This window comes from Spiroplasma cantharicola, from assembly GCF_001281045.1.
Classification (GTDB): domain Bacteria; phylum Bacillota_I; class Bacilli_A; order Mycoplasmatales; family Mycoplasmataceae; genus Spiroplasma_A; species Spiroplasma_A cantharicola.
Genome location: NZ_CP012622.1, coordinates 1,095,758 through 1,153,428, shown reverse-complemented (window position 1 = coordinate 1,153,428; position 57,671 = coordinate 1,095,758). Strand labels below are relative to the sequence as shown.

The window sequence follows — 57,671 nt, the reverse complement described above, 5'->3', positions numbered from 1 at the left end:
TCAAAACCTTGAACTTTAGAAAAAGAAAATAAACTTGAGGAACTATTAGAAGTACTTTCTGTTTTACAAAAAAATATTGTTATTATTTCTTACTTATTAAAACCAATTCTTGTTAATTCATATCCGAATATGATAAATCAAATGGGATTAGATCCAAAAGATATTAATTTTAAAAATTTAGAGAAAGATTTCAAGTTTAAGAAAATAATTAATAAATTAGTTTTATTTGAAAGAATAAAATAAAAGAAAAGGAGGCGTGCACATGCAAGCTGAAATAGTTGTAGTTGGAGCAGGGCACGCTGGAGTAGAAGCGGCATTAGCTTCTGCAAGATTAGGAAAGAAAACAATTTTAGTTAATTTATATAGAGATAAAATTGCAACTATGCCTTGTAATCCATCAATTGGAGGACCAGCAAAAGGTATAGTTGTAAGAGAAATTGATTCACTTGGAGGAGAAATGGGTAAAGCTGCAGATGCAACTGCATTGCAAATGAAATTACTTAATTCTTCAAGAGGACCTGGAATTTGAGCTTTACGTGCTCAATCAGATAAGATTGAATACTCAAAGTATATGCAAAGAGTTGTTGAAAATCAAAAAAATTTGGAATTAGTTATTGGTGTAGTTAAAGATATAACTTTAGATTCTAATAATAATGTTAAATCAGTTATATTAGAAGATAAAACTGAAATTCATTGTAAAGCAGTTGTTTTAACTACTGGAACTTATCTTTCTTCATTAATATATCGTGGTGAAGAAAAATATGAAGGCGGACCAAATGATGAAATTACAACAAAGTCATTAAGTCAAACTTTAGTTAAACTTGGCCTTAGAACTTTTAGATTTAAAACAGGTACACCTCCAAGAGTTAAAATTAATTCTATAGATTTATCAAAAGCATTAATTGAACCTGGAACAAATGAAGACTTGGCATTTTCTTTTTCTACAAGTAATTTTTTACCATATGAAAAACAAGAAGTTTGTTATTTAATTCATTCAACTTCAAAAACCAAAAAAATTATTGAAGAAAACTTGCATAGGTCAGCAATGTATTCTGGTGAAATTGAATCAGTAGGACCAAGATATTGTCCAAGTTTTGAAGATAAAATTGTAAGATTTAGTACAAAAGAGACTCATCAAATTTTTTTAGAGCCTGAATCAAAATCTTTAGATACTTTTTATGTTCAAGGATTTTCAACTTCAATGCCCATTGAAATACAAGATAAGATGCTTAGAAGTTTACCAGGATTTGAAAATGTTATTGTAGATAAATGAGCTTACGCAATTGAATATGATTGTATTGACCCTCAACAGTTAAAATTATCTTTAGAATTAAAATTAGTTGGTAATTTATTTTTAGCAGGTCAAATTAATGGAACAAGTGGCTATGAAGAAGCTGCTGGTCAGGGGTTAATTGCTGGAATAAATGCAGTACGAAAAATTGATAATTTAAACCCTTTAATTTTAAAAAGAAATGAATCATACATTGGAGTTATGATTGATGATTTAATTAATAAGGGAGTAATTGAGCCATATAGATTACTGACAAGTAGAGCAGAAAATAGATTAACTTTAAGAAATGATAATTCTGAAATGAGATTAAAAAAATATGGTTATGAAATTGGTTTAGTTTCAAAAGAAGAATGAAAGTTACATGAAAAATTTGAAAAAGAAATTTTTGAAAATATAGAACTACTAAAGGAAATAAGATTTAGCCCGAAAACAGAATTAGCAATTGAATTAAAAAAAGCTGGTCAAGCAATTTTAACTCAAGGGTTTAGTGCATATGAAATACTAAAACAACCTAAAGTTGATATTAATATTTTTAAAAAATATATTAAAGAATTAAATAAATTATCAAAACAACAGTTACAAACTTTATTAATCTTAATAAGATTTGAAGGTTACATTAAAAAAGAAAATGAGACAATTGAAAAATTTGTAAAACTGGAGAGTAAAAAAATACCAATAGATGTTGATTATTCAAAAGTTGAAAATATAGCTGTTGAAGCAAGACAGAAGTTAGAAAAAGTAAAACCAACTTCAATTGGACAAGCTTCAAGAATAACAGGTGTAAACCCTGCAGATATTCAAATGTTATTGTTTCACTTAAAAAAGAAATATAATGAGGTATAATTCATGATTAAGGTTAATAAGAAAAATAAAACTAAAAATAAAATTTTTGAATTTTTATCTGTTTTCTCAATGACTTTTGGTATAGTAGTTGGAAGTGGAATTTATTTAAAAAATGCTGGAGATAATGGTGTACTTGTAAAAGCTGGAAATAATCCATACTTAGCAATAGCTGTTTGAACACTCATGGCATTTTTTTGTTGCGCAATGATGTTGTCTTTCATAGAATTATCAAGTTCAACTAAGAAAGGGGAACATAATACTTTAACAGCTTGAGCTGGAAGATTTCTTGGGAGAAGATATGGATCATTAGTAACAATATTATATGCCATTATTTATCTTCCAGTTTTAATTATTATAGGTGCATTATTTACAACAAGTAGTTTTTTTCAATCTATTAATATTATTTATGAATTTTCCACAGGCAAAGAAAGTTTATTAACAGGAACTACAAAAATAACTGTTGAAATTTTTGTAGCAGCTTTTATATTAATTCTATTTCAAATTGTAAATACTTATACAACCAAACCAGGTAAGATTTTGCAAACTGTACTTTCTTTTCTGAAGTTTCTTCCTTTATTAACAGTATTAATAGCAGGAATTACTTTTTTCTCACTTGGCAAGGAAAGTTCTTTTGACCCTGAAAAAGTAGGGGAATTTAAAATAAATAATATATTTTTAACAATGGTACCAATTATGTTTGCATTTGATGGTTTTTTAGATTCAGCTGCAATTCAAAAAGATTGTGAACACAAAGAGGTAGTTGCTCCGGCAATGATGACAGGGATTGTTGCTGTTTCAATCTTTTACATAATAATTAGTGTAGCTATTTTTATGGGAGCCACTGATGGGAATATATTAAATATTTTCAAAAGAGATAATATTGATCCAAGAATACATTTTACTTTCAATTTAATTATTACTTTAACTTTGCTTACAATGGTTAATGCTTATAGTGTAATTTATCCAATAGTTATAAGAGCTTCAATTGAAGAAAAATTTGTCTATTCCAAAAACAATGAGGGACAACTTTCTAAAATAAAATCAAGTTGAATATCAATTTTAATTGTTTTTATATTTTTTGTAGGTTTTGTAGGTTCAAGCTTATTACTTCCTAAAAGTGTAACTGGAGATGATTCTTATCTCTATACAGCATATTTATCTTCAGACTCTACAATTATTATTGTTTATTTATTGCATGTTCCACTAATTATACAAATGCTTATAAATAGAAAAACAAAAAAAATTGAAGTTAGAAAAGTTAAAGGAGCATATTGTGCTGCAATATTTTCATCTTCAATGTTAATTTTGACTTTAGCTTACATTTATTATTTAAATATTATAAAATCATTAATAGATGGACAGCTTATATCTCCAATAATGTGATTTGTATTTATTATAATATTATTAGTTTCTTGAATTATTAATGAAGCAATTATTTCAAAAAATAATATAGAAATAAATGACTTTTATTTCAGAATAAATCCTAAAAATTGATTTAACTATGATAAACAAAAATGTTTAGAAATTTTTAATGCTAGAAAGGTTTTAAAAAATGATAAAGGTAAACAAAGCAAACAAAGCAAAGAATAAGTCTTTTGAATTTTTAACTATATTTTCAATGGTTTTTGGAATTGTAGTAGGTAGTGGAATTTATTTAAAAAATAAAGTTGAAGCTGGTGGAGTTTTACATGAAGCTGGAAGAAACCCCTGATTAGCACTTACTGTATGATTATTTATAGGGGTTTTATGTTCACTAGTAATGTTAACATTTATAGAAGCAGCCTCTGCTACAAAAAATGATGGGCACTCAACAGCTCAAAGTTGAGCAAATAAATTTATAAATAGAAGAACAGCTTCTTTATTTTCTATTTTATATATTTGTATGTATCTTCCTATTTTAGCAGGACTAGGAGCTTTATTCACTGTAAAAACTGTCTTTAGCGGAATTAATACATTTTATTTTGCAATGAATGAAGAAAGTTTGATTCTAAAGATAGGTAAAGTTCAATGAATGTCATTAGAGTTATTTTTTTCAACAATAGTTTTAATTGGTTTTTCATTAATGAACATATTTACTCATAAACCAAGTAAATTTATACAAAGTATTTTTACAATTGTTAAATTTCTACCTTTAATAACTATAGTTATCGGTGGTTTTTCACTTTTCATTATTAATCCAAAAGGTAATAATTCATTTAATCCATCTACAGGTTATGAACCTTGACAAGTTAATACTTTTTTTGGAACAATGATCCCAATACTATTTGCATTTGATGGTTTTATTTATGCAGCAACCCTACAAAAAGATTGTGAACATAAAGAAGTAGTTGCTCCGGCCATGCTTTCAGCAATTATTGCAGTAACATTTTTTTATATAATAATTACAATTTCAATATTTTTTGGAGCAAGTGATGGTGATGTATTTAAATTATTTGATAATTTATTTAAAAAATCACCTTGGGTTGCTTTACTTTTTAAATTAATTATAGCTGGTACAATTTTAACTACTGTCAATGGTTATACAACTTTAATTCCAAAAACAGTTCAATCAGGAGTTCAAGAAAAATTTATTTATTCAAAAGAAGGCAAAGATAATATTAGCTATGTAAAATCTGGATTCATTGGTATGGCAATCACAATTTCAATTTATGTATTATTTCTTACTATTTCAATTGCAATAGATTGAAATAGCCCAGAAATTAATTACTTTTTGGTTGCAGATTATTCCTCAAATAGTACAGTTATGTTTGGTTTTATTGTTTATTTAATATTAATGATCTATGTATTACACAATAGAAGAACAAAAAAAGTTGAAACTTTAAAAGTAAAAGGTGGTTTTGTTATTGGAATAATAACTTGTACAATACTTTCAATAATAATGGGCTATGCATATTATAATTTTATGATTGGAAAATTCCTATCAAATGACTTTAAAACAATGATTGATCCAATTTTATTAATATTTTTTGCCTTAGTGCTTGCAATTGTTTGAATAGTCAATGAATGTTTAATTTCAAAAAATAATATTGATAATAACGATTTTATTTTAAGAATTAAGCCAAATAATTGATTTAAATATAATAAAGAGTTAGAAATCAAAAAATTTAAAAGTAAAACTAATGTAAAATAAAAAAGATAATGTCTTTTTTATTTTTTTTGGAGGAAAGTTATATGAATTGAGATAGGTTTAAAGAATTAAATATTGATTTAAATGATTTTAAAAAAAATCAATTGCTTAAGTATAAAAATCTTCTTCAAGAAGAAAATAAAATTCATAATCTTACTGCCATAATAAAAGATCAAGAAATATTAGATAAACATTTTTTTGATAGTTTATTATTTACAAAAGTTTTTAATCCAGAGAATTTGGAAATTCTTGATATTGGTACTGGAGCTGGCTTTCCAGGAATTGTGATTAAGATACTTTATCCAAATACAAAAATCTATCTTTTAGAATCAAATGGTAAAAAAATAGATTTCTTAAAAAAAGTAATTTTAGAATTAGATTTAAAAAATATTTGAACTTTGAATGCTAGAGCAGAAGAATATAGTATTGAAAATAAAGAAAAATTTGATGTGATTATTTCTAGAGCAATGGCTCCTCTTAATATTTTATTGGAAGTTGGAGTTCAAAGTTTAAAACTTAATGGGACCTTCATATGCTTGAAATCAAAAAATGTGAATACAGAATTGCAAGATTTAAATAGCCAAGAAAAAAAATTAGGATTAAAGTTATTTTTAAAGCAAGAACTTTACGATGAGGTTTTGGGTGAAAGAAATAATTTATTTTATTCAAAAGAAAATCAGACACCCTTAGAGTTTCCAAGACACTATAGTCAAATTAGAAAAAGACCTTTGGGAAAATAATAAATATTTAAGATATAATAATTATTATGAGAGGTATTATATGGCAAAAGTAATTTCAGTTTCAAATCAAAAGGGTGGCGTTGGAAAAACAACAACGTCTGTAAACTTAGCATGTGGTCTTGCTCTGGCAAATAAAAGGGTACTACTTATAGATATGGACCCACAATTTAATGCAACAACAGGGGTTGGCTTTGAAATAGATAGTAATACCTTAAGTATGTATCACGTGTTTATTGGAGAAAAAAGTCTAGCAGAAGTAGTTGTGAAAAATATTAAAAAAAATATTGATTTAGCACCAAGTTCAATCGACGTTGCAGCAGTTGACTTGATTCTTTTAGAACAAAAAAATAATAATCAAAATGTGTTAAGAGAGGAAATTAATAAAATCGGCGATAATTATGATTTCGTTATTATTGACTGTCCTCCAAGTCTTGGACTAATTAATAGAAATGGTCTTGCAATTTCTGATACTGTGTTAATTCCAATACAAGCAGAACATTATGCTATGCACGGGGTTGCTCAATTATTGAGAACAATTAAAAAAGTAAAAGAAACTTTAAACCCAAACCTTACAATTGAAGGTGTTTTAGTAACAATGTTTGATTCAAGAACAAAGTTGGCCCATGATGTTTTAGAAGAAATAATGAAAACATTTGGACCAAAGGTTTATAAATCAGTTATACCAAGGAATGTTAGAATATCTGAATCTTCAATGGAAGGTAAATCAATTTATGAATATGATAAAAACGGAGCTGGCTCAATTGCATATATTGAGTTTGTAAAAGAGGTGCTAAAAGAAAATGGCCAAATCTAAAGGAAAATATAACTTTAAGGGACTAGATGATATATTTGGAGAATCAGTTTCAGATATCATTGGTGTTATTGAAAGTGATAAAAAGAAAGTTGAAGACAATAAAACATTAGTTGATATAAAATCATTAACTGCAAATCCATATCAACCAAGAAAAAATTTTGAAAAAGAAGAATTAGAAGAACTTGCAAGTTCAATAAAAACTCATGGAATAATTCAACCAATTATAATAAATAGTAAAAAGCAAATTATTGCTGGTGAAAGAAGAACAAGAGCTGCTAAGTTAGCTGGTCTTAAAAAAATTCCAGCTATTGTTTTAGAATTAAGTGAAAGTCAAATGGAAGAGTTTGCTATAATTGAAAATATTCAAAGAGTTGATTTATTGGATATTGAAGAAGCTGTAGCCTATAAAAAACTTTCAGATAATCTTAAACTTAAGCAAGAAGATATTGCAACAAGAGTTGGTAAATCAAGATCACATATAGCAAATATTATGAGACTTTTAAATTTACCTGAAAAAGTTCAAGATGCAATGTTACAAAAAAAAGTTTCAATGGGTCAAGCAAAGCCATTATTGGCAATTGTTAATAATGAAAAATTATTAGACTCAATATTTAAGCAAATTTTAGAAAAAGATTTGACAGCAAGAGAAGTTGAACAATTAATAAAAAATAATAATTCACCAAAAAATGAAATAAAACAAAATGTAAAAAGTGCTTCATTAGTTCATATGGAAAATAAAATGATGAGAAGACTTGGTACAAAAGTTATTATTGAAAATGGAAAATTAATTATTAGATATTCAGATGAATCGGATTTGAATCGAGTTTTAGATATTTTAGGATTGACTGATGAAGATTAATCTTGGAGATAAAATATATTTAAAAAAAGCACATCCAAGTAAAACAATTTTTTGAATAATTATTAGGGTGGGAACTATTTATAAATTGCAATCTAATATTGATGAAAAATTGATATTAGAGTTTTCAAAAGATGATCTTTTAAAAAAAATAAAAAAAGTAGAAAGTAGAGAATAATATGGGATTACAAGTCGGAATAGTTGGACTACCAAATGTTGGTAAATCTACTTTATTTAATGCAATAACAAATTCAAAAGTTGAAGCAGCTAATTATCCATTTGCAACAATAGAACCAAATGTTGGAGTTGTGGAAGTACCAGATGATAGATTAGATAAATTGGCAAATATATTTAAATCAAAGAAAACAATTTATACAACAATTGAATTTGTTGATATTGCTGGTTTAATTGCAGGAGCAAGTAAAGGTGAAGGATTGGGTAATGCTTTTTTAGCCAATATTAGAGAAACAGACGCTATCTGTGAAGTTATAAGATGTTTTGATTCAAAAGAAATTACTCATGTTGAGGGAAGTGTTGACCCGATTAGAGATATTGAAATAATAGAGTTAGAACTAATTTTATCTGATGAAGCAACTGTTAAAAAGAGACTTGCAAAAGTTGAACCAAAATTTAAATCAACTAAAGATAAAGAAATAATTTTTGAATATAATTTACTTAAAAAATTAGAAGCACAACTTTCTGATGGTAAACTCTTAAATAAACTTGAGTTTAATGAAGAAGAAAAATTTGCTCTAAAATCATTTCAACTTTTAACAACAAAAAAATTTATTTATGTAGCAAATGTTGGTGAAGATGAAATTAGACAAGATAATAATTATGTAAAGCTTGTTAGAGATTATGCAAAGTCATGTAATTCTCAAGTTGTAAAAATATCTGCAAAAATTGAAGAGGATTTAAGTGAACTTGATAAACAAGATAAAGAGGTTTTTCTACAAGATGCTGGAATTGAAACTTCAGGCCTTGAACAGTTAATTAAAGCAGCTTATTCTACACTTGGTTTAAAAACATATTTCACTTGTGGACCACAAGAAGCAAGAGGTTGACAGTTTAAAGATGGTTTTACAGCTCCACAATGTGCAGGTATTATTCATACAGATTTTGAAAAAGGTTTTATTAAAGCTGATGTTTATAAATGTGAAGATATTTTTGAACTTGGTGATGAACAAAGTTTAAAAAATAGTGGAAAAATAAAACTAGAAGGAAAAAATTATATTGTACAAGATGGAGATGTTTGTTTTTTCAAATTTAATAAATAGTATTAAGGATTTATAACTTTAATTAGTTATAAATCATTTTTTATTTTATAATCATTTTGTTAAGAGGGTTTAATATGATATTTAAAGTGGGATTTTCCAAAGATAGACATAACTTAATAACTGGCAATTTCATTTTATTGGGGGGAATTAAGATACCCTCAAATTCAAAAGTTGAAGCATATAGTAACGGTGATGTTCTTTTCCATAGCTTAGCTGAAGCAATTTTTGGTTCACTTGGTGAAGAAGATCTCGGTCAAAATTATAATTCAAAAAATATGAGTAAAAATTTTGAATCAATAATTATGGTTCAAGATGCTATGAAAATATTAGAAGAGAGGGAATATCAAATATCAAATGTAGATATATTGATAGAACTTGATTCGCCAAACTTAACTACATTTAAGAGTAGTATTAAAAAAAATCTTTCACAAATTTTAAAAATTAACTTAGATCAAATTTCAATAAAGGCTACAACAACAGAAGGAAACTTTAAAAATATAATTACAAGTTATTGTAATATATTAATTTATAAAAGTGAGGAAAAAAATAATGAAAAAAATTAGATTAAGATATGCACCATCACCAACGGGTTATTTGCATATAGGAAATACAAGAACTGCTTTAATGAACTATCTTTTTGCAAAACATTATAACGGAGATTTTATTTTAAGAATTGAAGATACAGATATTGAAAGAAATGTTGAGGGAGCTATAGAATCTCAATTTGATAATATGGATTGACTTGGCATTTTACCAGATGAGTCATTTAGAAATCCCAAAAAAGGTTTTGGAAAATATATGCAATCTGAAAAATTTGAAGTGTATAAAGATTATGCAAATAAATTATTAAAAGAAAATAAGGCTTATAAATGTTTTTGTACTTCAGAAGAACTTGAAAAAGATAGAGAGCAGCAATTAGCAAAAGGAATTATTGCCCCTCAATATAATAGAAAATGTTTATCTAATAAAATTAATGATGATAACAAACCATTTAATATTAGATTTAAAGTTCCAGAAAATAAGTTATATAAAATTAATGATGTTGTTCGTGGTAATGTTGAGTTTAACTCAAAAGAAATTGGAGATTTTGTAATTTTAAAATCAAATGGAATTGCAACTTATAATTTTGCTGTTGTTATTGATGATTATGATATGAAAATTACTCATGTAGTAAGAGGAGAAGAACATATATCAAATACTCCAAGACAATGCATGATATATGAAGCTTTTGGTTGAGAAGAACCGAAATTTTGTCATTTAACGTTAATAGTTGATGAAACAAAGAAAAAACTCTCTAAGAGAAGTGGAAATGCAATGTTCTTTATCTCACAATATAAAGAACAAGGATATCTTCCTGAAGCAATTTTTAATTACATTTCATTATTGGGATGAAGCCCAAATAGTGAACAAGAAATTTTCACTAAAGAAGAGTTAGTAAAAGCATTTGATGAAAACAGATTTTCTAAATCGCCAAGTACTTTTGATATGATTAAAATGAAATGAATTAATAGTCAATGAATTAAAAAAATGAATGAACAAGATTATATAAAATTTGTAACTAATTTCATTGATAAAAATAGATTTGATATTAAAGGTAAAGATAAGGCTTGAATTAATTCAGTTTTATTGTTATTTAAAAAAGAATTAGAATATGGAATTCAAATAAATGATCATTTGGATATTTTCTTCAATAAGATAATTGATGAAAAAACAAAAACTGTTTTAAAGGAATTTAAAATTGAAAAAAATTTAGTAAATTTTCTAGTTGAAGAGTTAAAAAATATGGAGAATTTTAGTGAAGAAAATATTAAAACTTTAATAAATACTATAGGTAAAAAATTTGAAAAAAAAGGTAGAGAGCTATTTATGCCTGTCAGAATATTTACAACTTTAAGTGAACATGGACCAGAATTGGCAAAAACCATTTCGCTTATAGGAAAAGAAAAAGTTATACTTAATATAACAAGTATTAAGTAAGAGGTTTATTATGGAAAAGTTTATAAGAGATAATGTTCATGGAGAAATTTATTTAGATGACAAAGTTTTTTCTGAATTAATTGATACTGATGAATTTCAAAGATTAAGAAGAATTATTCAATTGGGTGGTGGCCAATTTGTTTTTCCAAGTGCCAATCATACAAGATTCTCTCATTGTATTGGTGTCTATCATGTGATCTGTAAGTTTTTAGAAAATGAAATTATTAATAAAGGAATTTCATCTAAAGATAAGAAAGTAGTAAAAATTGCAGGCTTACTTCATGATATAGGTCACGGTCCTTTTTCACACACTTTTGAATTAATTTCAACAGTACATCATGAACAATATACTGTCGAAATTATAAGAGGCAATACTCAAATTAATAAAGTCTTAATTAATAATGGAATTGATCCTCAGGAAGTGGTTTCAGTTATTGAAGGTAAACATAAAAATAAAATAGTTAACTCCTTAGTATCTAGTCAATTAGATGCAGATAGGTTAGATTATCTATTAAGAGATTCAAAGGGAGCTGGAGTTAGTTATTCAAAGCCAGATATCGATTGAATTATAAGAAATGCTAGAATACATCAAAAGCAACTTGTTTTTACAAATAAAGCTATAAATGCAATTGAAAACTTTTTATTAGGAAGATATCATATGTTTAAACAAGTATATGAACATAAGATTTCTATTGCCTTTGATAATACATTTAAAATGTGATTTAAGAGATTAAAGGATTTGTATATTAGCAAATATAAATTTAAGGCATTAAAAGTAATTGAAATTTTTAAGGAAGTATTTGAGAATAAAATTATGCCACTTGAAAAGTATACAAATTTAGATGATTATACAATGTTTGAAATATTTAAAATAATAAGAGATGAAGATGATCCAATTGTTAAAGATTTATCAAATAGACTAATAAATAGAAAATTCTTAAAAGTATCTTCAGATATTTCATTAGAAACAATTGAAAAAATGAAACTTGATTTTAAAGGTAATCACACATATTATTTTGATGTTGCCACAATCAGAAATAATTCAATTTATAATCAAAATTCTGAAAAAAAGGAAGAAAATATATATATATTAAATAATGATGAATTAAGCAATTTAAAGGATTTATCAGAGATAATAAACGTTGATTGGAACAATAATATAAAAAAAATATATATTTTTCCAATGTATAATGTAGAATAGAATTTATGGGGGAAAATCTTATGAGTAAAGTATCACCAATTAATTTGGCCTATGATTACCTAAGTAAATGTAAAGATGACGCTTCTTTTGAAGACATTTGAAATACTATTTCAAAAGAAATTCACGGAGATAACGATATCAAAAATGAGATCATAGCTGAGCTTTACAGTGATTTAGTTCTTGATAATAGATTTGCATTAACATCAGATGGTAAATGAGGTTTAAGAGAATATCTTAAATTTGATGATGTTAAAAAACAATATGAATATGTTGATAAATTTGAAACTACAGAAGAATTTGAAGATTTTGATACAGATTCAATTCTTGGAATTGATACATTTGATGACGATACAGGTGAAAATGTTGGCAAAATTAAAAAATTATTAAATCATAAAGGTAATGATGATTCTATAGATATAAGTTTGGATGATGATTTCGACGATGACGATGATTTCGACGATGACGATGAAGACGATGACTATTAATAGAATTTAATCACAAGTAGTTTAATTGACTACTTTTTATTTTTGGGGGAATTATATTATGGTAAAACACATATTTATTACTGGGGGAGTTGTTTCCGGTTTAGGAAAAGGAATAACTGGTAGCTCACTTGGTGTACTTTTAAAAAATAGTGGACTAAAAATATTTATGCAAAAATTTGATCCTTATTTAAATATTGATCCAGGAACTATTAATCCTATTGAACATGGAGAAGTTTATGTTACAGATGATGGTGGAGAAACTGATTTAGATTTAGGTCATTATGAGAGATTCATTGATGTAAATCTTTCTAAAATATCTTCAACTTCAGCTGGAAGAATATATTATGAGGCTTTAGAAAAAGAAAGAAACGGTAAATATGAGGGGAAAACTGTTCAAGTTATTCCCCATATTACTAATGAAATTAAACAAAGAATTTATGCTGCCGAAATTGAAAGTAAAGCTGATGTTGTTATTACTGAAATTGGTGGAACAGTTGGAGATATTGAATCTCAACCCTTTTTAGAAGCTTTAAGACAAATTAGAATGGAAAACGGTAAAGAAAACGTAATGTTTATACACGTTGCGTTATTGCCTTATTTAAAAGTATCTGGAGAATTTAAAACAAAACCAATTCAACATTCAGTTAAAGAATTATTAAATTTAGGAATTCAACCAGATGTAATTGTTGCAAGAAGTGAATTAGAGTTTGATAAAAAACTTAAAGATAAAATTTCTTTATTGTGTAGTATTCCAGTAGAAAATGTAATTGCTTGTCCTGATAGTGATTCAATTTATAAAGTACCTTTAGTAGTTGAAGAGGGAAATTTACATAAAATAACTGCAAAACAATTAGGTTTAAAATTAAAGACAACTAATTTAAAAGATTGAAAGAAATTTGTAAATAATATTGAAAATTCAAAGGAAGTTTTAACAATTCATATAGTTGGTAAGTATGTTGAATTAAGTGATGCCTATTTATCAGTTATGGAATCATTAAAATTTTCGGGATATGAAATTAGTAAAAAAATAAAATTTAATTGAATAAATGCCAGAACACTAACAGCAGAAAATACGCAAGATGAACTTAAAGATGCAAAAGGAATTCTAGTTCCTGGTGGTTTTGGTGAAGAGGGTATTGAGGGCAAAATATTGGCTGCAAAATTTGCAAGAGAAAATAATATTCCTTATTTAGGGATATGTCTTGGTATGCAAGTTGCTTGTATTGATTTTGCAAGAAATGTTTTAAAATTAAAAGAAGCCAATACTACTGAAATTAATCCAAATACAAAATATCCAATAATAGATATTTTAAAAGGTAAAAATAGAGAAAATATTGGAGGTACTTTAAGATTAGGAAGATATCTAACTTCTCTTAAAGAAAATACATTAGCACAAAAACTTTATAAATCAAATGAAGCTGTTGAAAGACATAGACATAGATATGAATTTAATAATGTCTTTAGAAGTGATTTTGAAAAAAATGGTATGGTTTTTTCTGGTTTATATTTAGAAAAAGATTTAGTTGAAATAATAGAGTATCCTAAAAATGACTTCTTTATTGCAGCTCAATATCATCCAGAGTTTACATCAAGACCAAATAAACCAAATCCTTTATTTATGGGGTTTGTTAATGCCGTAAACAAAAAATATTAGTATATTTTTTGTTTTTTTTATCTAAAATTAAATTAAGGTGAGGTTATGAAAAAAATAAATTCAAAAGAAATTGCAATTTGTGGACTATTAACCTCGGTAATGTTCATTATAGGAATATTAACTAATTTAATTTCAATTGGAACAGGTAAAAGTATTTTTCAAGTATCAGATTTTTTATATATTGCTCTTTTAGCATTTATAAATCCATTTACTTCAATTTTATCTGCAATTATGGCAGGAATTTTAACTGATTTATTTGGTGGAGGAATAATTTTTATTCCAATAACAATTATTGTTAAATTATTAATTGGAGTTACTTTTATTTTGCTAACAAAAGTAACTCCAAACTATTTAAATATCTTTATTAGTTATCTTTGAATTTTTATGTATGTAATATATAGCTATTTATTATTTGATTTTTCATTAGCAATTGTAGAATTATTAACAGATGCAATGCAATATTTTACAAATACAATATTAGCTTTAATTTTATATCTTTATTTCAGAAAAATTAACTTAGACCAAATAGTTACTAAATCTTTTTATTATAGATATCAGGTTAAAAAACAAGATTCAATATACTTAAAAAAATCTCGTCAATCTAAAATAAGGAGTATAATCATTAAGTATAATAAAAATTCAGGAGGAAAAAATATGTCAAGAATTTATCATTCAAAACTAGTTAATTCTACAGAAATGATTAAAGAAGCACATGCAAAAAAATATGCAATTGGGCATTTTAACATTAATAATTTAGAGTGAACTAAAGCTATTTTAGAAGCAGCACAAGAATCTAAAACACCAGTAATTATTGCTACTTCAGAAGGAGCATTAAAATATATGGGTGGAGCAAATGTGGTAGTAGGAATGGTTAATGGTTTACTAGACTCATTAAATATAACTGTTCCTGTTGCTTTACATTTAGATCATGGTCAATCAATTGAAATGGCTAAAAAATGTATAGAAGCTGGTTATTCATCAGTAATGTTTGATGGTTCTCATTTACCATACGAAGAAAATATTGCAAAAGTTAGAGAATTAATGGACTTTGCAAATAAACATGAAATTTCAGTTGAAGCAGAAATTGGTTCAATTGGTGGAGAAGAAGATGGTGTAGTTGGTGAAGGTGAATTAGGTGATCCTAAACAAGCAGCTGAAATGGCAACTACAGGGATTTCAATGCTAGCAGCAGGTATTGGAAATATACATGGGAAATATCCAGAATGATGAAAATCATTATCATTTGATACATTACAAGAATTACAAAAAGCATGTAAATTACCTATGGTATTACATGGAGGTTCAGGAATTCCTCAAGATCAAGTAGAAAAAGCAATCAAACTTGGAATTTCAAAAATTAATGTTAATACAGAATTACAATTAGCTTTTAGAGACGCAACAAGAGAATATGTTGAAGCTAAAAAAGATTTAGATGATGAAGCTAAAGGATTTGATCCACGTAAATTATTAGCTCCAGGATTTAAAGCAATAAAACAAACATTCTTAGACTTAACAAAAGTATTTGGATGTCAAGGAAAAGCTAAATAATATTAATAATGAAATAATGGAGGATTACATTATGCATTTGACAGTTGAAGAGAAGATTAAGATTATTAGAGATTTTAAAAATAGTGGTGTTACAGCTACTCAGTTTGCGCCAACAAGAAATGTTAGTGTAGTTTCTTTAAGAAATTGAGTTAAAAAATATGAAAAAGGCGGAGAAGAAGCACTAAAAACAAAATATGAAAAGTAGGTTTTTTAGCCTACTTTTTTATTAAAAAAGGAAATATTAAAGATGAAAAAATTATGAAATGATCAATTAAAAAATTTTTCTAATAATTGAAAAGTTATTAGCGTTAAAATTGTTTTACTTATATTGGGTATTCTATTAACATCTTTTGGATTGGCTTTATATCAGCAACCATCAGTTGGTGGCAGTCAAATAGATTGATTAATTTATAATGTTCTTTCGATTTCAATACCTTTTATAGAGGAAGGGAAAGTTGGTCAAGGTGTTTATGATAATTATGCAATAAGTTTAACAACTCTTTATGTAGTTCTAATTCTTTTTGCTATATGTTTTTCAATCAAACCAACTATTGATGAATATAAGAAAACAAAAAGTAAAAAAGCTTGATTTAAATTTTCTTGATTTATTTTAGCAGATATAATTATAACTTTTATTGTTCCTCAAATTGTAGGATTATTTATTGCACCATTAAGTCAAATGGGTATTAGTGAATTGATCCCTGGAGCTAGAAATTTAATTTTTATTGGTGGCTTTCTATGTTTTGTAATGGGAATTGCTCTTTGAGTTAAATCAGGTTGATTATTAGGACCCTTTAATAATATATGTGAGCAGTTTCTAAGATTAACAAAAATGAATTACTCAAATGGAAGATTGATTATTGATATTGCAATATTAGTAATAGCTTTTGTATTTTTTCCATTTGTTAGAGGAGAGGGTGCTACTAAGTTAGACTTCTTATTAACTAATTTTGGTCTTGGTACTATTTGTTTTACATTTCTTGTAGGTCCCTTAGTTAATCAAGTATTAAATATCTTAAATAAATTATTTGACTATAAAAAAATGACTAGTTTAAAAGAAGAAAAGGTAGTTACTTAATAATTTATAATATTTTAATAATATTTTCTAGCTTTAAAAATTAATTTTTTATCTAATAAATACTTAAAAAAAATAAGTTTTATTAAAAATATGGTATTATTTATTTTGTATTAGAAAGACTTTATATAAAGGACGGTGAAAACATGCCAAAAGCAAACATACATCCACAATATTTTGAAGCTAAAATTGTTTGTACAACTTGTAGCAATGAATTCATGTCAGGATCAACAAAAGGAGAAGAAGTAAGAATAGATACTTGTTCAAATTGTCATCCTTATTACACTGGAAAACAAAACTTTGCAAATGCAGAGGGACGTGTTGAGAAATTCAAAGAAAAATTTGTTAAAAAAGATGCTAAATTAGCTGAAGCGGAAAAAGCTTCATTAGCTCAAAAAGCAGAAAATGAAAAAAAAGCAAAAGAAGCTAAAAAATAATTTAATACAAAAAACTAGACTATCAATTAGTCTAGTTTTATTATTTTTATTCAAAATGTTATACAATTATAAAGTTATGGGGGTCTTTATATGAGTTTCACACTTTCAAATGTTAAGTTTTTTAACAAAAAATTGTTACCAAAAACAGTTAATTTTAAATGTAAAGATTCTGAATTAGTAACTGTAATTTCTCAAGAGAGATATTTAAGAAAAAACTTTAAAAATGTATTAGAGGGTAAATATCTTGTTAAATCAGGAATTTTTAAAATTAATCAATATGATATGGTTAATAAGCAATGGACTAAAAAGAAAGTAGCAACTATTGGAGTAAATAAATTTTTTAGAAAATGACCTGAAAAATTTTGATTGTATACATCATTATTGCTAAATAGAAAATTTCTTAGTAAGGCTAAAATAAATTATATTGATAAAAAATATTCATACTTATCTTTTTCTACATCTAAAAATAATAAAACTGATTTAGAAATGCGAGACAAAGTCGAAAGTATGATTTCTAAGTTTATTAATAATTCAGTAGATGTTGAAGAACAGTGATTATCTGAATTTTTAGAACAAATTGTTACTTTTAATAATAAAAATTTAGAAAAAAGTTTTGGAAATTTAGAAGATCATATAAAGATTATTATTAGAGATTATTATCTATTAATTGAAAAAAATCAAAATCTCGAATTAATTCAAACTTTCTTACAAACTTTATGAGATAAAGTCTACTCATTTATGGAATTATCTTCACTTTGTACTTGTGAGTATAATACAAAAAAAGTTAAAGATAGAAAAAAAAGAAAATTGGCAAAGGAACTAAATTTTAGACAGACAAATTTTGTTACAAGAAAACAGTTAAAAATTCTCGATTTAAAAGTAAATGATATTAAGAGAAAAATATCAAAGACCAATTTTATTATTAAAAATCTTAAGAAGCAAATTCTTTTTGAATTGGATAAATCAGAGTTTCAAACTAAAAAAGTAAAAAACTTAGAAGAGTTATTTAATTGAAGAAAAGCATCCGAAGATCAAAGATTTGAATTTAAAATTAAGCAAGAAAAAATGTTTTTTGAAGGTTTATCAGATGAAGCAAATACTCTTAGAGGTAAAATAGTTGAAGTGATGCATAGGTATCATAAAAAAGTTTTAAATGATGAATGTGAAAAAGGTAATTTGGAAGAATTCAAAGAAAAAAAAGCTGTACTGAAAAAACAAAAAGTTAGCATATATAAACAATCTCTATTATTTATTGATGAAACTGCCAAAGAACTAGGGTTTGAATTTAGTATTTTATCTTTAAAATTTAATAGAATGGAAGAAATTTGATTTCAACTATTAACTGCAATATATTTAAAAAAATATAATATTATTTTTTATAATGTTTTTTCAAAGCTAAATCAAAATGAAAGAAATGAATTATTGAAAGTAATTAATAACTTAGTAATTATTGATTCTAAATTTTCAATTATATTTGTTGAAGAAAGTATCTATGAAATACCAGACTTAAGTAAAAATATCTATTTAATTACTGAAAATGATATTGTAGAAACAAGTTTTGAAAAAGTTTTAGAAAAAAATTGAACAACTTATGGAGGAGAATTTTTTGCTAAAAATAATAGATTTAATTACAAATATGATGGCAAAAAATTGTATACAATGAATGAAAGTTTAAAAATTCAAAGCAATAACTTCAAAGAATCTGGACAAATTATAATAAATCCAATGAAGGTAGCAACAAATAAAAAAGAAAATGGAAATTTAATTTTAGAATTAAATGCAATAATTAATTCTAATAGGGAATTTTTAGATGCAAACATGTATGAAGTTATAACAAAAGAAAATGATTTAAAGTTATACTTTTACTCTATAAAAAAATATAATATTAATGAAAAAGTAAAATTATATATTAGCGATGAATCGATACTAAAAGTAGTTTAAGGAGAAAAATGAAAAATATTTTAATTAAAAAAATAAAAGCATATAAAAATATAATAATTGCTAAACATGTTTCTCCTGATTGAGATACTCAGGGAAGTGCATATGGGCTTAGAGAAATTATCTTAGATAATTTTAAAAATAAAAATGTTTATGTAGTAGGTGAAAAACTAAATTTAAGTTTAAGAGAAGATGACGAAGATATATTAAGTGAAGAGATAATTAACCAATCTATTTTAATAACAGTTGATGTTGCAAATTTTGAAAGAGTAGATTTTATATTTAAAGATATTGTCAAAGAAATATTTAAAATTGATCACCATTTAGAAACTGATGATTTTGGTCATAATAAACTTGTTGATTCAAGTGCAATTGCTTGCACCCAGGTTTTAACTTTATGAGCTCATAAAAGTAAATTAAGTATTTCTCAAAGAGCTGCAACTTTTTTATATTATGGATTAATAACTGACTCTGGAAGATTTCTTTTTGATAAAACAAATGGAGATACTTTTCAAAGTGCAAAGATTCTTTCAGAAACCGGAATTAAAATTACAGATATCTATTCCGACTTATTTTTAAAAAAATTTGAATTAGCAAAATGACATCATGAAGCTTTTGCAAATGCTAGTTTTTTAAATAATAATTCAATTGCTTTAATAAAAGTTGAAGAAAAATTTTTCAAAAAACTTAAACTTGGAGAAGAAGAAATAAAAAGTGCTTTAAGTGTTTTAGCGGGAATTGAAGAAATAAAAATCTGATTAATGGCATATCAAACACCAGATAATAAAAAAGTAAAAGTTTCAATTAGAAGTAGAGACTTTGATATAAATTCAGTTGCTAAAAATTACAATGGTGGAGGTCATAAATTAGCTTCAGGTGCTAAACTTGATAGCTGAAAACAATTAGATAAATTAATTGAAGATTTATCTAATTTAATTAAGTCGAAGGGAAATTAAATGTTATGAATTATAGAATGAATTTAAATAGTAAAAGAGGTTGAGTTGAATTAATAACAGGGTGCATGTTTTCTGGTAAAACAGAAGAGTTTATTAGAAGATTAAAAAGATATAAACATGCTCAACAAAATGTTTTAGTTTTCAAACCATTAATTGATACAAGATATTCAAAAGATGATATTTTTTCACACTCAGGAATGAGAATTGAATCTATTCCTGTTAAAGATAGTGAAGAACTTTATAAAATTTTTATAGAGCAAAATGCTAAGCAAAAAATTGATATAATAGGTATTGATGAAGTTCAATTTTTAGATACAAAAATTGTAGATGTAATATCTAAAATTGCAGATCAAGGCATAATTACTATTGTTAATGGTTTAGACAAAGATTTCAAAAATAATCCGTTTAAAAATGTTGATAGATTATTAGTTGAAGCTGAATATGTTGATAAACTAAGTGCAATATGTCACTCTTGTGGGGGTAATGCAAATAGAACTCAAAGAATCATTGATGGTAAGCCTGCAAAAGCAAATGAACCAATAATTGTTATTTCTGCAAATGAAAAGTATGAGGCAAGATGTAGACATTGTTACATTAGGCCAGAATAGGAGAACATGATGAATAAAAAAACTTTAGAAGCTTTAGATGTAATGGAAAATAGAGTTAATTCAATTGATGAAACAATTCAAAAGGAAGAAACTTTAAAAGATATTAAACTTCTAACAGAATTAAATAAAGAAAGAGCAACCTTAGATGAAATTGTTCAAAAATATCAAGAATATAAAAAAGTTAATAAAGATATTGAAGAAGCAAAATTAATTTTGGAGACAGAAAAAGAAGAGGAAATGAGAACTCTTGCAAAACTTCAGTTAGAAGAAGAGCAAGCTGCAATTGAAATTATTGAAAAGGATTTAGAATTATTGTTATTACCTAAAGACCCTAATGATGACAAAAATGTTATTTTTGAAATTAGAGGAGCTGCTGGTGGAGATGAAGCAAATATTTTTGCAGGGGACTTATTTAGACTATATACAAAGTATGCTGAAAAAAATAATTGGAAAATAGATGTTATTGATGCAAACGAATCAGCTGTAGGTGGATTTAGTCAAATTTCATTTATGTTAAAGGGAGATAAAGTATATTCAAAAATGAAATTTGAATCTGGAAGTCATAGAGTTCAAAGGGTTCCCAAAACAGAATCAAAAGGTAGAATACAAACTTCAACAGCAACAGTTGCTGTTCTCCCTGAAGTTAGTGATGTTGAAGTTGAAATTAAGGCAGTAGATTTAAGAATTGATACTTACAGAGCATCTGGAGCAGGTGGGCAACATATTAATACAACAGATTCTGCTGTTAGAATTACGCATATTCCAACTGGAATAGTTGCAGCTTCACAAGATGGAAGAAGTCAACATGATAATAAAGATAAAGCAATGACTTTATTAAGAGCAAGAATTTATGAAGCAGAACTTGAAAAACAACAAAGTGAAGCTGCTAGTATGAGAAAAAATGCTGTAGGGACTGGAGCTAGAAGTGAAAAAATAAGAACTTATAATTATGCTCAAAACAGAGTTACTGATCATAGAGTAAATTTAACTTTAAATAAGTTAGATCAAGTTATGGAAGGTAATTTAGATGAAATCATTGTTGAATTAATTAATGATGAACAAAAAAATATGATTACTCAACATATACAAGGTTAGTTATGAACTTAACTAAATTAAAACAAAAGTATGTTCCTTTAGTTTTTACATCAAATGAATTTAATGAAATAATAATTTATATAACACATAATTCTGATTTCAACTTTTTAAATGATATTTATTTATCAGAAAAAGAATTGGATTTGTTTTTTCAAATAGTTGATATTTTTTTAAAAACAAATATGCCACTTGCATATATATTAAACAACAAGTATTTTTATAAATATGATTTTTATGTTAATGAAGATGTTTTAATCCCCCGACAAGAAACAGAATGTATTGTTGAAGAAATTATGAAATATGATCTTAATAATAAAAATCTATTTGATATTTGTTGTGGTAGTGGTTGTATAGGTATTACATTAAAAAATTTGCAACCAAAGCTTAATTTATATATGAGTGATATTTCACCAAAAGCAATTGAAGTTGCAAATTTAAATTTAAAAAAATATAAAATAAAAGCTAAAACTTTTGTATCTGATTTTCTAAATATTTTCGATCAAATTAATATTGTTCCAGATTATATTACAATTAATCCTCCATATATCAATTCTTTAGATTTAAATATTGAAAATAATGTAAAAAAGTTTGAACCACATCTGGCTCTTTTTGCAAAGGAAGAAGGATTATATTTTTATAAAATTTTAGCAAAAAGACTTGATTTTCTATTTCAGTTAAATAAAAATCTATTAATTATTTGTGAATTTGGTTTTGAACAAAAAGAACAATTGAGAAATATTTTTTCAGGAATGATAGTAAAATATAATATAGATTTCAAAAAGGATTATTCAAATAATTGAAGATATTTTGTAATTACTTCTAAGGAGATTTATGAAAAGTAATACTGATAAATTTAAAATAGACAATTTTAAAGTTAGTAATAAATTAATGTTTAAATTTTTATTGCTATTTTTAATTTTATCTATTCAAGCTGTAACATTTCTTGTTATTATAAATATTAATTATTCTCTTAAATATTACTTAAATAATTTAGATGTAGTTAAAGAAAATTTTGGCAAAAACTTATTTGTTAATAAATTTGAAATTGAAGTTTTAATGTGAATTTCAATGTCCTTTTTACTTGTTGGTTTTCTTTCTATTGGATTTTTAAATTTATTTTTAAAGAGCAAATTTTCAAATTATTATAAAGTTCTATATATCATGGTTATAGCAATATTTGCAGTTCTGTCTATAGTTTTTGAAGCAATATCGGAGTATTCATATTCAAAATTTTATAATCTATTTGATTTTTTATCTCAAAAAGATAATACAATTTTTGAATCAGAATCTGTAAAAAAAATGCAAGAAGTATTTTATAATATGTCAATTAAAAATAGTGGCAATAAGTATAAATGAGCATCTGATAGTATTACATGATGATTAGCAGTTATTAAAATAATTGCTGTAATTTTTTCTTTCACTATCTGATTTAAAGGCCCTCAATCTAATAAATTAAAAATAACTGGTTATAACTTTAAGGAAAGTCAGGGGTCTAAATTTAATGCGCTAGTAAAAAAATTCTCATTAAATAATAGTAAAAATATTTCATTTTGATTAATAATTGCTACAGCTTTAGTTTTTTTACCACCATTAGCATATATTGTTAATATGAGTATTTTTAGTACAAAAATGAATTCAATGCTTAATTGAACTTTTATTGTTAAAGATCTATATAAATCAGTTTCTTATAATGGTATTTCTATAGAAGAAATTAATTTAGAAAATTCTTATTTTGCTATTAAGTTTTTACCAATTATTATTTCGGGATTTTTAATGGCAAGCATTTTTATTTTTATTACAGCTTATGTTAAAAATTGAAATACTTCAAAATCAACATTCACTTTTCAATTTATTATTTTATTAGTTGAAATATTATCTGTTTTAGTTGCAATTACATATTCTAGTCATGAAGCACAAAGAATAACTAATTTATGAAATAATGGTACTTTTGAAATTAGTCCAATTGCTTTAAAATATAGCTATTTAAAAGAGACATATGGATTTCCATTTGATAAAAATAATCAAATTTCAGAACCTTGAATGAGTGGTTTAAAATATATATCTCAAACAATAATAAGTCTTAGTTTCTTATCAACTATTTATACAATTCTTTTTATAAAATATAAAAAGTTGCAGAAAAAAATATAATCAAAGGATCCTTATAAAGGATTTTTTAATTATTAACATAGTTTTATGAATAGATCATAGGGGACTGAGGCTTAAATTATGCTATAATATATTTATAAAATTAAATAAAGAAAAAGATGGAGTTTCTAGATTAAATTTATTAGCTTAATGAAAACTTCTTCTTTTTATTTTTTTAAAAATAATAATAAAAAAATGTATATATCATATCAAACTATTTATTACATTGCAATAAAATGACATAAAAATTTTAAAAATTATGGTATAATAAAATTATCATTAGGAGGTATCTAATATGTACTTAAATCCGTTTGAAAGGATGAAAAAGCAACGCGAGGAAGATGAAAGAAAACGTCTAGAAGACAAAAAAGAGCAGGAAAGATTAGCAAGACTCGAAACACAAATGGGTTTTATAAATCAATATCAAAACTCTGAATCGCATATTAAAAATCCTTCAAAAATTAATACCTACCAAACATATAATAATGATAATGAATATTATGAATTTGATCAAGAAGACGAGACTTCCTTATATAATAGAAATAAAATAAAAAATGGTTTTGAAAATAATTTTGAAGAATTTGAAGATTTTGAAGAAAAGCATTTTGTAAATTATTCATCTCCTAAAATTGAGTTTAAAAGACAAGACATTCTATTTGAACCACAAGTTTACAATAAAAGTAAAGAAAATATTATTCAACAAGAAAGTGTTGATAATAGTCAAAAAATACATAAGTTAAATGAGATATTTGAAAGTGAAAATGACTCGATAATAAATTCAAATATAGAAAATCAAGAAATTAAAGTTGAAAAAATAAAAATAGCTAACAATAAGATAATCTCAAAAGATCAATATGTTACTTTGAAAAATAAAAAGGAATTATTTTCAAAAAATACATTAATGGTAAATCATCCTGAATTATTAAATGACATGAATAATGATAATTTGATTTACATTAACTTAAAACAAGTTGTAATTTATTCGTCACCTTGTTTATTCTTTTTAAAAAAATTTATCAATAATTTACCTGAAAAAATTAGTTTAGAAGATAAAAAAACCTTATGAGAAAGAACATCTGTTCTATTAGCTGCCACAGATTGGGGCAAAACTACCTCTGAAATTGATGACATTTTAGAAGACTTAAATATAACAAATGACCCAGAAAAAATGTTCATTAATGAATTTATCAATTTATTAGATTCTTATAATTTTAATGAAAAAATGAATATAGTAATAACTAATGCAGATGAAGTTGATTTAAATAAGATTTTATTAATTAATGAATTTATATCTAAATCTTTAGTAAAAATACCAGGCTTATCTTGTAGAATGAATGTTGATTCAAAAGTTATTGATATTAGTAGAATTGATGAAATAGCTGAAAACTTTGATTATATTATTTTAGATGATTTAACTCTTTATGAAGAATTATATGTAAATAAAAATAATATAGCAGAAAATTTAGAAAAAAATAAATTATATGACAATCAACAAAATTTTACAAAAATTAAAAAAGAGGAAAATCAAAATACAGGAAACATAGATCATTTCTTTAAAGAAGAACTTTCAAATAAAATTTATAAAAAATTAAGTAGTGAAATAGAAGATATAAATTCTGAGGAGGACTATGATCCTGGAATTGATTCAAGTTTAAGAATTAATATTGATAAATTTATTGAAAAGCAAAGAAGTGAAATATTAGAAAGAAAAAAACTTGAAGAACAAGAAATAATCAAAAGAAAAATTCCTAACGGATTTAATCCGTCAATTCTTTCAAAAAAGGAAATAGTTATTGATAGAAGTATTACTCCATCTGAGGGAAGAAGTGGTTTTCAAAATCCATTTTTAAAAAGAGAAGAGGGTATTGAGATACAACAAAGGCCTAATAAAGAAATTGATGAGAATTTGAACTTATTAAATAGAAGACCAATTAATATTGAAGATACAGTTAACAATAAAATTAATCAACAAAGAGATACAAAAAATATTTCAGTTCCTGGAAGCTGAAATAAATTAAAAAATTAGGAGGAAAAATCATGTTCGCTATATTTATTATATTTGCGTGGTCATTAACATTAGTAGCATCTGTAGCTTTAATAGCATTTGCAGCGTTTGCCATTATAATGTTAATTACATCACCAAACCCACCAGAAATTATCAAAAATGTTTTAAAAATTTTTACAGAACCACTATTTGAATCAATATTTGGTTCAGGAGGAAAAGCTAATTTTTCAAATGTTGGAAAACCAGAATTTAACGAGATACCAGTTATAATCTGAATTTCTATATCAATAGCATTTGCAATTTTATTAATGACATTATCAATTACCGAATTTGTTAGATTAAGAAAGCACCAAAGACTTTCAAAACCATTTGTTAAAATAGTTTTATTAACTATTTGTATAATAGTATTATTAACAGGACAATTAATATTCTTTATTGTTTCAATGATAATTCTTGCAACATTAATATTATTAGAAATTGTATTATTTGACTCAGTGGCATTAAATAATTATGCTGAGGAAAGAAACTTGATATCAATTTACCGAGAAGAAAAAAAATTCGAAAAAGAGGTAACTAAAGAGGGAAAGTTAATTGGCAACGTGGAATTGAGAAACCAAAAAAAGGATTCTCAAAAAGAAAACGACCAAAACAAAAGAAATGATAATTCTGCGTTGCCTATTTTAAATGAAACTCAATTAGATAATTTTTTTAGAAATGAAAAAAATAAAAAATATTATTTTAAATGAAAAGAGTATAAAACAAAATTAGAAATCAAAAGATTAGAAATTCAAAATACTTTTTATTCTCTTGAAGAAAACAAAAAAGCTGAAGTTGTTAGTAAATTTAATTTTAATGTAATGCGATTAAATAAACTTGGTAGAAAATTAAAAATACCAAATGATTTCCAAGTATTACATTTAGATTTAAATAAATTAGTTGAAGATAACTATCCACAAACTGCAATGATATTTAAAGAAAATATTGTAGAGAAAAATCAAAATAATTTAAATGAAAGTGTTTTGGATAAAAATTTTGTTGAAGAGCAAAAAGCAAAGGCTGTTAATATGTCTTTTGAAGAACTTAAAGAAATAGAGTCTCCAATTAGTACAACTAGTGACTCTATATATAATGATTTTAATTTTGAAGAGTCTAAAATAAGCGAACAAGCTATTTTGAATGAAGTTAAAAATATAGATAATAAAGAGTTAATTGATAATAACAATAGCGATTTTGATACTTTTAATAATTCAAAAGAAATTAAAAAGCAAGAAGATTTAGATATGATAGATCTTCCAAAATTAGAATTCAGTGAATTCAACCAAAATTTTGATGGAGATCAAAGAGAAAAAGCAGTAAACATGTCTATAGAAGAACTTATTGAGATTAATCTACCTTCAAAAACGTCTACAGAATTAGATTTTAATAAAATTAATTCTGAGGAAATGAAAGCAATTAATGATGAAAATAAAGAAGAGATAACTTTAAAATCAAACATTTTAGGAGATGCAAGTTTTACTGAAAAACTTGCAAGAGCTGTTAATGTTGATATTAATCAATTAAGTGATTCTGAAAATATGAATACTAATATAGATTTAATATATTCTGACTTTAATTTTAAGCCTTCAGATATTAATATGGAAGTTATAGAAAATAATGAAAATCATTCAAATAATCTTGATAGCTCTTCAAAGACTTATGTTACTTTACCACCAAAAATGACTTTGGAATTTATTAATGAGGAAAAAGAACAAGAACAAAAAGAGATGGATAATTTAGAAGATTTAAAAGTTGAAAAATCAGAAATTAAAAATGATATTTTATTAAATGAAGATGAATTTAAAAAGGAAACTGTAATTGAAACATATGAAGAAATTGCTCCAAAAGTTGAAAATAATTATAATGACAAGTTAGTTCTTATTAAAGATAAATCAAAGCAAAATGATGATTTGGAGTTATTAAAAAATTATAGTCATAAAGATCAAATTGAAGAAATTAAAAGACAATTAATTATTGAACAACAAAATTTAGCTGAGAGCTGCAATTCAAAGATGATTGAATTTGAAAAACAAAAAATAAGTTCTATTGAAAAAAGAATTATTAGACTCGAAAATTTATTAGAGAGTTTAGATAATAGAATTGTAAAAGATACTATGATACACGATTTTACAAATATGACTTATCAATTAGAATCTATTTCAAAAGTTGTAAATGAGTTAAAAAACCATAGCCCAAGAAATGTTCTTAACTCATTAACTACAAGATATGAATCTAATAAAAATAATGGTTAGCCATTATTTTTTTGTTATTGTATAGATAGGAGAACTAAAATGATATACGATTTAACAGATATAGTTTTAAGAGATGAAAATTACAATTATGTAATTAAAAATGATATAGAGGTACCGATTAATTTAAAAAACTTCATAGTAGAAGATAATAAAATCAATTTGCCTTTTGTAAGTGTTATACTAGAGCACAATTACCCATATTTACATAATAAATTTGTAAAGAAAGAAATAGTTGAAAACTCAATAAAACAAGGTATATGTGTTCATAATATGATTTCACAATCTATTAAAGAAAGAAATGATTTTAAATTAAACTTAAATATATTAGATTGTAAAAATACAAATCACATAAATATAGCAAAAAGAATAATTACTGAATTGAACTCTTTTATATATAAATATAATATTGATCAAATTTATTCAGAAAGAACTTACTTATATTTAGGATATGATTGTAACTATCTTGGAACTATCGATATAATTTTAAAATCCAAAGATACTTACTACATAATGGATATAAAAACAAGTAGGTCAAATTTTGTTGATAAGTATAATGCTCAATTATTTTTATATAAAAAAATTTTTGAAAATGCTTCAAAAAAAATTGTAGAGAATTGTTTTATTTTGAATCCAAGAGAAGATAGAGTTTTTATGGAGTATGTACCAATTTCAAAAAAAGAACAGACAAGAATAATCTCTTCTATTAAAAATATAAAAATAATGTAAATAACAATTAATAATGATAGAATTTTATTAATTACATAATAAAAAAAGGAGAAGTATTAGATATGATAGCACCAAATAAAAGACAAGACTTAAACAAAAATGCAGATACCTCTCCAAAAGTTTCAGCTTTTGGAAAATTCTTTTGATATTTAACATTTATATTGATTATTCCTTTATTCATTCATATTGGTAATGTAAATAAGTTGAAAAAAATGGATACAAAAGTATTAGAATCAGAATCTGGTATTGATGTTCAATTAAAAAGAAGAAGAGATACTTTAATCAAATTAATGGATACTGTAAAAGGAAGTATTAACTTTGAGAAAAGCACTTTAGAACAAGTTACAAATATGAGAATGGGTGGAGGAGCAAAAACAATGATGGAAAATAATAAAGTTCTTGATCAAGTATCAAGAAATATTATGTTGCAAGTTGAAAAATACCCAGATATAAAATCAACTGAATTATTCCAATCAATGTCTAGATCAATTAATGAAATTGAAGAAGATATAGCAGCTTCAAGAAGAATTTATAATAGCAATGTAAGTACTTTTAATCAAAGTATTCAAGTGTGACCATTAAATGTGGCAGGTTCATCAATAAAGGCAAAAATTAAATATTTTTTTGAAATTACAGAGGAAGATAGAGCAGACGTTAAAATAGGATTTTAATAAATAATGGAAGAAAAAACTTTATTAGAAAATGCAATAAGCTTTATTGAGGAACATTTAGATAAACAAAAACTAGACTCACTTCTTAAAATAAGAAAAAGAAATTTTATAATAAGTATTGTTTCATGAATACTTTTATTTATAGCTTTTCCAATTACTATTTTTCTTTGTGCAATTAATCAATCATTAATTTTCCTTTCTATTATTGGCTTTTTTTGAGTTTTTGATATTACTTTATTTGTATTAGCAATAACATATTTAGTTAAATCAAGCTATCAAAGAATTGATGCCTTTAATTATATAAACCAAATAGAATGAGAAGATATTTACATAAAAAGTTTTGATAAATATATTAAACAATTTGAAACTCCTTTTCTGAAAAAAGTAAAGTTTCTTAATTTAGAGAGAAATTATAATAAGGCTCCACTTAAAGATTATCGTGGAAGTCCAAGAAGTTGATTATCTAGTTATATATTTTATAAAACAAATCAAAAGAGAAATTGCTTGAATTTTTCTTTTGAAGATAAGCTAGTAAATTATCAATTTAATCAAACTATTAGAACAGTAGAGCAAAGAGTAAGACAAACAAAAAATGGTACTAGGGTTACTTATGTTTATCATTTTGTTGCAACTAGTATTCTTAAAGTTGAAAATAAGAAATTTGATCAATCTTATAATGGAATACTTATTTTCCCAGGAAAATCAAGTGAAAATAACTATAAAACAGAGTCAATGCAATTCAATGAGAAATATGGCATTAATGTATCAAATACAGATTTAAGGGGTCCTAAAGTACTTAGGCCTAAATATATTGATAATTTAACTAAAAAAGATACTCAAAATTTAAGTGGTATTTTTTTCTCTTCAGATATTATAATAGGCCATGAATATGTTACTTCAATGGAACCTAAACAAGAAATTTGTATATTTTATAAAACTAGAAAACTTTCTAGAGAGAAAATTTTAAAAGTATTTGCAATTAAAGTCTTAAAGGATATTAATTTTGCATTAGAGGCTTTAACCTTTTTAGATGGAATTTATTAATTTACAGCACATATTCTCTTTTTTTCATAAGTAATTCATAACTCAAAAATACTTATTAAAAAAATATCTAAAAGTGATAAAATGAAAATAAGTACATTTATGTACAAAAGGAAAGAGAAAAGATATGATAGCACCAAATAAGAAACAAGATTTAAATAGGGATGCAGATACTTCACCAAAAGTTTCAGCTTTTGGGAAGTTTTTTTGATATTTAACATTTATATTGATTATTCCCTTATTTATTCACATTGGTAATGTAAATAAGTTGAAAAAAATGGATACAAAAGTATTAGAAGCAGAATCTGGTATTGATGTTCAGTTAAAAAGAAGAAGAGATACTTTAATCAAATTAATGGATACTGTAAAAGGAAGTATTAATTTTGAGAAAAGCACTTTAGAACAAGTTACAAATATGAGAATGGGTGGTGGAGCAAAAACAATGATGGAAAATAATAAAATTCTTGATCAAGTATCAAGAAGTATTATGATACAAGTTGAAAATTACCCAAATTTAAAATCAACTGAATTATTCCAATCAATGTCTAGATCAATTAATGAAATTGAAGAAGATATAGCAGCTTCAAGAAGAATTTATAATAGCAATGTAAGTACTTTTAATCAAAGTATTCAAGTGTGACCATTAAATGTCGCAGGTTCATCAATAAAGGCAAAAATTAAATATTTCTTTGAAATTACAGAAGAAGATAGAGCTGATGTTAAAATTGGATTTTAATAAGTAATGCAAGAACTAAATTACTTAGAAGAAACTATTGAAGGCTTTATTGAAAAACATTTGGATAAAAGTAAGTTAGATTCTCTTCTTAACAAAAGAAAAAAATATTTTACAATCGGTATTATTTTATGTTTGATTGCAATTGTAGGGTTTGGATTAATTATTTTGTTATTTTCAAATATAGAATTTGAAATGGGGTTAATAGTTTTTCTAATTTTATCAGCTATTGATTTAATTGCAGTTATTTTAGGAGTGAAATTTTTTTCTAAATCAAAGCGAATTAGAAAATCAGTTTTTGATTATATAAACCAAATAGAATGACAAGATATTTATAATGAATCTTTTGAGGCTTTAGTAAAAGAAATAGCAAATCCATTTATTAAAAAAGTGAAATTTATAAATTTAGAAAGAACTTATATTAATTCACTTTTTAAAAAATATTATGGAAGCCCATGAAGTTTTTTAGCAAATTATACTTTTTTTAGAGCAAATGAAAAGCGAAATTGTTTGAACTTTTCTTTTGAAGATAAGTTAGTAAATTATCAATTTAATCAAACTGTTAGAACTGTAGAAGAAAAAAAGAGAAAAACAAAAAATGGTACTAAAACTATTTATGTTCATAATTTTGTTGCAACAACTATTCTTAGAGTTGAAAATAAGAAATTTGACACATCTTATAATGGAATAGTTATTCTTCCAGGAAAATCAAAAAAGGATAATTACAATACAGAATCAATGCAATTTAATGAGAAATATAATATTAATGTATCAAATACAGATTTAAGAGGCCCTAAATTTCTTAGACCAAAATATATTGATAATTTAACTATGAAAAATACAAAAAATCTAAGCGGGATTGCCATAGTAACTGACTTTATAGTAGGACATCAGTATGTTAGTAAAAATAATATATGAACAGAAATTTGTATATTTGATAAAGAAGCAAGTTTTTCAACTTCAAAAATAATAAAGGGTTTTGCTAAAAAAGTCATTAGTGACATTAATAATGCACTAGAAGCTTTAACTTTTTTAGATGGAATTTATTAAAAGTCATATTAAATTATTTTTAAACTTTTAAGTGATAATTATCAGTATTTACTTCAAATTCTAAACACTTATATTTTATTAATTTGACAATAGTTTATTTTTAAACTATGATTATAACTATTAGTAGATTAATTCTATAAGGAGAAAATAAAAATGACAAAAGAAGCATTAAAAGAAAAATTAGCAGCGTTTAAAGTTGAAAAAGAAGACAAAGAAACTGAAATTGAAAAATGTAAAGAAACTATGAAACAAGCAAAATTGGAAATAAAAATTAAAAAAAGAGAATTAAAAAATATTAAAAGTGAAGCAAAAATATTAAAAAGTAGTTATAAAAAACAAGAAATGTAAAAAAGAACCCTTAAGGGTTCTTTTTTTAAAATTCAATAATTCTTGGATTTTGTGTTTTTAAGTCACTTTTTAAATTTTCATAACTTCTATTTTTTAAATTTTCTTTATATATTTTTCTAGCTTTTTTTCTAATTTTATTAGAGTTTGAAGCGATTACAATTGGAATACCAATTATTGTTAAACATCCAATAAAACTAAAAATTACCTTAATTGTTGAAGTTTGCTTTTCTTGAGAATATTTTATATTACCTCTCACTTTTAAAATATCTCTTGTAATTTTGATTTCATGTTGTTTGTCTTTTTCTTTAATTGCAGCATCACTTAAAAAACTTTCTAAATAATATAAGTCAAAAGCTGATAAACCATTAAATACATTATCTTCAATAATAACTTCCTTTTTCTTTGGCATCGGTCTATATTCAAGATTCACTTTTACAGCTGGTGCAACTTCTTCTTTTTCAATTTTTGGTTCTGCTTTTGGTATTTGAATATAAGTTATATTTGAATTTTTTGGTTCTGGTATTTCTTTTTTTGGTTCTGCTTTTACTATATCCTTTGGTATTTCTTTTTGTTTTAAATGATCTCTAACATCAATATTGGGCTTATCAGCAGCTTTATTAGTTGGAGTAGGATTTGTTCTTTTTAAATTTATATTTAATTTACTTTTATCTTCGCGTTCAATTTTTTCAAAGTCTAGTTTTCTTCCTGTTGCTTGTCAATTATTATCAATTAATTCTTCAATATTAGATTGTCTTCTTTCAACTTTAACTGCTACTTTAGGAGCAGGTTTTTTAACAAAAACTAAAATGAAGTTTGATTCACGCTCATCATTATTTTTTTGCTGACCTTGAATTTTTAAATTGTCTTCAAGATATAACTGTAACAATACATTTTTAATTGTAGGATTAACTAAAAGTTCTGTAGGTAAAATATTATAAAGTTGTTGGACACTAATGCTTTTATTATTTGCAATAAGATTTATCAATGTATTTTTAACTGAAATATAACTTGCTGAACTTTTATCATTTGCAAAGTTTGGACCACTTGTTGAACTAATTCCCTTTTGTTTAATAACATTATTTCTACAAAAATCAGCTCAATCTAAAAAGTCTCTTGAATTTGATTCTCCTCATATCATTATTGTATTCTCCTTATTATTAATAATATCAAATGTAGTATGATTATCTTAGATATAAATATAGAAAAGGACTTTTATGAAAGCAATTAAACCTATTAATTATGAAAAAATTATTATTAAAAGAGTTAACAGTGTCTATCAAAATTTAAAGCAAAACATTTCTAAAGAGTTTAAAATACCAAATAATATAGAAGATTTTTTAAATAAAAATAGTCAAATTAATACAAGAGAAGAAGTTGAATTATTTGGTAAAGAATTTGATAAAACTTTTGGTGATTGAAAAGCCTTAGATAATAATTCAGATAAGCTAATTATTCTAAATCATTTAATGTCTATTTTTCAAAATTCTATTATTGTTTTAATTTCAATTGATGTTAATTTAGAAAAAGAAAAATTAGAAAAGGAAATTGTTACTGATTCAAGAGGAATTGATATTATAGTAGCAACAGCTGTTCAAGCTTTTGGAGTTAAAACAAATGAATTGCTTGAAAAATACTCAAAGCTAAATTTACAAGAAGATTCAAATAATACTTTTAAACCAATGAATGATTTTTTAAAAATAGTTTCAGAACTAGATGCTCAATCTGCATTTTCAAAATTAATGGAAAACATTTTAGAATTTAATCAAAATTATACAAATACATATAAGAGATTATCTATGATTCAAGAAGATCAATTATCAACAAAAAGAATTGAAATTTTTATGGATTATATGAATGCCTATTATTTAATGATTTATTTATTAGAGCTTGTTTTAATTTATCCATTGCAAGAAGGAATGATGAATCAAAAAGTATTTGATAATATAATGCCAAATATTAATTTATTTTAATTTTTAAAAAAAATAAAAAAAGAGTTAAAAATGTAAGAATTAGTTCTTTTTTAATATATAATATAGATTGTGTGATTACAATACACTCGGTATTGTGGAAAGGAGGAACCTTAAATGGCAACAATTAATCAATTAGTTAGAAAACCAAGAAAAGCAAAAACATGAAAAACTAAAGCTCCTGCTTTAAACAGAGGAGTTAATACTTTATTAAAAAAAGTTACTAGAGTTTCAGCACCACAAAAAAGAGGTGTTTGTACAAGGGTTGCAACTATGACTCCTAAAAAACCTAACTCAGCTTTACGTAAGTATGCAAGGGTTAGATTGACTAACGGTATGGAGGTAACAGCTTATATTCCAGGAGAAGGACACAACTTACAAGAACATAGTGTTGTGCTTATTCGTGGGGGAAGGGTAAAAGACTTACCTGGGGTTCGTTATCATATAATTCGTGGTACTTTAGATACAACTGGAGTTAACGGAAGAATGCAATCTCGTTCTTTATATGGAACAAAAAGACCTAAAGAGAAAAAATAGTAGAGTGTAATTCACATTTTATAAATAAAAGAGAAAGGAGATTATAACATGCGTAAACATCAAGCAGAAAAGAGAGACGTATTACCAGATCCAATTTATAACTCAAAACTAGTAAGTAGAGCAGTTAACAAAATTATGTTAGATGGTAAAAGAGGAACAGCTCAACACATTTTATACAAGGCTTTTGAAAAAATAAAAGAAAAGACTGGAACTACTCCAATCGAAGTTTTTGATAAAGCAATTGAAAATATTAAACCACATTTAGAATTAAAGGTTCGTCGTATTGGTGGAGCAAACTATCAAGTTCCTGTTGAAGTTTCAACAGAAAGAAAAGTTACTTTAGCTTTAAGATGATTAATTAATTATTCAAGATTAAGAAATGAAAAAGAAATGATTGATAGATTAGCAAATGAAATTATTGATGCATCAAATGGTGTAGGTGGATCAGTTAAAAAACGTGAAGATACTCACAAAATGGCTGAAGCTAATAAAGCATTTGCACATTATCGTTGATAATAGAAAATAAGGAGAAAAGAATATGCCAAGAGAATATAGTTTAAATATGATTCGTAACTTTGGTATTATGGCTCATATTGATGCTGGTAAGACTACAACTACAGAACGTATTTTATTCCATACAGGTAGAATTCATAAAATTGGTGAAACTCACGAAGGTGAATCACAAATGGATTGAATGGCTCAGGAACAAGAACGTGGTATTACAATTACATCTGCTGCAACAACAGCATTTTGAGCAGATCACAGATTTAATATCATTGATACTCCTGGTCACGTTGACTTCACAGTTGAAGTTGAAAGATCATTAAGAGTTCTTGATGGAGCTGTAGCTGTTTTAGACGGTCAAAGTGGTGTTGAACCACAAACTGAAACTGTTTGAAGACAAGCAACAACATACAAAGTACCAAGAGTTGTTTTTGTTAACAAAATGGATAAAACTGGAGCTGATTTTTTATACTCAGTAAAAACAATTGGAGATAGATTGGGAGCAAAAGCTGCACCAATTCAATTACCAATTGGAGCAGAAGATCAATTCAGTGGAATTATTGATTTAGTTGAAATGAAAGCTTGAGGTTTTGATGGAGCAGCTGAAGAAATTGCTAAAGAAATTGAAATACCAGCTGATTTAAAAGATAGTGCAGTTCAACTAAGAGCACAATTAGTTGAAATGGCTGTTGAATATGATGAAGACTTGATGGTTAAATTTTTGGATGGTGGAGAAATTACAATTCCAGAATTAAAATCAGCAATTCGTAAAGGAGTAATATCTGCTGAATTTTTCCCAGTATTAGCTGGATCAGCATTTAAAAACAAAGGTGTTAAATTATTATTAGATGCTGTTGTTGATTACTTACCATCACCATTAGATGTTCCTTCAATTAAGGGAATCTTACCAAATGGAACAGAAGCTGAAAGAAAAGCTGCAGATGACCAACCATTTGCTGCGTTAGCTTTTAAAATTATGACTGATCCATTTGTTGGAAAGTTAACATTCTTTAGAGTTTACTCAGGGGTTTTAACAAAAGGTAGTTATGTATTAAACGCAACTAAAGATAAAAAAGAGCGTGTAGGACGTTTATTAAAAATGCATGCAAATAATCGTGAAGAAATTGATGAAGTTTATGCTGGAGATATTGCTGCAGCTGTTGGATTGAAAGATACAACAACTGGAGATACATTAACAGATGAAAAAAATGAGATTATCTTAGAATCAATGATATTCCCAGAACCAGTTATTCACTTAGCATTGGAACCAAAAACTAAAGCTGATCAAGAAAAATTAGGATTATCATTAAATAAATTGTCAGAAGAAGATCCAACTTTTAGAACTTTTACTGATGAAGAAACTGGACAAACAATTATTGCTGGAATGGGTGAATTACACCTTGATATTATTGTTGATCGTTTGAAAAGAGAATTCAAAGTTGAAACAAACGTTGGAGCACCTCAAGTTTCATATCGTGAAACAATTAAAGGTTCAGCAAAAGTTGAAGGTAAATATGTTAAACAATCAGGAGGACGTGGGCAATATGGTCACGTTGTGATTGAGTTTGAACCAAATCATGACAAAGGGTTTGAATGAATTGATAAAATTGTTGGGGGTAAAATCTCAAAAGAATATATCAATGCTGCAAGAGTGGGACTAGAAAATGCGTTACAAAATGGGGTTATTGCTGGATTCCCAATGATAGATGTAAAGGCAACAATAGTTGATGGATCATATCATGATGTCGATTCAAATGAGATGGCATATAAAATTGCTGCATCATTAGCATTAAAAGAGGCTGCGAAAAAAGTTAATCCAGTTCTTTTAGAACCAATTATGTCAGTTGAAGTTACTGTACCAGATGAATATTACGGAGATGTTATGGGTAACATTTCATCAAAACGTGGATTAATTGAAGGTTCAGAACAAAGAGGAAATGCACAAACAATTAAATCAAAAGTTCCTCTTTCAGAAATGTTTGGTTATGCAACTGAATTGCGTTCATTTACACAAGGGCGTGGAAATTATACAATGATTTTCAGTCATTATAATGAAGCACCAAAAAACATTGCTGAAGAAATTATTAAAAAACAAGGTAAATAGTACCTTATTATCAAATAAAAAAAGTATTGTACTTTAAACAAAATGTATTTATAATTATTAGGACACTTGGTCACAATAAATATAAATTAGAACCAAATGGAAGGAATGAAAAAACATGGCAAAAGAAGCATTTGACCGTAGTTTACCTCACGTTAACATTGGAACAATCGGACACGTTGACCACGGTAAAACTACATTAACAGCTGCAATCACAAAAGTATTAGCAGCAAAAGGTGGAGCAGAATTCAAAGATTACGCAAATATTGATAATGCACCAGAAGAAAGAGAAAGAGGTATTACAATTAATACTTCTCACGTTGAATATAAAACAGAAAAAAGACACTACGCTCACGTTGACTGTCCTGGTCACGCCGATTATGTTAAAAACATGATTACAGGAGCTGCACAAATGGATGGTGGAATCCTTGTTGTTGCTGCAACTGACGGACCAATGCCTCAAACAAGAGAACATATCTTATTATCAAGACAAGTTGGAGTACCAGCTATTGCAGTATTCTTAAATAAATGTGATATGGTAGATGACGAAGAATTAATTGATTTAGTTGAAATGGAAGTTAGAGATTTATTATCTGCATACGACTTTGATGGAGATGGAGCACCAGTTATTCGTGGATCAGCTTTAGGAGCATTAAATGGTGATGCAAAATGAGTTGCTAAAGTTGAAGAATTAATGGATGCTGTTGATGCATATATTCCAACACCAACTCGTGATAAAGAAAAAACTTTCTTAATGCCTGTAGAAGATGTATTTACAATTACAGGACGTGGAACAGTTGCAACTGGAAGAGTTGAAAGAGGAGTTGTTAAAGTTAACGACGAAATCGAAATTGTTGGATTAGTAGAAGATAGTAAAAAAGTTGTTGTTACAGGATTAGAAATGTTTAGAAAATTACTAGACTTTGCTGAAGCTGGAGATAATGTTGGAGCACTATTAAGAGGTGTTGATAGAGATAATATTGAACGTGGACAAGTTCTTGCAAAACCAGGAACAATTAAACCACATACAAAATTAAATGCATCAGTTTATGCTTTAACACAAGAAGAAGGTGGAAGACACAAACCATTCTTTAACAAATACCGTCCACAATTCTACTTTAGAACTACAGACGTTACTGGAGAAGTTCACTTACCAAGTGGAACAGACATGGTTATGCCTGGAGATAACGTTGAATTAGTTATTGAATTAATTAAACCAATTGCTGTTGAACAAGGTACAAAATTCTCAATCCGTGAGGGTGGAAGAACTATTGGTGCTGGAACAGTTGTTTCAATCGTTCAATAATTTAATTAATAATAAAACTTTCCCTAAGGGGAATTTTTTTAATTTATAATAATATTTAAGGGTGATTTTTATGGACTTAAAAGAACAATTTAAAATGATAACTAATATTAAAAATTCTAGAGATTTAAAATATAAGCCTTTATCAGAAAATTATTTACTGCACTTTATTAATAATTTATTAATGACTAGATCAAATTTTAATACTTTGGAATTAAATCAAACTAAATACAAAGTTTCAGGAACTTATCTTATGTATTCAATAGTAAATAATAAATTAAATTTTTGTTATGTTGGTGAATCTAGAAATATAATTAGTAGATTTAAACAACATGTTAATGGATTTAAAACTAGTAAAGAAAGATTTTATTCTAAACTTAGAACTAAGGTAAATGATATTGAAGATATTAGTTTTTTAATATTAGATCAAATAGATGATCAAAATGAGAGATTGATTAAAGAAACTTATTATATTTATTCAACAAAATCAAAGTTTTATTCTCTGAATACTAAATTGGTTAATAGAAAAATGAAATGCCCAAAAGGTCATGGTATGGTTAAAAGTTTTTTAAATTATGAAAAAAATATTGAAAAATTAAAATTAGTAATTTATGGAAAATGTACTAATAAAAAATGTAAGGAAACCTTTGTAATAAAGTAGTGTTAAAGATGTTATTATAATCTTGTAAATTAAAAAGGAGAATTAAAATGATAACAAGCAACAAAAAAGAATTTACATTAACTTTAAAGGCAGTTAACTCAAAAGATAAATTAAATGAGTTAGTTGTAAAAGAAAATGGAGTTACTTCATTAATTAGTGAAGACAAAACTTTATATTATTTTTTAAATGACAAGCCTTGTCTTAGAGAATTGGGAGATTCATTAGAAGCAATTATTAAATCAAATAAATATGACTTAAATGTTAATGTAGAGTCATTTGCATCAAAATTTAAAAGTGAAGAAGCTGCTTTTCAAAAAGTTGTAGAAACAATTATGTTTGCTGCACACAAAGAATTTGAAATGAAAGAAAAACAAGCAGAACCAAAATCAATAAATTTCTTATTTGATAAAAAATTTAATGCAATTTATGAAACTTCAGCAATTAAAATGGAATACTTAAATTTTGCAAGAGATTTACAAGACTTACCTCCAAATGTTGGTACTTCAGTAGAAATTGCAAATAGAATAGCTGCAAAAGCAAAAGAAATAAAAGAAATAAAAGTAACAGTTTATGACAAAAAGCAAATCGAATCAATGGGAATGGGTTTATTACTTTCAGTTAATGCTGGAAGTAGTATAGATCCAAGAGTAGTTGTATTGGAATATAATTCAGACTCTTCGCAAAAGAAAACAGCTTTAGTTGGTAAAGGAATTACTTTTGATACAGGGGGATATAATTTAAAACCTTCAAACTTTTTAGATAATATGAAATTTGATATGTCAGGAGCAGCAATTGTTTCTTCAACTGTTATGGCACTTGCAAAAGCAAAAGCAAAATGTAATGTTGTATCTATTGGATTACTAACAGATAACAGAATTGGTGGAAAAGCAACTTTAACTGAATCAGTAATAAAATCAATGAATGGTAAAACAGTTGAGATAACTAATACCGATGCAGAAGGTAGATTAGTATTAGCTGATGGAATTACTTATGCAGTAAGACAAGCAAAAGCTGATAGAGCAATTACTGTGGCAACTTTAACTGGAGCTATTGCAATTGCATTAGGAAGATGATTTACTGGAACTTTTTCAAAATTTGATGAATTCCATACTGAATTTGAAAATGCTTCTAAAAAAAGTCAAGAACCAATTTGAAGACAACCTGTAATTGGTGATCACTTAAAAGCAATGCAATGTTCAAAAATAGCAGATTTAGCAAATTCAGAACCAGGTAGAGAAGCAGGTTCATCAACAGCTGCAGCCTTTTTAGATTCTTTTGCTGAGGGAAAAGAATATATTCACTTGGATATAGCTGCAACAGCAGATGCAAATAAACGTGGTAGAGCACCGATGTTAAAAACAATGTTTGAATTACTAAAGAAATAAGAAGTAAAAAACAGAGAATAAATTAATTTCTCTGTTTTTTATTTATTAAAAAAATATTATCAAATATGAAATATAAGTTTTGCTTTTTATTCTATATAATAAAAATATGAAAAGAAAAGAAGCAAATGAAAAATATAAATGAGATTTTTCCCATTTATATAAAAATTTTGATAATTGAAAGATAGACTTAGATAGAGCTAAATTACTATCTGATAAAATTTTTAATTTAAAAGGAAAATTAGAAAACAAAACTTATTTTTTAGAGTATTTAGGTTTTGAAAAAGATATTGATTTAATTTTATCTAAATTAAATCAATATTCTCATTTAATTGATATCGATCAAACTAATAATGAAAATCAACATGTAAGCGCTTTGTTGGATAATTTTTATCAAGATTTAAATATTAAAAAAGCCTTTGTATTAAATGAATTAAAAGAAATAGGAGAATTAAAAATTCTTCAATGACTTAATGAAGAAAATAAAGAGGAATATAATTATTATTTTAAAACCTTTTTTAAATCTTCCAAATTTATATTATCAAAAACAGATGAAGAATTAATGAGTAAAGTTTCAAGAAGTAGAAATGCTGTTGGTAATCTATATGATTCTTTATCCTATGCTGATAAACAAAACTCAGTAATTGAATGAAATGGTAAACAACTAGAATTGAGCTTATCTTTGTATAAAGAAATAATGGAAAATTCTGATCCAATCAAAGATCAAGAAAAAAGAAGAGAAGCTAATGATTTATATTTTAAAAATTACTCTTCAAGAAAGCATAGTTTTGCAAAAATCTATGAAGCAATTATTCAAGTACAAAATGAAGATAAAAATGTTAGAAGTTATAATTCTATTTTGGAAATGAATTTATTTGATGACCAAGTTAGTGAAGAAATATATTTGAATTTAATTAAAGTTGGAAAGAGCACAATCAATTGCTTTAAAAAATATAATAAATTAATTAAAAGTATATATAATTTTGATAAGTTCTACTCGACAGATAGACTATTAAAAATATCAAAGGACTATAAAAGGGAATTTAGTGTTGATGAGGCAAAAGAAATTGTAATAAATTGCTTAAAAGTTTTAGGAAATGATTATCAAAGTAAATTAAATATTGCTTTAAAAGATTCTTTAATAGATTATTATGAAGATGAGAATAAATCCGATGGGGCATATTCCTCAGGGGGTAATGGTGTTGAACCAATAATATTAATGAATTGAGATTATAAATTGGGGTCAATTAGTACTTTAGTTCATGAAGTTGGTCATTCTGTTCATACCTTATTTGCAGATCAGTTTCAAAAATATCCATTAAATAATTATCCAATAATATTAGCTGAGGTTGCTTCAACTTTTAATGAGCATTTATTATTTGATTACTTATTTTCTTCAGCAAAAGATATTGAAGAAAAAAAATACTTACTTCAACAAAGAATTTTTGATTTAATCTCGACATTTTATAGACAAATTCAGTTTGCAGATTTTGAATATAGTGCTCATAAATTAATTGAAGATGGAAAACCAATTACAACAGAGAGTTTAAAGGATTTATTTTTACAAAAACAAAATGAATTTGGTTATGATCAATTTGATGATAAAGATGAACCAAATTATTCTTGACCCTATATATCTCACTTTTTTCAATCACCATTTTATGTATATAAATATGCACTTGATTTAGTTGCTAGTTTTAAATTATACAAGGATTTTAAAAATGGTAATAGTGAAATAATAACTGATTTCTTAAAATTAGGGGGTTCAAAACCACCATTAGAAATTTTAAAAGAAGTTGGTGTTGATTTTTTAAATGAGAATACATATAAACCTTTAATAGAAGAAATTAATAATCTTATAAAAGAATTAGAAAAAATTACAAAATAAAAAACTGGATAACCAGTTTTTTTAAACTTCCATTCCTCTTAAAAGTTTTTCAAGATATTCACCAAGCCCACCTTCATCGTTTGTAAGATTAGTAATTCCCGCTGCAATATTTTTTAAAGCCGTATTTCCGTTTTTCATAGCCACACCATAACCTACTTTTTGAACCATTTCATAGTCATTCATTTGATCTCCAAAAGCAATGACATCTCTAATATCTTTATTATAGTATTGTGCTAGAATATCGGCAACAAAACCTTTATTTACAATTTTGTTTGTTAGAGTAACCATTAACTTTGATGATTTACTTAAATTACCATAGACATTACCAGATTGAATTTTTATTGTGTTTTTAAATTTTTCTAATACTCTTAAAACATTATCTTTATTATCTTCAGTATCTATAAATAAAACAACGTTTGTAGCAGAACCCTCTCAATGTTTATATGGGTCAATAATTTTATATTCATCGTCATCAACATCGTCTAGATGAAAAAAGTTTTCAATAAATTCATTCTTTTCTTTTACCATTGCTTTATTATATGACTCAATTAGTATGTTTGAAGTACTTGATTTAATAATAGGGTGTAACATTATTTCTTTAACAACATCTTCACTAATAGGAAAAACAATTCTTTTAAATTTCATTGATACTGGGTCATGAATATGAGCTCCATCAAAATTTGTTAAAAGGGTAGTTAATCCTAGTTCATTAAAAAAACGAATACTTGCTCTATGAGGCCTTCCTGTTATTATACAAACCTTATGGTCATTTTTTGTTGCATTAATTAATGCTTTTTTTGTAATTGGATGAATTTCTTCACCATTAGACATTAAAGTTGTACCGTCTAAATCTATTAAAATTAATCTCTTTTTTGATAAGTGTTGTAATTGCATAATTGCCTCCTTTACCTATTAATTATATCTTTTTTTAATTGATTTCCTTTGATAAATCAAGGGAATTAAGAATGGAAAAATTTAGAAAATAATTTTCTTTATTTAAAAAATTTCCTCAAAATGAGGATAAATGCCTTAGAATATAGTTGTATAGAAGGGAAGTATCAAAATGTTTATATATAAAACTTCTTGTGTTGACCCAGCGTTTAATTTAGCAACAGAAGAATACTTTGTAAAAACTAGAAAATACTCAGAACCAATTCTTTTTTTATGACAAAATGATAACACAATTGTGGTTGGAAGAAATCAAAATGCTGCTTGAGAAATTAATCTTCAAAACGCTCAAAAAGATTCTGTTAATATTGTTAGAAGAAATAGTGGTGGGGGTACAGTTTTTCATGACTTAGGAAATATGAATTTTAGCATTATTTATACAGATTTAGAAAATAAAGGTGTTTCTTTATTTTCAACAATGCTAGAACCTGTAATTAAAACTCTTAATGAGTTAGGTGTTCCTGCAAAGTTTTCTGGAAGAAATGATATTGAACTAAATGGTAAAAAGATATCTGGAAATGCTATGTGAAAGTATGAAGATAGATTTTTGCAACATGGAACAATATTATTTAATGCAAATTTAGATAAGTTGACTAATTATTTAACTGTTGATAGAGCCAAAATTCTTTCAAAGAATATTCAATCTATTGCAGCAAGGGTTACAAACATAAATTCTGAAGTAAAAAATAAAATTGATATTGAAGCTTTTATGAATAAATTAATTGAGACTTATAAAAAGTCAGATGAAATCAAAACAATTAATTTAAGCGAAGATGAAATAAAGGAAATAACTAATCTTAGCAAAGAGAAATTTAAAAATTCAGATTGAAATTATGCAAAGAATGCTGATTTTGATTATAGAAATAAACAAAGATTAGAAGGAAAAGGATCTATTGAAGCTCTTTTAAGAATTGAAAAGGGAATCATTAAAGATGCAAAATTCTATGGAGATTTTTTAGGTTTTCAAGGAACTGAAGAACTTGAAAATAAATTAGTAAATTTAAAATATGAAACGTTTGTTTTAGAAGATGTGTTAAATAAGTCAGATATCAAAAATATTTTTGGAGAAAACTTCACAAGTAAGGATATACTAGACTTATTAATACAATAGGAGGAAAAATGAAATTTATAGGAAAATTTGATCCATTAAAAGACGAAGTAGTTCGTATTATGGATAAGAACGGAAAAATTATTGATGAAAAATTAGTGCCAAAAATGACAGACAAAGAGCTAATAGATGCATATTCATTAATGAATCTTTCAAGAAGACAAGATGACTTCCAAAATAAAGCACAAAGACAAGGAAGATTATTATCATTTCTTTCTTCAACAGGGCAAGAAGCATCTGAAATAGGATATACTTTGCCCTTAATTAAAGGAAAAGATTGATTCTCATCAGGATATAGAAATAATGCTGCATGATTAAGTGTTGGAATGCCAATGAGAAATATCATGCTTTATTGAATGGGAAATGAATATGGTGGGCAATCACCAAAAGGTGTTAATTCTTTACCACCAAATATTATTATTGGTTCTCAATTTTCACATGCAACAGGAATTGCTTTTGCTGAAAAATATAGAGGAACAGGTGGAGTTGCTGTAACAACAACAGGTGATGGTGGAATGAGTGAAGGTGAAACTTATGAAGCAATGAACTTTGCAAAAATTCATGAACTACCAGTTATTTTCATTTGTGAAAATAATAAATGAGCTATTTCTACACCATATAAAAAATCTACAAAGTCATTAAATATTGCTGTAAAAGGTATTGCAACAGGAATGCCTTCAATTAAAGTTGATGGAAATGATTTACTTGCAGTTTATGCTGTTGCAAAAGAAGCAGTTGAACATGCAAGAAGTGGTAAAGGTCCTGTATTTATTGAATGTGATACATATAGATTAGGAGCTCACTCATCTTCAGATAATCCAGATATTTATAGACCAAAAGCTGAATTTGAAGAAGCACTTAAATCAGATCCACTAATAAGAATGAAAAAATACTTAATTGATAAAAAAATCTGAACCGATAAAAAACAAGAAGCTTTAGATAAAAAACAAGATGAATTTATTAGAGCTGAGTTTGACTGAGCTGAAGCAAATAAATCATATGAATTAGAAGATGTTTTCAACTTCCAATTTGCTGAAAAAACTCCAGATTTAGAAAAACAATATAAAGAAGCAAAAGAATTTTTTGCTAAATATCCAGAAGTAGCTAAGGGAGGACACCACTAATGAAGGTTTTAAATAATGTTAAAGCAGTTTCAGAAGCACTTGAAGTTGCGATGGAAAAATGAGATGACGTTGTTGTTTATGGAGAAGATGCTGGTTATGAAGGTGGAGTTTTTAGAGCAACAGAAGGGCTTCAAGCTAAGTTTGGAGAAAAAAGATGTTTTGATGCTCCAATTTCTGAAGCTGTCTTTGCTGGTGTAGCTATTGGTATGGCAGTAAATAAAATGAAACCAGTTGTAGAATTACAATTTGAAGGTCTAGGTTGACCATCATTACAAAATATTTTAGGACATATGGGAAGAATGAGAAATAGAACAAGAGGGAAATACCCAACACCAGTTGTTATAAGAATGCCAATGGGTGGTGGAATTAGAGCTCTTGAATTACACTCTGAAGCTATGGAAGCAATGTATGCACATACTCCAGGTATTAAAGTAGTTTGTCCTTCAACACCTTATGATACAAAAGGTTTAATTTTAGCAGCAATTGAATCACCAGATCCAGTTATTGTTTTTGAACCAACAAAATTATATAGAGCCTTTAAACAAGAAGTTCCTGAGGGATTCTATACTGTTGAAATAGGTAAAGCGTTTAAAATTCAAGAAGGAAATGACTTAACTGTTGTTACATATGGAGCTCAAACAGTTGATTGTCAAAAGGCAATTGATGAATTGGAAGAAAAAAATCCCGATGTTACAATTGAATTAATTGATTTACGTTCAATTCAACCATGAGATAAAGAAATGATTTTTGAATCAGTTAAAAAAACAGGAAGATTGTTAGTTGTCCATGAAGCAATCAGATCATTTTCAGTTTCAGCAGAAATTATTGCTTCAGTAAATGAAGAATGTTTCGAATATTTAAAAGCTCCATCAATGAGATGTACAGGATATGACATTGTTATACCTTTTGATTCAGGTGAAGCTTACCACCAACCTCATCCAAAAAAAATACTTGTTAAAATGGAAGAAATCTTAAATTACAAATTTTAGAGACTAATAGGAGAATTAGAAATATGTTTAAAGTAAAATTCGCAGATATTGGAGAAGGTTTAACAGAAGGTACAGTTACTGAAGTTCTTGTAAAAGTTGGAGATCAAGTTAAAATGGGAGATGCTCTTTTTAATGTTGAAACTGATAAAGTGACTTCAGATATTTATGCACCAGTTGATGGTAAAGTTGCAACAATCTTAATTGCTGCAAATCAAGAAATTAAAGTTGGACAAGTTGTTGTTGAAATTGATGATGGTAAAGGTGATGCTCCAAAAGAAGCAACAAAAGCAAAAGCAGAACCTGCTGAAGAAAATGCATCAGTTGTTGGTGCAACACCAGTTTCAAATGAAGTTATTTCAAGAAAAGCTAGAGAAGTTGCACCAAAAGCAAATATTGTTTCTCAAGCAAGTATTATTGATAATAGTAATGTTGATGTTAAAGCATCACCATTAGCAAGAAAAGTTGCAGCTGTTATGGGTGTTGATCTTTCTAAAGTTAGTCCATCTGGACCTAATAATAGAATTTTAGTTTCTGATGTTGAAGGTTTTGCTGCAAATCCACAAATGGCTTCACCTGCAATACAATCAGCTGGTCCAGGCCCAAAAGGTGCAGCAATAGATTACTCAAATCCATTAATTTCAGTTCCTGAAATTAATGAACCATTAACTTTTGAATCAAAACCATGAAATCCAATTAGAAAAGCAACTGTTAAAGCAATGACAACAGCTCATGAAAAAGTTGCTGGATTTACAGGATTGAGAAACTTAGATGTTACTGAATTAGTAAATATTAGAAAACAACTTAAAGGTCATGCAGATTCACTTAGAGTTAAATTAACTTATTTAGCTTTTATTATTAAAGCAAGCGCTAATGCACTAAGAGATATGCCAAATTTAAATGTAAGAATTGATGAAGAAAATAAAGCAATAAAATTTGCGCAACAAATTAATATTGGTATGGCTTGTGATACACCTGATGGTTTAATGGTTCCTGTTATTCGTGGAGCTGATAAATTAAGTGTTTTACAAATTGCTGTAAAAATAAATGACTTAGCCATTAAAGCAAGAAATAAAAAGCTTTCAGCAAGTGAAATGAGTGGAGCAACATTCACAGTAACCAATTTTGGAGCTGTTGGATTAGATTATGCTACACCAATTGTTAACTTCCCAGAAGCAGCTATTTTAGGTGTTGGTACAATTACAAGAGCACCTGGAGTAATTAAAGAAGAAATTGAAATTAGAGACTATATGCCTTTTTCAATAACTGCAGATCACAAAGTAATTGATGGAGCAGATGCAGGAAGATTTTTAACAAGAGTAGCATACTACTTACAAAATCCTGCAACTCTGTTAGTTTAGGAGACTAGAAATATGTTTAAAGTAAAATTCGCAGATATTGGAGAAGGTTTAACAGAAGGTACAGTTACTGAAGTTCTTGTAAAAGTTGGAGATCAAGTTAAAATGGGAGATGCTCTTTTTAATGTTGAAACTGATAAAGTAACTTCAGATATTTATGCACCAGTTGATGGTAAAGTTGCAACAATCTTAATTGCTGCAAATCAAGAAATTAAAGTTGGACAAGTTGTTGTTGAAATTGATGATGGTAAAGGTGATGCTCCAAAAGAAGCAACAAAAGCAAAATCAGAACCAGTTGAAGAAAATGCATCAGTTGTTGGTGCAACACCAGTTTCAAATGATCTTCTTTCAAGAGGGAGAGCAAGAACGGTTCCACCAAAAAGATCAGCTGTAGAAACTATTGTAAATGCTGTAAATAATGTTAATATGTCAGGATTAACTCAAGGCAAAGGTGGACCTTTAAAACCTGCTCCTAAATTTAATTCAACAAAACCAGAAAATCACTATGAAGTAATAGTAATTGGAGCTGGAGTTGGAGGTTATGTTGCAGCAATTAAATGTGCTCAACTAGGATTAAAAACATTAATTATTGAAAAAGGTAATTATGGTGGAGTTTGTTTAAATATTGGTTGTATACCAACTAAGACATTATTAAAATCAGCATATTTATATGAGCAAATTACAAAACGTGCTGATAAGTATGGAATTAAAGTTGATTTGACTGGAGTTAAAGCTGACTGAAAAGCAATTCAAGCTAGAAAAGATGATGTTGTTAATAAATTAACAACTGGAGTTAAAGGTCTTTTGAAAAAAAATAAAGTTACAGCTATTGAAGGTTCAGCTAAAGCAATTGATAAAAATACTGTAAGTGTAAATGGTAAAAAATATACTTGTGATAATTTAATTGTTGCAACTGGAAGTGTACCAAATCACTTTAATTTACCAGGAGCAAAAGAAGCAATTGAATCAGGTTGATTAATTGATTCAACAGGAGCATTAGCACTTCCTAAAATTCCAAAAGAATTAGTTATTATTGGTGGAGGAGTTATTGGGATTGAATTTGCTTGTGTTTACAAAAGATTGGGAACAAAAGTTACAGTATTACAATTCTTACCAACAATATTAGAAATGTTAGACAGTGATGTTTCAAAAGAAATGACAAAAGAATTATTATCTAGAGGAAACTTAGAAATAATTTATGGAGTTAATACAAAATCTTTTGGTAAAAAAGAAGTTGTTTATGAAAAAGATGGTAAAGAATATAAAATTAAAGCAGATTATTGTTTACAATCAGTGGGGCGTAAAGTTGTAACAGAAGGTTTTGAAAAAATAGGTTTAGAAATGAACGAAAGAGGCCACATTAATGTTAATGAATATTGTGAAACAAACATTGATGGAGTTTATTCAATTGGAGATGTTACAGGAAAAATGATGTTAGCTCATGTGGCTTCTCATCAAGGTATTATTGCAGCAAATAGAATTGCAAAAAGATTAGGCAACGAACATGCTGAAGATTTAACTATGAACTTTGATAGAGTTCCAAGTTGTATTTATACTTATCCAGAAGTAGCTTGTGTTGGTAAAACAGAAGATGAATTAAAAAAATCTGGAACAGACTACAAAGTTTATAAATTCCCATTTGCAGCTATTGGTAAAGCACTTGCTGATGGTAATACAGGAGGGTTTGTTAAATTAATTTGTGAACCTAAATATAAACAAGTTTTAGGATGTCATATTATTTCAAATACAGCAACAGATATGATTTCAGAAATTACAACTGTTATGGAATCTGAAGCTACAATTAGTGAAATTGCAAGAGCTATTCATCCTCACCCATCATTGAGTGAAGCTATTGGTGAAGCAGCTGAAGCATTAGAATCAGGAAAACCAATTAACTTTTAAAAATTTAATAAATATTAAAACACCATTATATAAACTAGTATTACTAGAAAATATAATGGTGTTTTTTTGATGTATAATAAAAGGAAAACTTGAAGTGTTTTATTAAAATAGTTAGAGGTTAAGAAAATGTTAAATACGCAAATACTTATTTTAGATTTTGGAAGTCAATATACTCAATTACTAGCAAGAAGAGTTAGAAATTTAAATGTTTATGCTGAAGTAATTCCTTTTGATAAAACAAAAGCCGATTTAGAAAAATATCATAATTTAAAAGCAATTATACTTTCTGGTGGTCCCAATAGTGTATATCTGAATGAAGCTTATAAAATTGATAAGGAAATATTTAATCTTGGGGTTCCAATATTGGGTGTTTGCTATGGAATGCAATTAATTACAGAAATGTTTGGTGGAAAAGTTGAGCTAGCTGATTCACAAGAATTTGGTAAAGCTAAATTATATATTGACGATGTCAAAAGTTTATTGTTTAAAAAAGTTAGTCAAAATTCACAAGTATGAATGAGTCACGCAGATCACTTAACAAAAATGCCTGAAGGCTTTAAACAAATTGCTCATTCTGATTCATCAGTTGCGGGGATTTCAAATGAAAAATTAAAAGTTTATGGGATTCAATTTCACGCAGAAGTGACTCACTCTGAACAAGGAATTCAAATGTTAAAAAACTTTATTTTTGATATTTCAAAATGTAAAGCTGATTGAGAAATGAAAGAATTTATTGAAAATAAAATAAAATCAATAAAAGAAATTGTTGGAAAAGAGCAAGTTATTTTAGGTTTATCTGGAGGAGTTGACTCTTCAGTGGCAGCTGCATTAATCTCTAAAGCAATTGGAAAGCAATTAAAATGTATTTTAGTTGATACTGGTTTGTTAAGAAAAGATGAAGCAAAAAAAGTAATGGATTTATATAATAAAGAATTTGAAATGGATATTAAGTTAGTTGATGCTAGCAATGAATTTTATAAAGCATTAAAGGGTCAAGTTGACCCAGAAGATAAAAGAAAAACTATTGGTAAAAAATTTATTGAAGTGTTTAGTGAACAGGCAAGACAAATGCAAGGAGCAAAATTTCTTGCTCAAGGAACAATTTACCCAGACGTAATTGAGTCATCAAGCAATGGCCATGTTTCAAAAACTATTAAATCACATCATAATGTGGGAGGACTGCCAGATGACTTAAAATTTGAATTATTAGAACCACTAAGAGAATTATTCAAAGATGAAGTTAGAGCAGTTGGAAAAGAATTGGGAATTCCTGACCTTATGATTAATCGTCATCCCTTTCCTGGACCTGGTCTTGGAGTTAGAGTTATTGGAGAAGTTACAAAAGAAAAATGTGAAATCTTAAAAGAGGCTGATGATATTTTTATTAATAACTTAATTGAAGCAAATTTATATAATGAAGTATCTCAAGCTTTTGTAACATTATTGCCAGTAAAAACGGTTGGTGTAATGGGTGATAATAGAACTTATGATTATGTAGTTGCTTTAAGAAGTGTTAATACAATTGACTTTATGACAGCTTCTAGTACACATTTACCTTGGGAATTTTTAGATAAAGTTGTTAATGAAATTATTAATAAAGTTGATGGAGTTAATCGAGTTGTTTATGATATAACTTCAAAACCACCTGGAACAATAGAATGAGAGTAGAGGAAAATTTATATGAATAAAAATGATTTGAATGGAAAAATAATTAGTGAAGGAATTACTTTTGATGATGTTTTATTAGTACCAAGATACTCTGAAGTATTGCCTAATGATGTTTGTTTAAAAACAAAATTAACAAAAAATATAGAACTTAATATTCCGATAATAAGTTCAGCTATGGATACTGTCACTGAATCAAAACTTGCAATTGAAATGGCAAGATGTGGTGGTATTGGAATTATTCATAAAAATTTATCAATAGAAGAACAATCTTTAGAAGTTCAAAAAGTTAAAAGAAATGAATCAGGGTTTATAACTGACCCAATTACAATTACAAAAGAAACAATTGTTCAAGAAGCCAACGAGATTATGGCTACTTACAAAATCTCTGGTTTACCTGTTGTAGATAATGATGGAAAACTAATTGGAATTTTAACCAATAGAGATTTAAAATATTTTGAAGATTTTCAAGCAAAAGTAGATGTTATTATGACAAAGGAAAATTTAATTACAGGTAATCCCTCAACTACTTTAGAACAAGCAAAAGCAGTTCTATTAAAAAATAGAATTGAAAAATTGCCAATTGTTGATGCAAATAATACATTAGTTGGTTTAATTACAACAAAAGATATTGATAAAGCAATTGATCATCCAAATGCATGTAAAGATGAAAAGGGAAGATTAAGAGTTGGTGCAGCTGTTGGAGTTGGTGAAGACTATATGCATAGAGTTGATGAACTTGTAAAAGCCCAAGCAGATGTTATAGTAATTGATTCAGCACACGGTCACAGTAAAGGAATTATTGATGTAATTAAAGCAATTAGAACTAAGTATAAAGATTTAGAAATAATTGCAGGAAATGTTTGTACTGCCCAAGGTGCAGAAGCACTTTATAAAGCAGGAGCAAATGGAATAAAAGTTGGAGTTGGTCCTGGAAGTATTTGTACAACAAGAGTTGTAGCAGGAGTTGGAGTTCCCCAAATAACTGCAATTAATGATGTTTTTAATTGAGCAAAAGATAAAGATATAACAATTATTGCTGATGGAGGAGTAAAATACTCAGGAGACATTGTAAAAGCACTTGCAGCAGGTGCACATAGTGTTATGATGGGAAGTATTTTTGCAGGAACTGAAGAATCACCAGGAGAAGAAATTATTGCCAATGGTAAAAAATACAAAACTTATGTTGGTATGGGTTCACTTGTCGCTATGAAAAGAGGAAGTAGTGATCGATATTTCCAAAAAGGAGCAAAAAAATTAGTACCCGAAGGTATTGAAGCAAGAGTACCTTTTAAAGGAAAAATGAGAGAAGTGGTTTTCCAATTAATGGGTGGTTTAAAAAGTGGAATGGGTTACACTGGAAGCAAAGGTATTGAAGAACTTCGTTTAGAAACTAAATTTGTTAAAATTACAAATGCTAGTTTAAAAGAGAGTCACCCTCATGATGTGGAACTTACAAAAGAAGCTCCAAACTATAATAAGTAAAGTTGGTTCAATATATGAGCCTTTTATTTTGCAAGTTAAATAGAAATGAGAATTTATTTATGAAAAAAATTGAATTAGATGATATTGCCAAAAATGCTTGAAGTAATGCATTACTTTGCCAATGTGGTCACGAAAAAGATAATTTAGATATTCATAGAATTTGTTTAGTTTGTTTGGAAATTATGGATTATAATGAACATTATTCAAAAAAAGATGCTAAGCAACCTTGAAATATTAAATTTTATAATAATGATAATTATAATTTAGTTGAATTTAGTGGTATTACAATGGCAGTTCATAAGGATTGCTTTATAAAATAATTTTAATAGTTCTATGCTAAAATTATTTTGTTATCCCTAAGGAGAGAAAAAAATGAAGAAACTTTCTGCAAATGAAATTAGAAAAATGTGATTGGATTTTTTTAAATCAAAAAACCATTATTTTTTAGAACCTGTTAGTTTAGTTCCAGTTGAAGATCCAAGCTTATTGTGAATAAATTCTGGAGTTGCTACTTTGAAACCATATTTTGATGGAAGAATGAATCCACCATCACCAAGATTAACAAACTCTCAAAAATCTATTAGAACAAATGATATTGAAAATGTTGGAGTTACAGCACGTCACCAAACAATGTTTGAAATGTTAGGTAATTTTTCAATTGGAGATTACTTTAAAAAAGAAGCTATTGAATTTGCATGAGAACTTTTAACTTCTCCAAAATGATTTGATATAGATCCAGAACTATTATATATAACAGTTTTTAATGAAGATAAAGAAGCATATGATGTATGGACAAAAATTATTAAAATTAAAGAAGACCATATTTTTAAAGGAACAAGAGAAACAAACTTTTGAGATGTAGGCCAAGGGCCATGTGGACCAAATACAGAAATATTTTTTGATCGTGGTGAAAAATGAGATCCCAAAAAAATCGGTTCAAAACTTTTAAAAGATGATATTGAAAATGATCGTTATATTGAAATTTGAAATATTGTATTTTCACAATTTAATAATGATGGTAATAATAATTACACTGAATTACCACGAAAAAATATTGATACGGGAGCAGGATTTGAAAGATTAGTTTCAATCTTTCAAGATGCCCCAACAAATTTTGAAACTGATATCTTTTTCCCAACAATTAAACAAGTAGAAAAAATGTGTAGTAAAGAATTTAAATATTCTATTGATAATTATTATAATGAAAATAAAGAGCAAACAAAAATTAATACAGGTTTTAAAGTAATTGCAGATCATGTAAGAGCAGTTGTTTTTGCAATAAGTGATGGAGTTTTTCCTGGCAATAAAGATAGAGGTTATATTATAAGAAGACTTATAAGAAGAAGTTCTGTTTATGGAAGAAAACTAGGCATTAAAGAAGCATTTTTATATAAATTAGTAGATAAAGTAATAGAAGCTATGAAAAACTTTTATCCTTATTTAATTGAAAAAAAAGATATTGTTAAAGAAGTGATTAAACAAGAAGAATTAAGATTTTTAAAAACACTTTCAAAAGGTTATGAGCACTTAGAATCTATTATAAAAACAGAAAAAAAAGTAAGTGGTAAAAATGCTTTATTACTTTTTGAATCATTTGGTTTTCCAATTGAATTGACTACAGAAATAGCAACTCAGGCAAATGTTAAAATTGATTTAAAAGGCTATGAGAAACTTTTAGAAGAAACAAAAGAATTAGCAAGAAGTTCAAGAAAAGATGATAAAGCTTGGAACAAACAATCAGCAATATTGACAGGGTTAAAAGAAGAAAGTGAATTTGTGGGTTATGATTTAGAAGAGTGTGATTCAAAAATTAATTTTATTTTTGAAGATGAATCAAAATTACAATCAGCAACAAATCAAGTTGTATTTATAACTTTAACAAAGACACCATTTTATGCTGAAAAAGGTGGTCAAGCTGCAGACAATGGTTATTTAATTGATAAGCAAGAAAATCGTCACTTAGTAATGGATGTAAAAAATGGTCCTAATGGACAACATATACATAAAGTTCAAGTAAATGGAACTTTAAAAATTGGAGATATTGTGAAAGCCTCAATTGATAGTGAAAAGCGCTTTTATACAATGAAAAATCACTCAGGAACACATATTTTACAAGCAGCAATTCAAGAAATACTTGGCAAAGAAGCGTTACAAAATGGTAGTTATAATGATGAAAATGGTTTAAGAATTGATATTTCTTATAACAGATTGCCAACTGTAGATGAACTTGCAAAAATTCATTCAGTTATAGCAAGAGAAATAAATAATAAAATTCCTAGAGAAATTATCTATTGTTCTTTAAAAGAAGCCATAGATAAACATAAAGCTTTAGCATTATTTACAGAAAAATATGGTGAAAATGTTAGAGTAATTAAATTTGGATCATTTTCTTGTGAACTTTGTGGGGGGACTCATGTTGCCAATACAAAAGATATAGAAGACTTATTAATTACTAATGTAGAATCTAAAGGTAGTGGTGTATTTAGATATCACGCAGTAACTAGTCATAAAGAAGTAGTGAACTATTTAAACGAGCAGTTCACTAAACAAAAATTAGAAATTCAAACTTTAATTGATAAATTTAATAATTTTAAATTAAAAGTAAAAAATAAGACAATTGAAACTCAAATTAATGAGATTATGTCCTTAAAAGTGAATAAAGAAAATGTAATAGTTATAAAACAAAAAGTAAATGATTTGAAAAACTTATTTAAAATATATCAAAGAGAAATTGAAGAATTATTAATTGAAGAGAAATTATCACAGTATTCAGATATTAGTCCAATTAAAAAAGACAATATTAATTGAATTGAATTAGAAACTAATAACCTTGAAATGAAGGAAATGAAATCTCTTTCAGATAAATTGCAAAATAAATTTGACAACTTAATTATTATGCTTTGAAATATAAAAGAAAAGGTTTTAGTAGTATCAGTAAATGAAGCAATTGCAAAGGATAATAGTGCAATTGAATTATTTAATAATAATAAAAAATTTAAAGTAAAGGGTGGAGGAAATAGTACCTTTGCCCAAGGTAAAATTATTTAACTTTACTTATATAAAGAAAAAAACAATAATAGTATATTTAAAAAAGTTTTTATGAAATTTTTTTTAAAAGTTATTGTTTTTTTTTTTTTTTTATCAACTATAATTAAAAAGTGAGGAAAATAATGAAGAAGATAAAGAATAATTTAAATTTAATAGTTATATTTATTTTGCTTTTTTTAACATTTCCAATTCAGAATATTTTAAATCAAAAAACTAATATAATTATTTTATCTTTATTTGTTAATATAACTTTAATAATAATTTCTCTATATTTTATAACTGTTTTTATTTCAAATCTATTAAGATATATTGAAAAATATAATGACGAAGTGTCAAAGAAAAACTTAATAAGTATGAGTTTATTGAATAATAATTATAAGTTTTATATAACAATGTTAGTTACATTTTTATTTTTTATTTTTTCAATAACGCAAACTTACATATCAATTGAAAGAACAACAATAATATCAATGGAGGTTTATTGATGAACGAATTATAAATTTCATAAAATTATAAATTTAGATTACATAAATATTTTATTCTTTACTCAATTTCTTTTAATAAGTTCACTTTTACTATATTCATTTTTCTATATTGTTTTCTTTTCTTTTATTTATTCAGTAATAAAAATTGTTTCAAAATCAAATGAGGATTTAAATAATCTTATTTATAAAAAATCTACTAAATTAAATTTATTTTTAAAAATGTTTATTAAGTATTTAATTTTTATTAAACTAAGCTCTAAAAAAATTAAAAATAGCTGAAAAGAAATAAT

General features: G+C 26.3%; 52 protein-coding genes and 1 pseudogene (2 of these 53 running past the window's edge). 51 read left to right on the top strand and 2 right to left on the bottom strand.

Going from position 1 to position 57,671, the window contains the following annotated elements; genetic code table 4:
• The 33 genes and pseudogenes from metG to SCANT_RS04955 form a co-directional block, all read left to right on the top strand.
• Positions 1–243, top strand: partial view of a methionine--tRNA ligase gene (metG, locus tag SCANT_RS05105; protein ID WP_053946640.1) — the final stretch only. The gene continues 1,272 nt to the left of window position 1, outside the view; only the last 243 of its 1,515 coding nucleotides appear in the window; its start codon lies beyond the left edge, outside the window; it ends in the stop codon at positions 241–243.
• Positions 244–256: 13 nt separating this feature from the next.
• Entirely contained in the window at positions 257–2,134 is a 1,878-nt protein-coding gene (mnmG, locus tag SCANT_RS05100) for a tRNA uridine-5-carboxymethylaminomethyl(34) synthesis enzyme MnmG (RefSeq protein WP_407696226.1), read from the top strand.
• A 3-nt stretch (positions 2,135–2,137) separates the two neighbouring features.
• Entirely contained in the window at positions 2,138–3,724 is a 1,587-nt protein-coding gene (locus tag SCANT_RS05095; RefSeq protein WP_053946638.1) for an APC family permease, read from the top strand.
• The gene (locus SCANT_RS05090) at positions 3,687–5,264 is read left to right on the top strand and encodes an APC family permease (protein ID WP_053946637.1); all 1,578 of its coding nucleotides are present in this window, start codon (positions 3,687–3,689) and stop codon (positions 5,262–5,264) included. The genes SCANT_RS05095 and SCANT_RS05090 overlap by 38 nt, the downstream gene beginning before the upstream one ends.
• Before the next feature lie 41 nt (positions 5,265–5,305).
• Positions 5,306–6,001, top strand: coding sequence for a 16S rRNA (guanine(527)-N(7))-methyltransferase RsmG (gene rsmG / locus SCANT_RS05085; protein ID WP_053946636.1), 696 nt, complete (start codon positions 5,306–5,308; stop codon positions 5,999–6,001).
• A gap of 40 nt (positions 6,002–6,041) precedes the next feature.
• Positions 6,042–6,815 (top strand): ParA family protein, encoded by a 774-nt coding sequence (locus SCANT_RS05080; RefSeq protein ID WP_053946635.1) that lies wholly within the window; start codon positions 6,042–6,044, stop codon positions 6,813–6,815.
• The gene (locus SCANT_RS05075; RefSeq protein WP_053946634.1) at positions 6,802–7,674 is read left to right on the top strand and encodes a ParB/RepB/Spo0J family partition protein; all 873 of its coding nucleotides are present in this window, start codon (positions 6,802–6,804) and stop codon (positions 7,672–7,674) included. The genes SCANT_RS05080 and SCANT_RS05075 overlap by 14 nt, the downstream gene beginning before the upstream one ends.
• Positions 7,664–7,849: a DUF951 family protein gene (locus tag SCANT_RS05070; protein ID WP_053946633.1), complete on the top strand. Its 186-nt coding sequence runs from the start codon at positions 7,664–7,666 to the stop codon at positions 7,847–7,849. Before SCANT_RS05075 ends, SCANT_RS05070 begins: the two co-directional genes overlap by 11 nt.
• 1 nt (position 7,850) lies before the next feature.
• Positions 7,851–8,948: a redox-regulated ATPase YchF gene (ychF, locus tag SCANT_RS05065; protein ID WP_053946632.1), complete on the top strand. Its 1,098-nt coding sequence runs from the start codon at positions 7,851–7,853 to the stop codon at positions 8,946–8,948.
• Positions 8,949–9,022: 74 nt separating this feature from the next.
• A complete protein-coding gene (gene ispF, locus SCANT_RS05060) occupies positions 9,023–9,511 on the top strand; it encodes a 2-C-methyl-D-erythritol 2,4-cyclodiphosphate synthase (protein WP_053946631.1) in 489 nt (162 codons plus the stop codon).
• Positions 9,498–10,925: a glutamate--tRNA ligase gene (gene gltX, locus SCANT_RS05055; RefSeq protein WP_053946630.1), complete on the top strand. Its 1,428-nt coding sequence runs from the start codon at positions 9,498–9,500 to the stop codon at positions 10,923–10,925. Before ispF ends, gltX begins: the two co-directional genes overlap by 14 nt.
• A 10-nt stretch (positions 10,926–10,935) precedes the next feature.
• Positions 10,936–12,126: an HD domain-containing protein gene (locus SCANT_RS05050; RefSeq protein ID WP_053946629.1), complete on the top strand. Its 1,191-nt coding sequence runs from the start codon at positions 10,936–10,938 to the stop codon at positions 12,124–12,126.
• Positions 12,127–12,146: 20 nt separating this feature from the next.
• Positions 12,147–12,611 carry a DNA-directed RNA polymerase subunit delta gene (rpoE, locus tag SCANT_RS05485; protein WP_053946628.1) on the top strand — a complete coding sequence of 155 codons (465 nt, stop codon included), beginning with the start codon at positions 12,147–12,149 and terminating at the stop codon, positions 12,609–12,611.
• 58 nt (positions 12,612–12,669) lie between these two features.
• Positions 12,670–14,265, top strand: a complete 1,596-nt coding sequence (locus tag SCANT_RS05040) for a CTP synthase (protein WP_053946627.1) — start codon at positions 12,670–12,672, stop codon at positions 14,263–14,265.
• A 45-nt stretch (positions 14,266–14,310) separates the two neighbouring features.
• A pseudogene (locus SCANT_RS05615) lies at positions 14,311–14,757 on the top strand (hypothetical protein); the annotation flags it as partial.
• Positions 14,758–14,919: 162 nt separating this feature from the next.
• Positions 14,920–15,813, top strand: coding sequence for a class II fructose-1,6-bisphosphate aldolase (gene fba, locus SCANT_RS05610; protein ID WP_053946686.1), 894 nt, complete (start codon positions 14,920–14,922; stop codon positions 15,811–15,813).
• A 31-nt stretch (positions 15,814–15,844) separates the two neighbouring features.
• A complete protein-coding gene (locus SCANT_RS05340; RefSeq protein ID WP_144416892.1) occupies positions 15,845–16,018 on the top strand; it encodes a helix-turn-helix domain-containing protein in 174 nt (57 codons plus the stop codon).
• Positions 16,019–16,060: 42 nt separating this feature from the next.
• The gene (locus tag SCANT_RS05030) at positions 16,061–16,891 is read left to right on the top strand and encodes an SPE_1075/MLC_0560 family membrane protein (protein WP_053946626.1); all 831 of its coding nucleotides are present in this window, start codon (positions 16,061–16,063) and stop codon (positions 16,889–16,891) included.
• A 143-nt stretch (positions 16,892–17,034) separates the two neighbouring features.
• The gene (gene rpmE, locus SCANT_RS05025) at positions 17,035–17,325 is read left to right on the top strand and encodes a 50S ribosomal protein L31 (protein WP_053946625.1); all 291 of its coding nucleotides are present in this window, start codon (positions 17,035–17,037) and stop codon (positions 17,323–17,325) included.
• 90 nt (positions 17,326–17,415) lie between these two features.
• Positions 17,416–19,266, top strand: a complete 1,851-nt coding sequence (locus tag SCANT_RS05020; RefSeq protein ID WP_053946624.1) for a hypothetical protein — start codon at positions 17,416–17,418, stop codon at positions 19,264–19,266.
• 8 nt (positions 19,267–19,274) lie between these two features.
• A complete protein-coding gene (locus SCANT_RS05015) occupies positions 19,275–20,219 on the top strand; it encodes a DHH family phosphoesterase (RefSeq protein ID WP_053946623.1) in 945 nt (314 codons plus the stop codon).
• Positions 20,220–20,224: 5 nt separating this feature from the next.
• Positions 20,225–20,827: a thymidine kinase gene (locus SCANT_RS05010; protein ID WP_053946622.1), complete on the top strand. Its 603-nt coding sequence runs from the start codon at positions 20,225–20,227 to the stop codon at positions 20,825–20,827.
• Between the two features lie 9 nt (positions 20,828–20,836).
• Positions 20,837–21,922: a peptide chain release factor 1 gene (gene prfA / locus SCANT_RS05005; RefSeq protein WP_053946621.1), complete on the top strand. Its 1,086-nt coding sequence runs from the start codon at positions 20,837–20,839 to the stop codon at positions 21,920–21,922.
• A 2-nt stretch (positions 21,923–21,924) separates the two neighbouring features.
• Entirely contained in the window at positions 21,925–22,764 is an 840-nt protein-coding gene (gene prmC / locus SCANT_RS05000; RefSeq protein ID WP_053946620.1) for a peptide chain release factor N(5)-glutamine methyltransferase, read from the top strand.
• Positions 22,754–24,070: a hypothetical protein gene (locus tag SCANT_RS04995; RefSeq protein ID WP_053946619.1), complete on the top strand. Its 1,317-nt coding sequence runs from the start codon at positions 22,754–22,756 to the stop codon at positions 24,068–24,070. The genes prmC and SCANT_RS04995 overlap by 11 nt, the downstream gene beginning before the upstream one ends.
• 292 nt (positions 24,071–24,362) lie before the next feature.
• Entirely contained in the window at positions 24,363–26,093 is a 1,731-nt protein-coding gene (locus tag SCANT_RS04990; protein ID WP_053946618.1) for a hypothetical protein, read from the top strand.
• An 11-nt stretch (positions 26,094–26,104) separates the two neighbouring features.
• Positions 26,105–28,360: a hypothetical protein gene (locus SCANT_RS04985; protein ID WP_053946617.1), complete on the top strand. Its 2,256-nt coding sequence runs from the start codon at positions 26,105–26,107 to the stop codon at positions 28,358–28,360.
• A 39-nt stretch (positions 28,361–28,399) separates the two neighbouring features.
• A complete protein-coding gene (locus SCANT_RS04980; protein ID WP_053946616.1) occupies positions 28,400–29,086 on the top strand; it encodes a hypothetical protein in 687 nt (228 codons plus the stop codon).
• A 62-nt stretch (positions 29,087–29,148) separates the two neighbouring features.
• Positions 29,149–29,757, top strand: a complete 609-nt coding sequence (locus SCANT_RS04975) for a LemA family protein (RefSeq protein WP_053946615.1) — start codon at positions 29,149–29,151, stop codon at positions 29,755–29,757.
• A gap of 6 nt (positions 29,758–29,763) precedes the next feature.
• On the top strand, positions 29,764–30,801 hold the full coding sequence (locus SCANT_RS04970) for a hypothetical protein (RefSeq protein ID WP_053946614.1): 1,038 nt from the start codon (positions 29,764–29,766) through the stop codon (positions 30,799–30,801).
• A 124-nt stretch (positions 30,802–30,925) separates the two neighbouring features.
• Positions 30,926–31,534, top strand: a complete 609-nt coding sequence (locus tag SCANT_RS04965; protein ID WP_053946613.1) for a LemA family protein — start codon at positions 30,926–30,928, stop codon at positions 31,532–31,534.
• A gap of 6 nt (positions 31,535–31,540) precedes the next feature.
• The gene (locus SCANT_RS04960) at positions 31,541–32,581 is read left to right on the top strand and encodes a glycosyltransferase family protein (RefSeq protein WP_053946612.1); all 1,041 of its coding nucleotides are present in this window, start codon (positions 31,541–31,543) and stop codon (positions 32,579–32,581) included.
• A 153-nt stretch (positions 32,582–32,734) separates the two neighbouring features.
• Positions 32,735–32,929: a hypothetical protein gene (locus SCANT_RS04955; RefSeq protein WP_053946611.1), complete on the top strand. Its 195-nt coding sequence runs from the start codon at positions 32,735–32,737 to the stop codon at positions 32,927–32,929.
• Positions 32,930–32,954: 25 nt separating this feature from the next.
• Here SCANT_RS04955 and SCANT_RS04950 read toward each other — a convergent pair whose 3' ends face one another.
• Positions 32,955–34,067 carry a hypothetical protein gene (locus SCANT_RS04950; RefSeq protein ID WP_053946610.1) on the bottom strand — a complete coding sequence of 371 codons (1,113 nt, stop codon included), beginning with the start codon at positions 34,065–34,067 and terminating at the stop codon, positions 32,955–32,957.
• Between the two features lie 76 nt (positions 34,068–34,143).
• On the opposite strand from SCANT_RS04950, the gene SCANT_RS04945 reads away from it, so the two are divergent.
• From SCANT_RS04945 to pepF, 8 genes are all read left to right on the top strand, one after another.
• Positions 34,144–34,899, top strand: a complete 756-nt coding sequence (locus SCANT_RS04945) for a hypothetical protein (protein WP_053946609.1) — start codon at positions 34,144–34,146, stop codon at positions 34,897–34,899.
• A 114-nt stretch (positions 34,900–35,013) separates the two neighbouring features.
• Entirely contained in the window at positions 35,014–35,433 is a 420-nt protein-coding gene (rpsL, locus tag SCANT_RS04940) for a 30S ribosomal protein S12 (RefSeq protein ID WP_020836733.1), read from the top strand.
• A gap of 48 nt (positions 35,434–35,481) precedes the next feature.
• A complete protein-coding gene (gene rpsG / locus SCANT_RS04935; RefSeq protein ID WP_053946608.1) occupies positions 35,482–35,949 on the top strand; it encodes a 30S ribosomal protein S7 in 468 nt (155 codons plus the stop codon).
• A 22-nt stretch (positions 35,950–35,971) separates the two neighbouring features.
• Positions 35,972–38,041: an elongation factor G gene (gene fusA / locus SCANT_RS04930; protein ID WP_053946607.1), complete on the top strand. Its 2,070-nt coding sequence runs from the start codon at positions 35,972–35,974 to the stop codon at positions 38,039–38,041.
• A 115-nt stretch (positions 38,042–38,156) separates the two neighbouring features.
• Positions 38,157–39,344, top strand: coding sequence for an elongation factor Tu (tuf, locus tag SCANT_RS04925; protein ID WP_053946606.1), 1,188 nt, complete (start codon positions 38,157–38,159; stop codon positions 39,342–39,344).
• Between the two features lie 70 nt (positions 39,345–39,414).
• Entirely contained in the window at positions 39,415–40,002 is a 588-nt protein-coding gene (locus SCANT_RS04920) for a GIY-YIG nuclease family protein (protein WP_053946605.1), read from the top strand.
• Positions 40,003–40,049: 47 nt separating this feature from the next.
• Positions 40,050–41,387, top strand: a complete 1,338-nt coding sequence (locus tag SCANT_RS04915) for a M17 family metallopeptidase (RefSeq protein WP_053946604.1) — start codon at positions 40,050–40,052, stop codon at positions 41,385–41,387.
• 106 nt (positions 41,388–41,493) lie between these two features.
• Positions 41,494–43,272 (top strand): oligoendopeptidase F, encoded by a 1,779-nt coding sequence (pepF, locus tag SCANT_RS04910; RefSeq protein WP_053946685.1) that lies wholly within the window; start codon positions 41,494–41,496, stop codon positions 43,270–43,272.
• Between the two features lie 21 nt (positions 43,273–43,293).
• On the opposite strand, the gene SCANT_RS04905 is transcribed toward pepF, so the two are convergent.
• On the bottom strand, positions 43,294–44,166 hold the full coding sequence (locus tag SCANT_RS04905) for an HAD-IIB family hydrolase (RefSeq protein WP_053946603.1): 873 nt from the start codon (positions 44,164–44,166) through the stop codon (positions 43,294–43,296).
• Between the two features lie 169 nt (positions 44,167–44,335).
• Between SCANT_RS04905 and SCANT_RS04900 the strand changes: the two genes are divergently transcribed.
• From SCANT_RS04900 to SCANT_RS04855, 10 genes are all read left to right on the top strand, one after another.
• Positions 44,336–45,331 carry a lipoate--protein ligase gene (locus tag SCANT_RS04900; RefSeq protein WP_053946602.1) on the top strand — a complete coding sequence of 332 codons (996 nt, stop codon included), beginning with the start codon at positions 44,336–44,338 and terminating at the stop codon, positions 45,329–45,331.
• An 8-nt stretch (positions 45,332–45,339) separates the two neighbouring features.
• The gene (gene pdhA / locus SCANT_RS04895) at positions 45,340–46,452 is read left to right on the top strand and encodes a pyruvate dehydrogenase (acetyl-transferring) E1 component subunit alpha (protein ID WP_053946601.1); all 1,113 of its coding nucleotides are present in this window, start codon (positions 45,340–45,342) and stop codon (positions 46,450–46,452) included.
• The gene (locus tag SCANT_RS04890; protein ID WP_053946600.1) at positions 46,452–47,441 is read left to right on the top strand and encodes an alpha-ketoacid dehydrogenase subunit beta; all 990 of its coding nucleotides are present in this window, start codon (positions 46,452–46,454) and stop codon (positions 47,439–47,441) included. The genes pdhA and SCANT_RS04890 overlap by 1 nt, the downstream gene beginning before the upstream one ends.
• A 23-nt stretch (positions 47,442–47,464) precedes the next feature.
• Positions 47,465–48,799 (top strand): dihydrolipoamide acetyltransferase family protein, encoded by a 1,335-nt coding sequence (locus SCANT_RS04885; RefSeq protein ID WP_053946599.1) that lies wholly within the window; start codon positions 47,465–47,467, stop codon positions 48,797–48,799.
• A 12-nt stretch (positions 48,800–48,811) separates the two neighbouring features.
• The gene (gene lpdA / locus SCANT_RS04880) at positions 48,812–50,698 is read left to right on the top strand and encodes a dihydrolipoyl dehydrogenase (RefSeq protein WP_053946598.1); all 1,887 of its coding nucleotides are present in this window, start codon (positions 48,812–48,814) and stop codon (positions 50,696–50,698) included.
• 126 nt (positions 50,699–50,824) lie between these two features.
• Positions 50,825–52,366 carry a glutamine-hydrolyzing GMP synthase gene (gene guaA / locus SCANT_RS04875; protein ID WP_053946597.1) on the top strand — a complete coding sequence of 514 codons (1,542 nt, stop codon included), beginning with the start codon at positions 50,825–50,827 and terminating at the stop codon, positions 52,364–52,366.
• A 12-nt stretch (positions 52,367–52,378) separates the two neighbouring features.
• Positions 52,379–53,848, top strand: coding sequence for an IMP dehydrogenase (guaB, locus tag SCANT_RS04870; protein WP_053946596.1), 1,470 nt, complete (start codon positions 52,379–52,381; stop codon positions 53,846–53,848).
• A gap of 59 nt (positions 53,849–53,907) precedes the next feature.
• Positions 53,908–54,168: a hypothetical protein gene (locus SCANT_RS04865; protein WP_053946595.1), complete on the top strand. Its 261-nt coding sequence runs from the start codon at positions 53,908–53,910 to the stop codon at positions 54,166–54,168.
• Between the two features lie 52 nt (positions 54,169–54,220).
• Positions 54,221–56,896 (top strand): alanine--tRNA ligase, encoded by a 2,676-nt coding sequence (gene alaS / locus SCANT_RS04860; RefSeq protein ID WP_053946594.1) that lies wholly within the window; start codon positions 54,221–54,223, stop codon positions 56,894–56,896.
• A gap of 122 nt (positions 56,897–57,018) precedes the next feature.
• On the top strand, positions 57,019–57,671 hold the 5' portion of the coding sequence (locus tag SCANT_RS04855) for a hypothetical protein (RefSeq protein WP_053946593.1). The gene runs 76 nt beyond the window's last position; only the first 653 of its 729 coding nucleotides appear in the window; the start codon lies at positions 57,019–57,021; the stop codon falls past the right edge of the window.